The organism is Nonomuraea sp. NPDC005983 (genome assembly GCF_040614375.1).
GTDB lineage: Bacteria > Actinomycetota > Actinomycetes > Streptosporangiales > Streptosporangiaceae > Nonomuraea.
Window position 1 is genome coordinate 1 of record NZ_JBEXUP010000038.1, and the last position, 57,671, is coordinate 57,671.

General features: G+C 69.4%; 46 protein-coding genes (1 of these 46 running past the window's edge). 18 read left to right on the forward strand and 28 right to left on the reverse strand.

Annotated elements, in window-relative coordinates:
* The first annotated feature begins 256 nt into the window (after positions 1-256).
* Both ABZ297_RS18715 and ABZ297_RS18720 read left to right on the forward strand, forming a co-directional pair.
* Positions 257-2,182 (forward strand): hypothetical protein, encoded by a 1,926-nt coding sequence (locus ABZ297_RS18715; RefSeq protein WP_355347205.1) that lies wholly within the window; start codon positions 257-259, stop codon positions 2,180-2,182.
* On the forward strand, positions 2,179-4,350 hold the full coding sequence (locus ABZ297_RS18720; RefSeq protein WP_355347208.1) for a hypothetical protein: 2,172 nt from the start codon (positions 2,179-2,181) through the stop codon (positions 4,348-4,350). Before ABZ297_RS18715 ends, ABZ297_RS18720 begins: the two co-directional genes overlap by 4 nt.
* Before the next feature lie 93 nt (positions 4,351-4,443).
* Here the strand turns inward: ABZ297_RS18720 and ABZ297_RS18725 are convergent, their stop codons facing one another.
* From ABZ297_RS18725 to ABZ297_RS18740, 4 genes are all read right to left on the reverse strand, one after another.
* Positions 4,444-5,523: a ThiF family adenylyltransferase gene (locus ABZ297_RS18725; RefSeq protein ID WP_355347211.1), complete on the reverse strand. Its 1,080-nt coding sequence runs from the start codon at positions 5,521-5,523 to the stop codon at positions 4,444-4,446.
* Positions 5,524-5,816: 293 nt separating this feature from the next.
* Complete coding sequence (locus tag ABZ297_RS18730; RefSeq protein ID WP_355347214.1) at positions 5,817-6,593, reverse strand: phosphotransferase; 777 nt, start codon at positions 6,591-6,593, stop codon at positions 5,817-5,819.
* 398 nt (positions 6,594-6,991) lie between these two features.
* Positions 6,992-7,783 carry a hypothetical protein gene (locus ABZ297_RS18735; RefSeq protein WP_355347216.1) on the reverse strand — a complete coding sequence of 264 codons (792 nt, stop codon included), beginning with the start codon at positions 7,781-7,783 and terminating at the stop codon, positions 6,992-6,994.
* Positions 7,784-7,924: 141 nt separating this feature from the next.
* The gene (locus ABZ297_RS18740; RefSeq protein ID WP_355347218.1) at positions 7,925-8,290 is read right to left on the reverse strand and encodes an integrase core domain-containing protein; all 366 of its coding nucleotides are present in this window, start codon (positions 8,288-8,290) and stop codon (positions 7,925-7,927) included.
* On the opposite strand from ABZ297_RS18740, the gene ABZ297_RS18745 reads away from it, so the two are divergent.
* Positions 8,285-8,416, forward strand: a complete 132-nt coding sequence (locus ABZ297_RS18745) for a hypothetical protein (RefSeq protein ID WP_355347221.1) — start codon at positions 8,285-8,287, stop codon at positions 8,414-8,416. The two genes, ABZ297_RS18740 and ABZ297_RS18745, sit on opposite strands and share 6 nt — an antisense overlap.
* A gap of 80 nt (positions 8,417-8,496) precedes the next feature.
* Here the strand turns inward: ABZ297_RS18745 and ABZ297_RS18750 are convergent, their stop codons facing one another.
* The 9 genes from ABZ297_RS18750 to ABZ297_RS18790 form a co-directional block, all read right to left on the reverse strand.
* Complete coding sequence (locus tag ABZ297_RS18750; protein ID WP_355347224.1) at positions 8,497-9,684, reverse strand: tetratricopeptide repeat protein; 1,188 nt, start codon at positions 9,682-9,684, stop codon at positions 8,497-8,499.
* Positions 9,681-11,018 (reverse strand): ATP-binding protein, encoded by a 1,338-nt coding sequence (locus ABZ297_RS18755; RefSeq protein WP_355347227.1) that lies wholly within the window; start codon positions 11,016-11,018, stop codon positions 9,681-9,683. The genes ABZ297_RS18750 and ABZ297_RS18755 overlap by 4 nt, the downstream gene beginning before the upstream one ends.
* Positions 11,019-11,205: 187 nt before the next feature.
* Positions 11,206-12,831, reverse strand: a complete 1,626-nt coding sequence (locus ABZ297_RS18760) for an amidohydrolase (RefSeq protein WP_355347230.1) — start codon at positions 12,829-12,831, stop codon at positions 11,206-11,208.
* 17 nt (positions 12,832-12,848) lie between these two features.
* On the reverse strand, positions 12,849-14,261 hold the full coding sequence (locus ABZ297_RS18765) for an amidase (RefSeq protein WP_355347233.1): 1,413 nt from the start codon (positions 14,259-14,261) through the stop codon (positions 12,849-12,851).
* The gene (locus tag ABZ297_RS18770; RefSeq protein WP_355347236.1) at positions 14,258-15,073 is read right to left on the reverse strand and encodes an ATP-binding cassette domain-containing protein; all 816 of its coding nucleotides are present in this window, start codon (positions 15,071-15,073) and stop codon (positions 14,258-14,260) included. Before ABZ297_RS18770 ends, ABZ297_RS18765 begins: the two co-directional genes overlap by 4 nt.
* On the reverse strand, positions 15,066-16,034 hold the full coding sequence (locus ABZ297_RS18775; protein ID WP_355347352.1) for an ABC transporter ATP-binding protein: 969 nt from the start codon (positions 16,032-16,034) through the stop codon (positions 15,066-15,068). The genes ABZ297_RS18770 and ABZ297_RS18775 overlap by 8 nt, the downstream gene beginning before the upstream one ends.
* Positions 16,034-16,876, reverse strand: a complete 843-nt coding sequence (locus ABZ297_RS18780; RefSeq protein ID WP_355347239.1) for an ABC transporter permease — start codon at positions 16,874-16,876, stop codon at positions 16,034-16,036. Before ABZ297_RS18780 ends, ABZ297_RS18775 begins: the two co-directional genes overlap by 1 nt.
* A gap of 10 nt (positions 16,877-16,886) precedes the next feature.
* Positions 16,887-17,837, reverse strand: a complete 951-nt coding sequence (locus tag ABZ297_RS18785) for an ABC transporter permease (protein WP_355347242.1) — start codon at positions 17,835-17,837, stop codon at positions 16,887-16,889.
* Positions 17,837-19,462 carry an ABC transporter substrate-binding protein gene (locus ABZ297_RS18790; protein WP_355347245.1) on the reverse strand — a complete coding sequence of 542 codons (1,626 nt, stop codon included), beginning with the start codon at positions 19,460-19,462 and terminating at the stop codon, positions 17,837-17,839. Before ABZ297_RS18790 ends, ABZ297_RS18785 begins: the two co-directional genes overlap by 1 nt.
* 137 nt (positions 19,463-19,599) lie before the next feature.
* Here ABZ297_RS18790 and ABZ297_RS18795 point away from each other — a divergent pair, with 137 nt between their 5' ends.
* The 3 genes from ABZ297_RS18795 to ABZ297_RS18805 all read left to right on the forward strand — a co-directional run bounded on the left by ABZ297_RS18795 (position 19,600) and on the right by ABZ297_RS18805 (position 25,867).
* Positions 19,600-20,643: a LacI family DNA-binding transcriptional regulator gene (locus tag ABZ297_RS18795; protein ID WP_355347248.1), complete on the forward strand. Its 1,044-nt coding sequence runs from the start codon at positions 19,600-19,602 to the stop codon at positions 20,641-20,643.
* Between the two features lie 384 nt (positions 20,644-21,027).
* Complete coding sequence (locus ABZ297_RS18800; RefSeq protein ID WP_355347251.1) at positions 21,028-23,316, forward strand: discoidin domain-containing protein; 2,289 nt, start codon at positions 21,028-21,030, stop codon at positions 23,314-23,316.
* A gap of 133 nt (positions 23,317-23,449) precedes the next feature.
* Positions 23,450-25,867, forward strand: coding sequence for a beta-N-acetylglucosaminidase domain-containing protein (locus ABZ297_RS18805; protein WP_355347254.1), 2,418 nt, complete (start codon positions 23,450-23,452; stop codon positions 25,865-25,867).
* 46 nt (positions 25,868-25,913) lie between these two features.
* Here ABZ297_RS18805 and ABZ297_RS18810 read toward each other — a convergent pair whose 3' ends face one another.
* On the reverse strand, positions 25,914-26,513 hold the full coding sequence (locus ABZ297_RS18810; RefSeq protein WP_355347257.1) for a TetR/AcrR family transcriptional regulator: 600 nt from the start codon (positions 26,511-26,513) through the stop codon (positions 25,914-25,916).
* A gap of 194 nt (positions 26,514-26,707) precedes the next feature.
* Here ABZ297_RS18810 and ABZ297_RS18815 point away from each other — a divergent pair, with 194 nt between their 5' ends.
* Positions 26,708-27,511 (forward strand): alpha/beta hydrolase, encoded by an 804-nt coding sequence (locus ABZ297_RS18815; RefSeq protein ID WP_355347260.1) that lies wholly within the window; start codon positions 26,708-26,710, stop codon positions 27,509-27,511.
* A 99-nt stretch (positions 27,512-27,610) separates the two neighbouring features.
* Here ABZ297_RS18815 and ABZ297_RS18820 read toward each other — a convergent pair whose 3' ends face one another.
* The 5 genes from ABZ297_RS18820 to ABZ297_RS18840 form a co-directional block, all read right to left on the reverse strand.
* Positions 27,611-28,825 (reverse strand): aminopeptidase, encoded by a 1,215-nt coding sequence (locus ABZ297_RS18820; RefSeq protein WP_355347263.1) that lies wholly within the window; start codon positions 28,823-28,825, stop codon positions 27,611-27,613.
* On the reverse strand, positions 28,806-29,993 hold the full coding sequence (locus tag ABZ297_RS18825; RefSeq protein ID WP_355347266.1) for an MFS transporter: 1,188 nt from the start codon (positions 29,991-29,993) through the stop codon (positions 28,806-28,808). The genes ABZ297_RS18820 and ABZ297_RS18825 overlap by 20 nt, the downstream gene beginning before the upstream one ends.
* The gene (locus ABZ297_RS18830; protein ID WP_355347269.1) at positions 29,990-30,499 is read right to left on the reverse strand and encodes a helix-turn-helix domain-containing protein; all 510 of its coding nucleotides are present in this window, start codon (positions 30,497-30,499) and stop codon (positions 29,990-29,992) included. The genes ABZ297_RS18825 and ABZ297_RS18830 overlap by 4 nt, the downstream gene beginning before the upstream one ends.
* Positions 30,500-30,799: 300 nt before the next feature.
* Positions 30,800-31,186, reverse strand: coding sequence for a VOC family protein (locus ABZ297_RS18835; protein WP_355347272.1), 387 nt, complete (start codon positions 31,184-31,186; stop codon positions 30,800-30,802).
* Positions 31,183-31,470, reverse strand: a complete 288-nt coding sequence (locus ABZ297_RS18840; RefSeq protein ID WP_355347275.1) for a metalloregulator ArsR/SmtB family transcription factor — start codon at positions 31,468-31,470, stop codon at positions 31,183-31,185. Before ABZ297_RS18840 ends, ABZ297_RS18835 begins: the two co-directional genes overlap by 4 nt.
* A gap of 260 nt (positions 31,471-31,730) precedes the next feature.
* On the opposite strand from ABZ297_RS18840, the gene ABZ297_RS18845 reads away from it, so the two are divergent.
* From ABZ297_RS18845 to ABZ297_RS18855, 3 genes are all read left to right on the forward strand, one after another.
* Complete coding sequence (locus ABZ297_RS18845; protein ID WP_355347278.1) at positions 31,731-32,327, forward strand: helix-turn-helix domain-containing protein; 597 nt, start codon at positions 31,731-31,733, stop codon at positions 32,325-32,327.
* Positions 32,327-34,063: an ABC transporter ATP-binding protein gene (locus tag ABZ297_RS18850; protein ID WP_355347281.1), complete on the forward strand. Its 1,737-nt coding sequence runs from the start codon at positions 32,327-32,329 to the stop codon at positions 34,061-34,063. Before ABZ297_RS18845 ends, ABZ297_RS18850 begins: the two co-directional genes overlap by 1 nt.
* A 64-nt stretch (positions 34,064-34,127) precedes the next feature.
* Positions 34,128-36,080, forward strand: a complete 1,953-nt coding sequence (locus tag ABZ297_RS18855; RefSeq protein WP_355347284.1) for an ABC transporter ATP-binding protein — start codon at positions 34,128-34,130, stop codon at positions 36,078-36,080.
* A gap of 251 nt (positions 36,081-36,331) precedes the next feature.
* On the opposite strand, the gene ABZ297_RS18860 is transcribed toward ABZ297_RS18855, so the two are convergent.
* Positions 36,332-36,568: a hypothetical protein gene (locus tag ABZ297_RS18860; RefSeq protein ID WP_355347287.1), complete on the reverse strand. Its 237-nt coding sequence runs from the start codon at positions 36,566-36,568 to the stop codon at positions 36,332-36,334.
* Between the two features lie 244 nt (positions 36,569-36,812).
* On the opposite strand from ABZ297_RS18860, the gene ABZ297_RS18865 reads away from it, so the two are divergent.
* Positions 36,813-39,911, forward strand: a complete 3,099-nt coding sequence (locus ABZ297_RS18865) for a BTAD domain-containing putative transcriptional regulator (protein ID WP_355347290.1) — start codon at positions 36,813-36,815, stop codon at positions 39,909-39,911.
* A gap of 41 nt (positions 39,912-39,952) precedes the next feature.
* Here ABZ297_RS18865 and ABZ297_RS18870 read toward each other — a convergent pair whose 3' ends face one another.
* Genes ABZ297_RS18870 through ABZ297_RS18890 form a run of 5 tightly spaced genes read right to left on the reverse strand, consistent with a single transcriptional unit; the run spans position 39,953 to position 45,289 of the window.
* On the reverse strand, positions 39,953-41,380 hold the full coding sequence (locus ABZ297_RS18870) for a hypothetical protein (RefSeq protein WP_355347293.1): 1,428 nt from the start codon (positions 41,378-41,380) through the stop codon (positions 39,953-39,955).
* On the reverse strand, positions 41,377-42,300 hold the full coding sequence (locus tag ABZ297_RS18875) for a DUF4434 domain-containing protein (RefSeq protein WP_355347296.1): 924 nt from the start codon (positions 42,298-42,300) through the stop codon (positions 41,377-41,379). Before ABZ297_RS18875 ends, ABZ297_RS18870 begins: the two co-directional genes overlap by 4 nt.
* An 11-nt stretch (positions 42,301-42,311) precedes the next feature.
* Positions 42,312-43,145, reverse strand: coding sequence for a carbohydrate ABC transporter permease (locus tag ABZ297_RS18880; RefSeq protein WP_355347299.1), 834 nt, complete (start codon positions 43,143-43,145; stop codon positions 42,312-42,314).
* Complete coding sequence (locus ABZ297_RS18885; protein ID WP_355347301.1) at positions 43,132-44,019, reverse strand: sugar ABC transporter permease; 888 nt, start codon at positions 44,017-44,019, stop codon at positions 43,132-43,134. Before ABZ297_RS18885 ends, ABZ297_RS18880 begins: the two co-directional genes overlap by 14 nt.
* Positions 44,012-45,289, reverse strand: a complete 1,278-nt coding sequence (locus tag ABZ297_RS18890) for an ABC transporter substrate-binding protein (RefSeq protein ID WP_355347304.1) — start codon at positions 45,287-45,289, stop codon at positions 44,012-44,014. Before ABZ297_RS18890 ends, ABZ297_RS18885 begins: the two co-directional genes overlap by 8 nt.
* A 102-nt stretch (positions 45,290-45,391) precedes the next feature.
* Here ABZ297_RS18890 and ABZ297_RS18895 point away from each other — a divergent pair, with 102 nt between their 5' ends.
* From ABZ297_RS18895 to ABZ297_RS18905, 3 genes are read left to right on the forward strand one after another with little or no spacing between them, the layout of a single operon-like run.
* Complete coding sequence (locus ABZ297_RS18895) at positions 45,392-46,306, forward strand: BadF/BadG/BcrA/BcrD ATPase family protein (RefSeq protein ID WP_355347307.1); 915 nt, start codon at positions 45,392-45,394, stop codon at positions 46,304-46,306.
* Entirely contained in the window at positions 46,303-46,992 is a 690-nt protein-coding gene (locus ABZ297_RS18900) for an N-acetylmannosamine-6-phosphate 2-epimerase (protein ID WP_355347310.1), read from the forward strand. Before ABZ297_RS18895 ends, ABZ297_RS18900 begins: the two co-directional genes overlap by 4 nt.
* Entirely contained in the window at positions 46,989-47,690 is a 702-nt protein-coding gene (locus tag ABZ297_RS18905) for a GntR family transcriptional regulator (protein WP_355347313.1), read from the forward strand. The genes ABZ297_RS18900 and ABZ297_RS18905 overlap by 4 nt, the downstream gene beginning before the upstream one ends.
* A gap of 50 nt (positions 47,691-47,740) precedes the next feature.
* Here ABZ297_RS18905 and ABZ297_RS18910 read toward each other — a convergent pair whose 3' ends face one another.
* Positions 47,741-48,955: an MFS transporter gene (locus ABZ297_RS18910; RefSeq protein ID WP_355347316.1), complete on the reverse strand. Its 1,215-nt coding sequence runs from the start codon at positions 48,953-48,955 to the stop codon at positions 47,741-47,743.
* Between the two features lie 128 nt (positions 48,956-49,083).
* Between ABZ297_RS18910 and ABZ297_RS18915 the strand changes: the two genes are divergently transcribed.
* From ABZ297_RS18915 to ABZ297_RS18930, 4 genes are all read left to right on the forward strand, one after another.
* Positions 49,084-49,920: a helix-turn-helix transcriptional regulator gene (locus ABZ297_RS18915; RefSeq protein ID WP_355347319.1), complete on the forward strand. Its 837-nt coding sequence runs from the start codon at positions 49,084-49,086 to the stop codon at positions 49,918-49,920.
* A 361-nt stretch (positions 49,921-50,281) separates the two neighbouring features.
* A complete protein-coding gene (locus ABZ297_RS18920) occupies positions 50,282-51,127 on the forward strand; it encodes an MBL fold metallo-hydrolase (RefSeq protein WP_355347322.1) in 846 nt (281 codons plus the stop codon).
* A gap of 257 nt (positions 51,128-51,384) precedes the next feature.
* Positions 51,385-51,843 carry a carboxymuconolactone decarboxylase family protein gene (locus ABZ297_RS18925; protein WP_355347325.1) on the forward strand — a complete coding sequence of 153 codons (459 nt, stop codon included), beginning with the start codon at positions 51,385-51,387 and terminating at the stop codon, positions 51,841-51,843.
* 104 nt (positions 51,844-51,947) lie between these two features.
* Entirely contained in the window at positions 51,948-53,615 is a 1,668-nt protein-coding gene (locus ABZ297_RS18930; protein ID WP_355347328.1) for a tannase/feruloyl esterase family alpha/beta hydrolase, read from the forward strand.
* A gap of 518 nt (positions 53,616-54,133) precedes the next feature.
* Here ABZ297_RS18930 and ABZ297_RS18935 read toward each other — a convergent pair.
* Positions 54,134-56,524 (reverse strand): PQQ-binding-like beta-propeller repeat protein, encoded by a 2,391-nt coding sequence (locus ABZ297_RS18935; protein WP_355347331.1) that lies wholly within the window; start codon positions 56,522-56,524, stop codon positions 54,134-54,136.
* A 396-nt stretch (positions 56,525-56,920) separates the two neighbouring features.
* A protein-coding gene (locus ABZ297_RS18940) for a tetratricopeptide repeat protein (protein WP_355347334.1) crosses the window boundary here: on the reverse strand, positions 56,921-57,671 show its final stretch. 1,370 nt of this gene lie beyond the right edge of the window; only the last 751 of its 2,121 coding nucleotides appear in the window; its start codon lies beyond the right edge, outside the window; it ends in the stop codon at positions 56,921-56,923.

The window sequence follows — 57,671 nt, forward strand, 5'->3', positions numbered from 1 at the left end:
GATGATCGACAACGTGAGCAAGCGCATCACCGGCGAAAACACGCCTACCTGGCGCGGCACATACTAGGGCGAAATGATCAAACCAAACGCCCTCTGAGAGCAGGCCTGCTGAGGGACGGCTCGTGAGGCGGCTGTTCTTGATCGGTTGACAGGGCGTCGTTCCCATTTTACGGTCGGGTCCGTTATCCATTCAGGGGCGAAAAGTCGCCAACTTCGACACTTTCGCCCTCGACCGTAATCCTGCGAAGGCCGTCGCATGCCGCTGTTACGCCACTGGACCGCTCTGACCTGCCTCGCCCTCACCCTCATCACGCCTCCCGTCCCCGCCGCCTCCGCCGCCTCCACCCGCTGTGCTCCCGGGGGCACGATCACCGACCTCGGCCCCGCCAGCGTCACCAACGCCCTGGGCAACGCCGAGTTCGTCGGTGATGCGCTCTACGCCGTCACCCGCGGCCTGTCACCCAACGTCGTCGGCGCCTACGACCTCGCCGCCGACCGGGTGACCGCCCACCACGACATCCCCACCGGCATCGGTGCCTGGGCCATGGCCCGCGTCGGCACCGACCTGTACGTCGGCACCCACGTCCCGTCCGATCTGTACAAGCTCGACACGATCACCGGAACGGTCACCAAGGCCGCCTCCTTCGACGACCACTTCATCTGGAACCTCGCCGCCTCACCCGACGGCAAGATCTACCTCGGCATGTCCGAGACGGGCAGGGTCGCCGAGTACGACCCCGCCACCGGCGGCACCCGCGACCTCGGCGTCGCCAGCCCCGGCGAGCAGTACGTGCGCAGCCTGGCCGCCGACGAGCACACCGTGTACGCGGGCGTCGGCGCGCACGCCCACCTGGTGGCCATCGACCGCGCCACCGGCGCGAAGAAGGAGATCCTGCCCGCCGAGCTGGCCGGGCGCGACTTCGTCGCCAGCATGGCCATCAGCCCCACCCGGCTGGCGATGGGCATCTCCTCGCAGGGCGAGCTGCTCGTCATGAACAAGGCCGACCCCGCCGACCACGCGATCGTGGCCGTCCCGGGGGAGAAGTACGTGACCGCCGTGGAGTTCCTCGGCCAGGACGTGTACTTCACCGGCCGCCCCAGCGGCACGCTGTACCGCTACCGCGCGGGCAAGGTGGAGACGCTCGGCGTCCCGTACCCGGAAGGAGGGACGCCGCGGCTGCTCGCCCACGACGGCAAGATGTGGGGAGTCCAGGACGGCGCGGCGTTCGTCTACGACCCGGCCACCGGCGCGATCGACTACCGCAACCTGGTCTCCCGCGGCTTCCGCGCGGGAGCCGAGCAGCCGATGACCGTCTACGCCGACGACAGCCGCGTCTACCTCGGCGGCAAGGGCGGGATGCAGGTGCACGACCTGGCCGGCGGGTCCCGGCGGATCGGCCTGCCCGGCGAGCCGAAGTCGATGGCGGAGGTCGACGGCCACCTCTACACCGGCGTCTACACTCAGGCCCTGCTGTACGGTCACCGCCCGGGCAGCGACACCGCCGAGCTGCTGGCCAGGATCGGCAACCGGCAGGACAGGCCGCGCGACATGGCCTACGACCCGGGCACCCGCTCGCTGGTGATCCCGACCCAGCCGGAGCCCGGTCAGGAGGGCGGCGCGCTGTCGACGTACCGGCCGGGCACCGGCGCGCTCAACGTGCGCAGGCCGGTCGTGCCGGACCAGAGCGTCTACTCCGTGACCGCCCACGACGGCGTCGCCTACCTCGGCACCTACATCCAGGAAGGCTTCGGGCTGCCGCCCAAGACCCGCACCGCCCGGCTGGCCGCGTACGACCTGCGCGCGGGCAGGCTGCTGTGGCAGTTCGAACCCGTGCCAGGGGCCGAGTTCATCGCCGACGTGGCACGGCTGCGCGGCCGGCTCTACGGGGTGACCGACTCGGGCGTGCTCTTCGAGGCCGACCCGGAGACGCGGCGGGTGACCAGGAGCGTGCAGGTCGGCACGTACGGCGGCGACCTGGCCGTCCTGGACGGGCAGCTCTACGGGATCTCCGGCGAGGCGGTCAGCAGGGGCGACCGGGTCTACCGCGTGGACCTGCGCGACCTCAGCATCTCGACCGTGGCCGACGGGCTGGCGGGCGACTGGTTCGACGGGGCCAAGCTCGCCGCCGGCGGCTGCGCCCTCTACACACTGCGCGGACGGGACCTGGTGAAACTCACATGAAACTGACTGCGATCCTGCTGTCCACGACGCTGCTGCTCGGGCCGGGCACCGTCACCGACTTCGGCGTCCAGTCCAGTGCGCTCACCGTGCTCGAGGGCGTCTTCGGGACGGACCAGGCCGGCCGGCCGGTCGTCTACAGCGCCCAGATGGGCACGCCGGGCGTGGTGGCCAAACTCGACCCGGTCACCCGCGAGCACCTCGGCACCGCCGAGCTCCCCGGCGCGTCGGGCGCCTGGGGCATCACCCAGGCCGACGACGGGGCCGTGTACGCGGGGAGCTACCCCAACGGGCACGTGTACCGCTACGACGGCGACAAGGCCGTCGACCTGGGCGCGCCGGTGCCCGGCCAGACGGTCCTCTACGGGTTCCAGCCCGGCAGGAACGGCACCGTCTACGGCGGGACCTATCCGGACGCGCACGCGTTCTCCTACTCGCCCGGCACCGGCCTCCGCGACCTCGGGCGCATGTACGACGGCCAGCAGTACGTCACCGACGTGGCGGTCGACGCCGAGCGGGAGCTGCTGTGGGCCTCGATCGGCACGGGCGGCCACCTGATCCGGATGGACCTCCGCACAGGCGACAAGCGAGACATCTGGCCCGAGGCGCTACGCGGCGACCCGAACTATCCGTACGACCTGAACCTGGTCGCGGGCAAGCTCTTCGTCAAACGCAACAAGCTTCAGGGGCTCGTGCTCGACCCTGACACCGGCGCCGTCCTCGCCGACGGCTTCACGATGAGCTCGCGCGGCACCACTCGCACGGCCGAGGGCGGCTACGTCTACTTCACCTCCGGCACCGCGCTGTGGCGCTACGACCTGGCCGCCGACCGGCCCGAGCCCGTGCCTGGGCCGGTCACGGCCGGTGGGCCCGGCGTCGGCTGGGGCTTCGTCGACGGCACCCTCTACGCGCTGATCGGGAACTACTTCGGCGACGCCCTCTCCTACGACCCGCGCACCGGCGCGTCGCAACGCTTCAAGCTGCCCTTCCCCGCCCAGCCGATCGACATCAACAACGTCAGCGCCGGCCAGGACGGGAAGATCTACACCAACCTCTACATCAACGGCACCCTCGCCACCCTCGACCCCGCCACCGGCAAGGTCACCGAGCTCGGCCGCGCCGGCCAGGCCGACGGCCTGTTCTGGCGCTCGGGCAAGCTGTACCTCGGGACGTATCCCAGCGGGGCCGTGCTCGAGTACGACCCCGCCCGGCCCTGGGCCTCCGGCACCAACCCGCGAGAGCTGTTCCGCCTGATCGACGACGGGCAGAACAGGCCACAGGCCTTCGCCACCTCGGGCGGCAAGATGTACGTCGGCAGCACCCCCGACTACGGGCTGTGGGGAGGGGCGCTCACCGTCTACGACTTCGGCAGCGGTCAGCACACCGTCCTCAAGGCGCCGGTGCAGGACCAGGGAGTGATCTCGCTCGCCGTGCTGGGCGGCACGCTGTGGGGCGGCACCACGATCAACGGCGGCGGCGGCACCACCCCGAAGGCCACCGAGGCCAAGCTCTTCACCTACTCCCTGGACGACGGGGCCAAGACGGGCGAGCTCACACCTGTGCCGGGCGCGTCCTCGATCACCTCGGTCGTCGAGGGACCCGACGGGAAGCTCTGGGGGCTCGCCGACGGCACCGTCTTCGTGCTCGACCCGGCCACCTCCAAGGTGGTCCGGCGGATCACGCTGCCCGCCGGGTACAGCGGAGTCCAGGACGAGTTGCACGTCAATCCCGACTCGCACGTGTACGCCTCACTCGACGGCCTGCTGATCCGCATCGACCCGCTGTCGTACGAGTTCACGGTCGTGCGGGACAGCGGGACGTACCGGACCTCTCAGGACGCGCAGGGCAACCTGTGGTTCCGCAGCGGGGTCAAGGCCGCCAACAACGCCGTCCAGGGCGGCGCCCACCTGCTCCGGTACACCCCGCCCCCGGACGCCTGCCCGCACTCCGACATCTCACCGACCGTGGTCATCAAGACCACCGACAGCGGCGTGGCCAACCGGTTCCGCCCCGACGGCTGCACCCTCGAAGACCTCATCGAGGACGAACGCTACGAAGGGCCCCAGCTGACCGCGTACGTCGCCAAGACCACCGCCAAGCTGGTCGCCGACCACGTCATCACCCCCGCTGAAGCCGTCAAGATCATCCATTCCACCCCGAAGCCGGACTGACCGCACGGCGCGCACCCCGGCCGCCCGGGGTCGGCAGGCACCCACGCCGACCCCGGGCGGCTCGCTGTGTCCACATGGGCGGCGCCCCGGGGGCTATCCGGGGGTGCCCGTCAGGGAGCCCGCACCGCAGGCGGGGCAGTCCGGCCGCTGCGGGATGGGCCTGGATCGCAGCTCCAGCGGCCAGAAGTCGATCTCGGTCCAGCGGCCGGTGAGCGCCGGTGGAAGCCCGGTGAGGACGCGGACCGCCTCCCACGCCAGGATGTTGCCCACGAGCCCGCAGAGGGCTCCGACCGCGCCCGCCTTCTCTCGCTTGCCCACCAGCGACTCCATGCGGTCACGACCGTGGTCGGCGAACGTCTCGGCGCGCACGCACGCCCAGCACGCCGACCTCCCCGGGAGGATCGTCGTGCCGATGACCCCGATGTGGTACGCGTACCCGGTGCCCATGATGTGCGGGACATCCGGCCAGCACGCCTCGGCCACCCAGCCGGCCACGTCGTTCGCGGACGGCTGGTCTGCCGCGTTGACCAGGACGTCCGCTCCGTCCAGCAGATCGGCGAGATCGCCGGGGCCGTGGATCCTGCGGTTCACGGGTTCGACCGTGATGAAGGGGTTGACGGCGCGGAGCCTGGCGGCGGCCGCGTCGACCTTGTGCCGCCCCGTGTCGCCGGCGGTGAACAGCGCCTGCCGGGTGAGGTTCGACGGCTCCACCCGGTCGAAGTCGCAGATCCGGATCGTTCCCACGCCGGCGTTCGCCAGCGACAGCGCCACCCAGCCGCCCAGCCCGCCGACGCCGCAGACGACAGCGGTGGAGCCGTCGAGACGCCTCTGCAACTGGACCCCGCTCGCGCAGTCGGCCAGGCCCTCGTCGCAGAAGTCCTGCAGGAGCCGTAACTGCCGGTCGTAGAACTCGGCACGCTCGCCGCCCAGCCGCCCGAACTCCTCGGCGACGTCGCCGACCTTGCTCAGAATCCGCTCCTCGGACAGGACCGTGAGAACGTCGCGCAGATCCGCACGCCTTTCCGAATCGCCGTCGCAGACCATTCTCTCGATGTCGTCAACGGTTCGCCGCCCGTCCAGGAGAACGACGACGCGTTTCACGAAGTCGTCTGCGGTAAATCGCTTCACGGTCCGATCGGCGGTGCACAGGAACAGCAGTTCGTCCCCGTCCATCTGCACAATCACGCTTTCCCGCAGGCGTGGACGCCATCCCGAATCGCTCATGCCGCACCCAATGCCCTCAGCCGGGAATGAGGCGGAAGACCCGGCCTCCGCCTCGCCCGGACTATCGGATCAGTTACCGACGGAGTTCGATGCCGTGACCGCTCCGACACGCAACGGCTCTTCGTTCACCTTCAGCATTACGGGACGTCGCTTCATAGCTTCCCCTCTTCCTCTCGGGTGAATGACCTGGATTCTACCCACGAAATGTCTCCGGCGCGCCGAGTGACCCTCCGCATAAGCTGTCAATCTTTTCGCGCGCCGGCGAAGTCATTCAGTTCCTGAACGGCCCGGTCCATGTCGGCGGCGAATCCCCGCTGCATCAACTTCGCGTACAACTGGTCGCCGCGTGCCGCGCCCCGCCGTATGTCATCGGCGCGCGCGCTCATGCGCGCCTGGATCTCCTTGATGATCACCCTGGGGTCGCCCTGCCATCCGTACGCGTCCAGGAACAGGCGCAGCCGCCTGGGCCGGGCGTCGAAGTCGGTGAAGCCCTCCGACGCCGCCACGCGCCGCGAGTGCAGGGGGACCCAGCTCAGCGCGGTCCAGGCCACATCGGATTCCACGGTGATCGGGCCGGCGAAGTCCCAGTCGAAGAAGCCGGCCAGGCGCCCCTCGTGCCAGGCGGCGTTGAACGGGCTCGCGTCGTTGTGCGCGATGATCAGTCCGGGTGACCACCTGCCACCGCCTCGCCAGGCGGCGTCCCGCGGGGGGACGAAGTCCGACACGGCCACGTGGTAGGCGCGCAGCCACCAGGCCACCTGGCGGAGTGTGTCCTCGGTCCGCGTCCACCCGGGCCACACCAGGCGGTTGCCCATGGTCTCGCCTTCGAGGTAGGTGAGGATCTCGCGGCCTTCGTCGTCGAAGCCCAGGACGCGCGGCGCTTCGGCGAAGCCTTTGCCCTCCAGGTGCCTGAGGAGCTCGTGGACCGCGGGCGTCCAGGTGTTCACGGCCCGCCGGACCGTCGCGCCCACGCGGATCGCGCCCCCGTCGTTGCCTCCTTCGAGCCGGGTCTTCGCCATTCAGCCACCTTCTCCATCCAGTCCCGTATCAACTCCGGCGACCGCCAGGGCTGGGAGAGAAAAGCGGTCGCCGCCGTCACCAGGCCGGTGCGCCGCTCCACGACGCGACAGATTTCCGCCACCCGCGGAGAATAGTCCTGGACGTCATGGAAAACGAGACTGGCGCCTGCTCGAAGCAGCTTCGCCAGCCGGGGGACGTCGATGTGGCCGGGGGGCGGATTCCCGGCTCACCATGACCTTCGGAGGAAGCCCGGTCCTTTAGCTTTAGGGCCGGGAGGAATCCGGACCCCAGGGTGCAAAGCGCACATAACCTCGCCTTCTCCCTTTCGCTGACGGATCCTACTGCGATCCGGAAGGCCCGAAAACGTGGTGGGGGCATGGCGTGGGATGGCACGGTCTCAATCATGGGCCGGACGGTCGATCCACGTGCGTAGCGGCACCGATGTGAGCCAGTGCTGGTTGAAGTAGTCAGTGAAGTACTTGGCAGCCTCCGGATCATCCATGCTCATCCCACGGATGACTTGGTTGGTGCCGCCGGAGAACGCGAGGAACACGAGGCGTTCGTCCACGATCGCCATATTCAGCAGGTCGGCCTTGAGGTCCCACTCGACGACATGTGCCTCGTAGTTGGGTACCGTCCGCGTCTGCCTATAGTGCTCGACCGCCCACCTGCGCATATGGTCAGAGTTCACGCAAATGAGGCGACGGGCAGACCTGGAGGAATTGTCCTTCGCCCAACGCAGCACGGCATCGAAGTACTGCCTGGCTTCCTTCTGGGCGAGTGTAGTCGGTGGCGCCTGTCGTACATACCAGACATCGAGTTGATTTTCAGCACTGTCTAGGATAGCGGCTCTTAGAGCGCTATAAAACTCGCGATTGTTTGCATATCTTCGGAACTCTGTACATTGATGGCCAGGGCCAGCGAGTTCGCGTCTCACGGCCGTGAGTTCGGCCCGTGTTTGCTGCAAGGTCTGATGCATGCCACGCAAGGGCAGCAGACTGCGCAAGATGGCGTATAGCGCTACGAAGATCAGTGGCAGCAGCACGGTTGGTGGCCAGTTGTAGACCGCTCCTACCACGCTCGCGCCGACAACGATCACACAGATAAGCAAGATGACCCTATCCTCGATAGGATCCAGAGAGTTTGGCGCGCGGAGCTTGAATCGGTTGCGTGGCGGAGTCTCGACCATGTGGGCAGCCTTCCTCGTCCTATCTCAATAGACGGGGAAAGTGATGGATTAGTTCCGGGCTCGTTAGGGCCTGTTCAGGACTCAGATGTCCGCGGCGCAGTCTGGCCCTTGTAGGGCGCAGGGATATGGCGCGTGGCGACCTCACCGATTTAGGTGGGAGGCCGTGATGTCAATCCCCTGAAAACGTAAAGACGGTCCTATGCCACAGCGGTCCTCAGCAGGGCCGATGAGGCTGTCCTGTTGTCGATCATGTGACGTTCGAATGTGATTGGGCGGCAGGCCGTCGTTGGCGCTGTGTCGCCGGGTGGTGTTGTAGAAGTCGGCGATCCAGGCCGCGATCTTCAGGCGGGTCTCGGCTCGGGTGCGGAACCGGTGGCGGTGCACGTACTCGACTTTGAGCGTGCTGTTGAACGCCTCCGCCGCTGCGTTGTCCAGCGCGCAGCCGACCCTGCCCATCGACTGCACCACGCCCAGGCGCCGGCACAGGTCGCCTCTCTTCGCGTGCACTCCGGATACGCCGACCGGCAGGAGGTCGCGGCCATCGCAGCGGGCTGGGAGACAGTGCTGCATGCCGCGAACGACCAGGACGGCCGGCTGCGCCTGGGCGAGGTCGGCGAACTCCTCTCGACCTGAGGGACCCGCGACCCTCGGCCCACGAGATGTGATGCCGCACGGCCTTGCTTCCCAATAAGGGGAGAACCCTGAGCGGCCCGCTACCCCTCGCTGCCGAGCACGCGCCGTACGCCCGCCGCCACCCAGATCGTGGCCAGCCCGGCGTACACGCCCAGCAGCGCCGTGGCCACCGAGGTGAGAACCACCGACGTGACGATGGCCAGGCCGAGCAGGGCCGTCCAGCCGTACAGGACCGCACGACCGCGAGCCGAGCCGGTGTGCACGGCTTCCTGGACCGGGGTGACCAGGGCCATGACGGCCACGCCCGCGGTGCCGATCGCGTCCTGGCCCAGCGCCACACCCAGGACGAGCAGCGCCGCGCCCACGGCCACCAGGCAGCACCCCAGTACGGCCACGCGGGTCTCGGTGCCCTCGAAGAGCAGCCGGGTGGCCTTGGCGCGGGCCAGCCGCAGCGTGGTCCACGCCTCGGCGACCCAGGCCGCCCAGTGCAGCACCGCGATGAGCACGAACACTGCGATGAGGGGCGGGACCGCGGGCAGCAGGAACACCTGCCACCAACCGCCGCGGAACCGGCCCCGCAGCCGCGCGAGCCCCCTGTAGAGGGGATTGCGCTGCTTCAGCGCCGTCACGAGAAGATCCCTGGCCTGGTCGAAGCCGGGGTCGAGGCGGAGCACCTCGCGGAAGGCGTCCGCCGCCGTCCGGGGATCTCCGCAGGCCAGCGCCGCATGGCCGTACACGAGGTGCGCGGTGGCGCTCTCCGGGTCCAGCTGTACGGCGTGCGCGGCGGCGGCCCTGGCCTGCTCGGCGTCCCCGAGATGGGTGAGGGCCAGCGCCAGCAGGCTCGCCAGGTCCGCATCCTGCGGATCGATGGCCAGCCCGCGGCGTGCCGCCTCTGCCACCTGGGGCCACTGGCCCGTCAGCATCTGCGTGCGGGCCAGCAGCTCCCAGGTCGGCGCGTACTCGGGTTCGAGGTCCAGGGAGGCGTTGATGGCGGCCATCGCCTCGGCGGGACGGCGGGCGCGGTAGTGCACCTGTCCGGCCGCGTAGTGGGTGAACCACTGCTCGGGCGCCAGCCCCACCGCCTCGTGCGCCTCCGCGACCGCCTCGGCCACGCTGCCCTGCTCGACCAGGGCGAGCGCCAGGAAGGCGTGCGCGGTGGTGTGCTGCGGCTCCTGGGCGAGGAGGCCGCGCAACTCCCGCTCGGCCTCGGCCGGGCGGCGCATCTGCATGAGCGTCCGCGCCCGCTGGAGTGGGTCGGCGACCGTCACCACTTGCCCTTGACCCAGGGCATCAGCTCGTCCCAGGCGCCGGAGTCGTTGGCGTGCATCACGTAGTTGCGCGCCGTGGCCATCCACTCGCGGACCGCCGTGGGCCGCACGCTCTTCGCGGCCGCCAGCAGGTCGGGCGTCGACAGCGGGATGGGACGGCCCGCGCTGATCGACTGCTGGAGCTTCACCTCCACCGCCCGGTCCACCAGGCCCTTCAGGTCCGCCCCGACGAATTGGTCGGTGACCCGCGCCACCGCGTCGAAGTCCATCTCGGCCAGGGGCTTGTTCCGGCACAGGATGCGCAGGATGGCCGCGCGCGCCGCGGCGTCGGGCGGCGGGACGAACACCGGCTGGTCGAGCCGGCCCGGACGGCGGAAGGCCACGTCCACGTACCAGGGCGCGTTCGTGGCCGCCAGCACCAGGACGCCCTCGTTGGCGTTCTGGTCCACGCCGTCGAGCTCGGCCAGGAACTGGTTGACGACCTGCCGCGTGTGCGCCTGGCGCATGTCGGAGCGACGCGCGGCCAGCGCGTCGACCTCGTCGAAGAACAGCACGCACGGGCGGTTGCGGCGCGCCAGCTCGAACGTGGCCCGCAGGTTGCGCTCGCTGGAGCCGATGTACATGTCCAGGATGTCGGCCAGCCCCACGTTGACGAAGGACGCGCCGAGCTCACCGGCGGCGGCCCTGGCCAGGTGCGTCTTGCCCGCTCCCGGAGGCCCGTACAGCAGCACCCCGCCACCGGCGCGCTTGCCGTACGCGGCGAACAGCTCCGGCTGCTGGATCGGCAGCAGCAGCTTGACCCGCAGCGCCTCCTTGACCGTGTCCATGCCGGCCACGTCCGCGAAGGTGAGGCCGGAGTGCTCCACCTCCGTGCTGGTCTCGTCCGCCGGCGCGGCGGCCGCCGGAGGGGCAGTGGCGTACAGCGGGGCCGGCGGGGCCGACAGCCGGGCGGCGAGGTCGGCGTCGGCCACGGACGGGTCACGGGAGACCGCCTCGTGGTAGCGGTACCCCGCCCTCGCCGTGTCGCCCTCACCGAACAGCGCCCGAGCCGCCAGCACGCCCAGCCTGGGCGGGTACCCGGGCGAGGCCAGCAACGGTTCGAGCGCCGCCAGCGCGGCGCCGAAGGCGCTCTGCCGGACGAACGCCTCCGCCAGCCCGGCCGTGATGTCGGCGTTCTTGGGCGCGAGCACGAGCGCGGCGCGGTATTCGGCCTCGGCCTCGGCGAGATACCCCTTGGCCAGGAGCTGCCCGGCGAGGTGTTGCCGCAGGGGGAGGTTGTCCGGGGATAGGCGCGCCGCCTCGCGGAGCGCCTGCAGGCCGGCATCGTCGTGCACGTGCCGTTCCCTTCTGTCGCAGATCTCGGTCGGTCTCAAACTACGCAACATACCGAAATCAGCGCTCGCATACCGGTACATCCCAGACCAGCCGGCCCGCCTTCGGCACCGGCTCCGTCGGCCGTCCTGAGCTGCGGAGACCCACTTGTTCAGTCGTGCTGATCCTCCTCGCGCCGGCTTCTGTGTATCAGAGATCCGGATGTCGGTGGAGCAGCCTTCCCTCCACGTAGGTGGCCAGGACGGTGATGCCGGCCAGTTCGCCGGGCGGCGTGGAGAAGGGGTCGCCATCTGTGATGACGAGGTCGGCGAGCTTGCCCGGCTCGATGGTTCCCGTCCGGTCGTCATGGTGGTTGAGCCACGCTGTGCCGATCGTGTACGCGGACAGCGCAGCGGTCAGAGGGAGGCGCTGCTCGGGCAGGAACGCCCGCTCTGATTCGCCATGAATCATCCGGTTGACCGCGACGTGGATGCCGAGGAAGGGGTCGGGGCTGCTGACGGGCCAGTCGCTCCCCGCGGCCAGGTGCGCCCCCGTGCGCATCAGTCCGCCGAAGGGGTACTGCCAGCCGGCACGCTCCGGCCCGAGGAACGGGATCGTCAGATCGTCCATCTGCGGCTCGTGCGCCGCCCACAGCGGCTGGATGTTGGCGGTGACGCCGAGGGCGGCGAAGCGCGGGACATCGTCGGGGTGGACGACCTGCAGGTGGGCGATGTGGTGGCGGTTGCCGTTCGGGCCGTTGACCTTGCGGGCCGCTTCGAAGGCGTCCAGGGCTTCGCGGGCGGCCCGGTCACCTACGGCGTGGACGTGGACCTGGACTCCGACGGCGTCGAGCCGGGTGACGTACTCGCGGAGTTCGTCCGGTCCGATGAAGCTGATGCCCTGGTTGCCGGTCTGGCATCCGCAGCCGTCCAGGTAGGGGGAGGTCATCGCGGCGGTGAAGTTCTCCGCCACGCCGTCCTGCATGATCTTCACGCTGCTGGTCCGGAACCGGCCGACGACCGTCCGGCGGGCCAGCAGCTCGGGGAGCTGCTCCTCGCCTCGATCCCGGTCCCACCACAGGGCGCCGACCACACGGGCGGTGAGCACTCCGGACCTGGCGGCGCTTTCGTAGGCCCGTTGAACCTCTGGGCTCACCATCGCGTCCTGCCAGGCCGTCACCCCTGCCTGGTGCATGCGCCGCTGGCCGGCCTGGAGGGCGCGGAGCATGTCCTCGGCGGTCGGTTGAGGGACGTGGCGGCCCACGATCGAGGCGGCGCCCTCGTGGAGGGTTCCCTGCGGGGCTCCGTCTGGTTCGCGCTCGATGCGTCCGTCAGCGGGGTCGGGCGTCCCGGCGTCGATCCCGCACAGCCGCAGGGCCCGGGTGTTGACCCAGGCGCCGTGCCCGTCCCGGTTGGTCAGGTAGACCGGCCGGTCAGGGCTCACCCTGTCCAGTTCGTGGCGGCTCGGCGTGCCGCCGGGGAACCACTCCATGGACCATCCGCCGCCGGAGATCCAGGTCGCCTCGGGGTTGGCCGTGGCGTACGCGCGAATCGTGGCGAGCGCCTCGTCGGCGTCGTGTGCTTCGTGCAGGTCGCACCGGATCATGGCGAGCCCGGCGAGCACCGGATGCACGTGGGCGTCCTGGAAGCCGGGCAGCAGGGCCCGGCCGGCCAGGTCGACGACCTCGGTGGCCGGCCCGGCCATCGCGCGTACCTGCTCGTCGCCGCCGACGGCCACGATTCGCCCGTCGTGGACGGCGACCGCCGTGGTGGTAGTGCCGGCGCGATCCATGGTGCGGACGCAACCGTTGAGAAAGACGGTGTCGGCAGGGGTCATGCTGGTCTCCTTCGGCCTCAGAGCTGGGGGCGCGTGGGCCACGGGCGGACGCGCTCGATGGCTGCGCCGAGGTGGAAGACGGTCGCGTCGTCGTAGCTGCGGCCGGCGATCTGCACGCCCGTGGGCACGCCTTGGGACGACAGCCCGGAGGGGACGTTGAGCACCGGGCAACGGCTGGCGATGTTGAAGACCGGCGTCAGCGAGTACTCCAGGTAGTGATCGAGCTGGACCCCGTTGACCGTCAGCTTGGTGTCCACGTAGTCCTCGCCCGCGGGCAGTGCCGCCACGCCCGCCGTCGGGCAGATCAGCGCGTCGTAGCGGTCCAGCAACTCGCCGATCACGGCGTAGATGCGACCCTCCAGCTCCAGCCCGGCCAGGAAGCCGTCCCGCTCCACGGCGGCGCGCGTCTCTTCGGCGAACGCGAGCGCGTAGGGGGTGAGCTCGCCGGGATGCGCCGCCGCGACGCGCGCGACCATGGGGCCGAAGATGGTGCCGAAGTGGATGAAGGCCGCGCGCATGACGTCGGCCCGGCGCAGCCGTACCTCCACTTCCTCGACGATCGCGCCGGCGGCGGCGAGCGCGTCGGCGACCGCACGCGTGTTGGCGGCGACGTCGGGCTCGATCTCCCAGTCGCCCAGATCGAGGGAGTAGGCGACACGCAGCCCGGCGACGTCCCCGAGCCGGTCGGGGATGCGGACCGCGGGGCGCAGGGACACGACGTCGCCGGGGTGCGGGCCGACGATGGCGTTCTGGAGCAGCGCGCAGTCGGCGACGGTCCTGGCCATCGGCCCGTCGTGGCAGTAGTGGTCCAGGTTGAAGGGGGACATGGCGGGCACCCGCCCGTAGGGCGGCTTGTAGCCCACGGTGCCGGTGGCCGAGGCGGGCAGGCGGATCGAGCCGCCGATGTCCGACCCGGTGGCGATCGTCGCCGTCCCCGAGGCGAGCGCGGCGCCCGAGCCACCGGAGGAGCCGCCCGGCGAGTAGTCCAGGTTCCACGGGTTGCGGGTGACGCCCCACAGGCGGGAGTGGGTGAAGGCGGCGCAGCAGAACTCCGGTGTGGTGGTGCGGGCGTGGACGATTCCTCCGGCGGCCATGACGCGCTCGACGACGGGATGGGTGGTGTCGGCGAGGTGGTCGGCGGAGGCGAGGGAGCCGTCGGAGGCGCGTCTCCCGGCGATCGGCTGCTCGTCCTTGGCGGCCACCGGGAGTCCTTCGAGCGGTCGCGGCGACCCGCCGCCCAGATAGCCGCGCTCTGCCTTCTTGGCCTGGTCGAGCGCCTCGTCGAACAGTTTCTCGCTGAGCGCGTTGACCCGGGGCTCGACGGCCTGCGCCCGCTCGATGACCGCGGTCATGAGCTCGACGGGGGAGAGCGCCCGGGTCCTGAACAGCTCCAGGGCGTCGGTGGCGGACAGGTAGGCGAGGTCACTCACATGATCTCCTGAAGGGCGCGCCGGTCGGCGGCGATCTGGGCGGGGTTCCAGCCGGGCCGCGGCACGGAGTGCAGCAGCAGGCGGGTGTAGGGGTGCTCGGGGGCGGACAGGACCTGTGCCGTCGGCCCGGACTCGACGACCTTGCCGCGATAGAGCACGACGCTGTCGCTCGCCGCGTGCCGGACCAGGGCGAGGTCGTGGGTGATGAAGACGTAGGCGATGTCGAGCTCTCGGCGGATCCGGGCCAGCAGGTCGAGGATCTGCGCCTGGATCGACACGTCGAGTGCCGAGGTGGCCTCGTCGAGGATCAGCACCTTCGGCTCGGTGGCCAGCGCGCGGGCGATGGCGACCCGCTGGCGCTGGCCGCCGGACAGCCGCCTGGGGAGCACGGCCGCCTCTCGCTCGCCGAGCCCGACGAGATCGAGGAGTTCGTCGCGGCGGGCGCGGCGCTCCTGCCTGCTCAGGCCGAAGTGCAGCCGCAGGGGTTCCTCGACGCACTCGGCCACGGTGATGCGGGGGTCCAGCGAGAGATAGGGGTCCTGGAAGACCATCTGGATCTCTCGTGCCCTGGACAGCCTGGCGGCGCGTCCTCGCGGCTTGCGCGAACGGTCACGGCCCTGGACGCTGATCCGCCCGGCGTCCGGCGCTTCCAGGCCGACGAGCATCCGGGCGGTCGTCGTCTTGCCCGATCCGGACTCGCCCACCACGGCGAGCGAGCCGCCCGGCCGCAGGGAGATGGAGACGCCGTCGACGGCGGGCCTGCCGCCGAACGACTTGCGCAGCCCCTCGACCTCCAGCACGTTCTCAGTCATGAACCGGCTCCTCCGCGCGCAGGCACGCCACGTGGGCGTGCCCCAGGACCTCGAGGGCGGGCCGGTGCTCGCGGCACCGGTCCTCGGCCAGGTGGCAGCGTGCCGCGAAGGCGCAACCGTCCGGCGCCTCGGCGAGCGACAGCGGCCGGCCGGCGACACCGTGCGGAGGCTGATCGGACTCCAGCCGCGGGGTGGCCGCCAGCAGCCCGGCGGTGTAGGGGTGGCGTGGCCGCGTGAACAGCCCGCCGGTGGCCTGCGCCTCGACGATCCGGCCCGCGTACATCACGTAGATGCGGTCACAGATGGCCGCGGCCAGCTCCAGGTCATGGGTGACGAACAGCATCCCCATCCCGCGCGCCGTCCGCAGGTGCGACAGGATCGCGATGACCTCAGCCTGCGTGGTGACGTCCAGCGCGGTCGTCGGCTCGTCGGCCAGCAGCAGATCGGGCTCCGCCGCCAGCGCCCCCGCGATCATCACCCGCTGCAGCATCCCTCCGGAGAACTCGTGCGGATGGCGGCGCAACGCGGAGCGGGGATCGTCGATGCCCACCGCCTCCAGCAGCTCCTCCGCTCGGGCAAGAGCCTGCTTGTACGGTGTGCCGCCCGCCCTGAGGCCCTCGGTCACGAAGTCGCCGACCCTCCGGACCGGATTGACCGACGCCCGCGGGTCCTGGAAGATCATCGCGACCCGCCGTCGCCTGAACTCGCGCAGCCAAGCAGCCGGCTTCGCGAGTACGTCCTGCCCGCCGACCACGATGCGGCCGCCGACACTGGTCCGCTCGGGGAGCAGGCCGAGCACGGCCCGGCAGGTGACGGACTTGCCGGACCCGGATTCGCCGACGAGCCCGACGGCCTCGCCCTGGGAGACGCGCAGCGACACCGCGTCCAGGATGGGGCGCGCGGCCTGGCCCGGCGGCAGCCGTACGGAGAGTTCCTCGATGTCGAGCAGGGGGCCGCCCATCACCGCTGCCTCCTCGCGACGCGGTCGGCGATGCCCTCGCCGACGGTGCTGAAGGCCACCACCGTGATCACGACGGCGGCGCCGGGGGCCAGCGCGGGCAGCATCGCGCCCTGGAGCAGGGCCGAGGCGCCCTCGTTGATCATGGCGCCCCAGTCGGGCACGGGCGGCTGGGTGCCGAACCCGAGGAACGACAGCGCCGCCAGGTCCATGAGCGCGTAGCCGAAATTGATCGCCGACTGCGCGAAGATCAGCGGCAGCACGTTGGGGACCAGGTGCCGCAGGCAGATCGTCCACCCGGACCAGCCCTGCACCCGGTAGGCGTGGATGTAGGGCCGGGACATCTCCCGCATGGCCACGCCGCGGGCCAGCCGCCCGACGTACGGGGTGTAGGCGATGCTCATCGCCACCACGGGCGCGGAGAGCCCCGGGCCGAACATGGCCACCAAGGTGATCGCCAGCAGCAGCGCGGGGAAGGCGAAGACGAAGTCCATGCCCCGCGACAGGACGGCGTCGACGACGCCCCCGCACCAGGCGGCCAGCACCCCGAGCAGCGTGCCGGCCACGGTCGACAGGGTCACCACCAGCAGCGGGCCGAGCAGTCCCGCCCGCGCACCGAAGATCAGCCGGGACAGGACGTCGCGGCCCGACTGATCGGCCCCCAGCAGGTGATCGGAGCTCGGCCCGCTGAGAGCGGCCGAGAAGTCGATGGCGAGCGGATCGTGCGGCGCCACCAGCGGGGCCAGGATCGCCACGGCTACCAGGACCGCCAGGACGGCCACACCGGCCACGGTCAGGTTGTCCGCCGGCAGCCGGTACCGGCGGTGGAGTGTCACGGCTGTCACGGGAACTCCTTCACAACGCCCGGCTCTGCCCGTGCGACAGGCGCGGATCTATGGCCGGCTGGAGCAGGTCCACCAGCAGGTTGGCCAGCACGAACACGACGACGATCAAGGTGGTGACGGCCTGCACCACCGGGAAGTCCTTGACGGTGACCGAGCTGACCAGCAGCTGCCCGACGCCGGACAGGCCGAAGGCGCTCTCCACGATCGAGGTGGCGACCAGCAGCCCGGCCACCACCGTGCCGGTGACCGTACTGATCGGCCCGAGCGAGTTGCGCAGCACGTGCCGACGGATCACCGCCTGCTCCGGGACGCCGCGCGAGCGCGCCACCTCCACGTGCTCGCGGGCCAGCTCCTCCAGCATCGACGCCCGGGTGACGCGGGCCAGCAGGCCGGCGAACGTCAGGGCCAGCGCGGCCGCGGGCAGAGTCAGGTGCCAGAGGCGGCCGGTCAGTCCGGTGCCGTTGCCGAAGGCGGGGAACCAGCCGAGCTGCACCGAGAACAGCGAGATCAGGCCGATCGCCGCGACGAACGAGGGGGTCGCGGTGGCCACGCCGGTGCCGATGAGGACGATCCGGTCGAGCGGCCCGGGCCGTAGCGCGGCCAGCGCGCCGAGGAGCAGCCCCGCGAGCACGATGAGCAGCCCGGCGTAGCCGACCAGGAAGAGCGTCGTGGGCAGCCGGGCCAGGATCAGGCCGGTCACGTCCTGCCGGAACTGCACCGAGCGGCCGAAGTCGCCGCTCAGCGCGCCACTGACCCACTTGAGGTACTGCACGAGGAACGGATCGTCGAGGTGGTACTGCGCCCTGATCGCGGCGAGCGCCTCCGGCGAGGCCGAGCGGCCCTGGGTGAGGAACGAGGCCGGATCGCCCGGAGCCAGGTACACCGCGGCGAACACCGCGAACGACGCGCCGGCCAAGGTCGCGACCAGTCCGGCCAGCCTGCGGGCCAGGAAGGCGCCCATCAGCCCGCCGACCCGAGCGGGGCGGCCCAGGGGTAGACCAGCTGGGCGATGCCGGTGGGCGCCCCGGTGAGCCGGTTGTTGAGGAACATGCTGTGCGGCACCTCGTACAGCGGGATCCACACCATGTCGCGGACCGCGATCTCCTGCAGCTTGGCGACGACGGCGGCACGGGCCGCGGAGTCGGCCTCGGCTCCCGCCTCGTCGACGAGCTTGTCGTAGTCGGGGTTGGAGTATCCGCCGTAATTCGAGAAGTTGCCGGTCCGCAGGATCCCGTAGAACTCCAGCGGATCCGGGGTGGAGTCGTACCAAATGGTCATGACCAGGTCGATGCCCTGCCGGGCCTTGGGGTCGGAGAACAGCGCGGTGTAGGCCTCGGGAGCCACCGCCTTCTGCTCGACCTGCAGGCCGATGGCCTGACCTGCCGCCTGGACGGCGTTGGCGACGACGCCGATGTCCGGGGCCAGCGTGCTCGTGGCGATCACGATCTTCTTGCCCGCCGCGCCGGCCTCCTGGACCAGCCTCTTCGCCGCGCCGAGATCGGCGGGCAGGTCGGGAAGCTTGGCGTAGTACTGCTTGGCCGCCTCCGGGGCGATGCCCCACGCCCCGATGGCCGCCGGCGCCTTGGCCGGTGTGGCGACCCCGGCCACGCTGGCCTTGAGGATGCTCTTGCGGTCCAGCGCCATGGACAGCGCCTTGCGCAGCCGCGGATCGCCGAGCGTGCCCTTGAGATCGAGCGGGATGAGGCTGACCGCCGCCGTGTTGGGGCCGAAGTACAGCTTGCCGCTCGAGGCCGCGCCCAGGCGGGTGAAGCCGCTGGGGGGAATCAGGTAGCTGCCGTCCGCCTCTCCGGAGAGCAACGCGTTGACCCGCGCCGCGGGGTCGGAGATGAAGACGTTGCGCACCGTGGCCGCCTTGGCCTTGAGCTCGGGCTTCCAGTAGCCGTCGAAGCGGTTGAGCGTGATGGACTGGCCCTTCTCCCAGCGTTGCAGGGAGTACGGCCCCGTACAGTTCACGCCCTTGTCCGGCGTGCCGTACCCGCTGCCGGTCCTGGCCAGGAACGCGGCGCTCTCGACGGTGCCCGCCGAGGTCCCCATCTCCTCGTTGAACAGCTGGTCGGGCTTGTTGAGGTTGACGGTGACCTCCATCGGCCCGGTCTTCTCCACCGATTCGACGTTCTGGTACGCCGAGACCCAGTACGACCCCACCTTCGGATCCATGTGCCGGCGCATGCTGGCCACGACGTCGGCGGCGGTGAGCAGGGAGCCGTCATGGAAGCGCACATCCGGGCGGATCGTGTACACCCAGCGCTTGGGGTCGGGGGAGTCGGCCTTGCTCGCCAGCCCCGGCTCCACCCGCATGTCCGGCGTGATCCGCATGAGCTGCTCGCACACGTTGGCCAGCACGGTGTTGGGCGGGTAATCGAAGGCGTAGGCGTAGTCGAGCGACTGCGGTTCGGCGTAGAGCGCCCAGGTCACGGCGTCCACCGGGCCCTTGGCCGGCGGGGTGTCGCGGGTGATGGTGAAGGCGCCGCCGGGTCCGGCTGCGCGCGAGCCGGCTGCGCCCCCTCCGCAGGCAGAAGCCGCCAGGACGATCATCGCCGCGGCGGCGAGACGAGAGGTACGCATCGGACCACCTCTTCCTCTTGCGGGAAAGTGCCATGAGTATTGGTGAAGGAACGTTCCTGCACAAGGACGTGAAGGAACGATTCTGCAACGGTCGGCGAGGTGGCATGCCGGCTTGACACCCTGCAAAAATGACGGCCATGAGCGAGTCAGACCGTAACCCCGGGGAGCGCGTGCGCCTGGTGGACGTCGCGCGCGCGGCGGGAGTGTCCAAGACGACCGTGTCGGACGCGCTGAACGGTGCGGGCCGGCTTCCCGACGCCACCCGCGAGCACGTTCGCCAGGTGGCGCGCCGGCTCGGATACCGGCCGAACGCCACGGCGCGCCGGCTGCGGTCCGGGCACTCGCGGTTGCTCGGACTGGCGGCCCGCGAGTACGTCGAGCACGCCTGGGTCTACACCGAACTCGCCTACTTCGCCCAGCTGACGACCGCCACGATCCGCGCCGGCACGGCCCACGGATACGGCGTGGTGCTGCTGCCCACGACGGGGCCCGACGACTACTGGCTCGACCTGCCGCTGGACGGCGTCTTCGTCGTCGACCCCGTCGACGGCGACCCCATGGTCGGCGACTTCCTCGCGGCCGGCATTCCCGTGGTCTCGGACCGGAGAGCCTTGGCCGGCACGCCGTGGCCGTGGATCGACTTCGACTACGGCGGCGCCATCCGTCAGGTACTCGACCACCTGGAGGCGGCCGGCGCGGAGCGGATCGGGGCCGTCGCCGCCTCGACCACGGCCTGCTTCCACCAGGATTCCGTCCAGGCGTACTCGGACTGGCACGCCGAGAAAGGGCGCGAACCGCTCATGGTCTACCTCGACGCGCCCGGAGTCGAGGCGGCGCTCGACGCGGTGGAGACCCTGCTGAGCGGTCCCGCGACGCCGGACGCGCTGGTCGTGCTCGTCGAGGTGAGCCCGCCCCTGCTGCTGGACAAGCTCCGCAGGCTCGGCAGGTCGGTGCCCGGAGATCTGCTGCTCGTGTGCGTGACGGAGGACACGACGACTCCCTTCACGGATCCGCCCGTCAGCACGCTCAGCTTCCTGCCGGCCGAGACCGCGGACGTCGCGGTCGAGATGCTCGTCGACATCATCGAGCGCCGCGGCGTCGCCACCGGCCGGCTGCTCCAGGCCAGGTTCGACATCCGTGCCTCCTCCGATCCCGGGAAGTCGGCGTCGTCGGCCTCTTGATGAACGAGTAGAGCGGAGGGACGCCAGAGACATCGGATCTCTGAGTGGAGAGCGTGAACCGCCCGCCTCTCGGCCGGAGACGCGGTCTTGGCGAGCACGTCCCCGGGCTTTCTTCGACCCCTGTGAGCGGGGGGTTCGCCTGATCGCGCGCTGCTTCGGCGTGGAAGAGGGGCGAGTCTTGGTGCGGTCCGGTCTAGACCACTCGGAGGGGTAGGCGTCGACCTTCTTCGCGGCGGCGGCACGGCTGGTCTATACCCGTGGCGATGTTTGAGGTATAAGTCTTTCAATATCGCTCGAAAGTTGGTGGAACTGCGCATGCATCGACAAGCAGTCCAATTGGTCGGAGGGGTGGCGCTCGCGTTATCCGTCGCAGTCCCCTCCGCCATGGCCGACCCCGTCTCTACGAACACCGACTCCAACGCCAAACCCGCCGTCGTACCCGCTCTCCAGGAATGGACGGGCGGGACGGGCTCGTTCGAGCTGCGCCGGGACAGCCGGATCGTGCTGGCCAAGAAGCAGGGCGACGAACTCGGCGACCAGGGCGCGCGCCTGTCCGCCGAGATCGAGCAGGTGACAGGGCGGAAGCTGGACGTCTCCCCCCGCACCCCACAGGACGGCGACATCGTCCTGTCGATCGATCCCGCCCTTGCCGACGGGGCGGGCGGCGCGCGCTTCACGGAGGAGGGCTACACCCTCACCGTCACCGATCGCAACGTGACGATCGCCGCGCCGACCGCGAAGGGCGTCTACTACGGCACCCGCAGCCTCCTGCAGATCCTCCTGCTCGACGACGGCCGCGACTCGGTCCCCGTAGGCACCGCCGTGGACTGGCCGAACTACAAAGTGCGCGGGTTCATGCTGGACGTCGGGCGGCGGTTCTTCACCGCCGACTACCTCCGCGACTACCTTCGGCTGATGGGCTGGTTCAAGCTCAACCAGTTGCAGCTGCACCTCAACGACAACGGTTTCAAGGGCGACAAGCCCTGGAGCGAAGTCCAGGCCGGCTTCCGCCTCAAGACCGGCAATCCCGCGCTGGCCGGGCTGGCCTCCGCGGACGGGGCCTACGACCGGGCGGACTGGGACTCCTTCGAGGACACCGCTGCCGCGAACGGCGTCACGATCATCCCCGAGATCGACGCGCCCGCCCACTCGCTGGCGTTCATCCGCTTCCGCCCGTCGCTCGGCCTCGACAACGGTGAGTCCGACCACCTCGATCTGTCCAAACCGGAGACCACCGCGTTCATGAAGTCGGTGTTCGACGAGTTCGTCCCCTGGTTCCGCAGCCCCGACGTGCACTTCGGCGCGGACGAGTACACGGTCGACAAGCCCCGCTACAAGGTCTACTTCAACGAGATGGCCGCCCACATCCGCGCTCTCGGCAAGCAACCGCGGGCCTGGGGCAGCCTGTCGGTCATGGCCGCCGGCGCCGACGGCTACGACCGCGACGTGACCATGAACAGCTGGAACAACAGCTGGTACGGACCGCAGGCTCTCAAGCGCGACGGGTACTCCTTCATCAACACGAACGACGCCCTGCTCTACATCGTTCCGTTCGCGGGCTACTACCACGGCCGCGGGCTGGACGGAAAGTACCTCTACGACCAGTGGGAGCCGCACGTGTTCCCCGGCGGCCAGAGCGTGGCCCCCGGCGACCCGCAGCTGCTCGGGGCCATGTCGGCGGTGTGGAACGACCTGACCGAGGCCACCTACACGGAGCTGGATGTGCACGGGCTGGTCGAGCCCACATTCGGGGTGCTGGCGCAGAAGATGTGGAGCGGCACCAAGTCCGGCGTGCCCTACAGCGCCTTCCTCGACACGGTGCGCAAGCTCGGCGTGGGCCCCGGTCTGGCGAAGGTCGCCACGACACTGGCCGCGTCGGCATCGGGGGAGGTGAGCCTGGGCAAGCAGGCGACCGCCTCCGGCGGCGAGGCGGCCGCGGCGTTCGACGGTGTGCGCACCACCCGGTGGGCCAGCGGTCCAGGAGACGAGGCCTGGCTGCGGGTCGACCTCGGCAAACCGGTCGCGATCAGCAAGGTCGAGCTGGACTGGGCGCCCTCCTACGGGCGGGACTACCAGATCCAGGTGTCACGCGACGGCGAGCACTGGGCCACCGTCGCCACCCGTACGGGCCGCGAGAGCGCCGGGACCGACACCCTCACGTTCGAGCCGGTCACGGCACGGCAGGTACGGCTCGTCGGCACGCAGGCGGGCACGAAGCGGGACGGGTACGCGTTGTGGAGCATGCGCGTCCTCGAGGTGCCGGACCTGGCGCTGCACCGGCCGACCACCGCGTCGTCGTCCGAAGTGGCGAGCCTGGGGCCGGAGAACGCCACCGACGGCGACGCCAAGACCCGATGGGCCAGCGCCTACCGCGACGGTGAATGGATCCAGGTGGATCTCGGATCCCCGCAGACCGTCCAGCGGGTCCTGCTCGACTGGGAGACGGCCTCCGGCCGCGACTACGACATCCAGGTCTCCGACGACGCCACCCATTGGACGACGGCGGCTTCGGTCCGGGGAAAGCCGGCGGGCGCCCGCGTCGACGAACTCGCCTTCGACCCGATCAAAGCCCGGTACGTGCGGATGCAAGGCGTCAAGCGAGCCTCCTCCTTCGGCTACTCGCTGTGGCGCTTCGAAATTCGTTCCATGAGTCCCGAGCCCGACCCCGCGTAGGCGCCTCCAGGGATGACGCGAAGGTCAAGCTGCCACAGTCCATCACCGTCTGATCCATCCACTCCTATCCCTTTTGAGGGTAAGCGCCGGCGGTGACGTGTTGATCAGCGCCGACGCGGACCAAGGAGATTTCGTGAGAAGACGCAAGATCACCCCCACAGCGTGCGTCGCATTGGCCACGGCCCTGGGTGCTGGAGTGTTCCTGCCCATGCCCGCCGCCCATTCCGCCGCCGCCTCCAACACCGCCTCCAACACCGCCTCGAAAGCTGCTGTCCCCTCCGTGTCGCCGACCCCGCAGTCGCTGGTCGCCGCCGGTGACCCCGCCGCCGTCACCGGCCGGGTGCTCGTGGTCGCCGACGACCAGAGCGACTCCGCGGCTCGCGACCGCCTCGTCCGCGAGCTCAAAGCGCACGGCGCCGACCGGGTGGACGTCGTGGCCCCCGACGGGATTCCCGCTGCCGCGGCCGGTCTGCTCACCGTGCGCTTAGGACCGGCGGCACGCGCGGACGTCGCGCGAGCGCTCGGCGACACGGCCGTGCCGGACCGGGCCGAGGGGTACGCGCTGCGCGTGTCGGGTCGCAAGCCACACGCGGAGATCGCTCTCGGTGGCAGGGACGCCGCAGGCCAGTTCTACGCGGTGCAGACGCTGCGCCAGCTGTTCGTCCCGTCCGACGACGGTTGGGAGGTGGCGGGCGTGCAGGTCAGCGACTTCCCGTCCATGCCGCTGCGCGGCACCATCGAAGGCTTCTACGGTGCGCCGTGGACGCACGCCGACCGCCTCGACCAGATGGGCTTCTACGGCGACGTCAAGGCCAACACCTACGTGTACGCTCCCAAGGACGACCCCTACCACCGCGGCAGGTGGCGCGACCCCTATCCGGCCGACAAGCTGGCCGAGCTGGGGGAGTTGGTGGCGCGGGCCGGCGCGAACCATGTGCGTTTCACCTTCGCCGTCTCCCCGGGCGAGTCGATCTGCTACTCAGACCCCGCGGATCGTACGATCCTCAAGCAGAAGCTGCAGGCCCTTTACGACCTGGGCACTCGCTCCTTCTCCATCCCGCTGGACGACATCAGCTACACCCGCTGGAACTGCCCGGCGGATCAGAGCGCGTACGGCGCGCCCGGACGCGCCGCGGCGGCGAAGGCCCAGGTCGACCTGCTGAACGACCTGCAGCGGAACTTCATCGCCACGCACGAAGGCGCCAGGCCGCTGCAGATGGTGCCCACGGAGTACGGTGATCTCACCGACACCGCCTACAAGCAGACCATGCGGGCCACGCTCGACCCTGCGATCGTGGTGATGTGGACCGGCACCGACGTCGTCCCGCCGGAGATCACCAACGCGCAGGCCGACAAGGTGTCGGCACTGTTCGGGCGCAAGGTCTTCGTCTGGGACAACTATCCGGTCAACGATTTCGGCAACACCAGCGGCAGGCTCCTGCTGGCCCCCTACGCCAAGCGCGAGGCCGGTCTGTCCGCGCACCTGTCCGGCATCGTGGCCAACCCGATGAACCAGCCGTACGCGAGCAAGGTCGCGGTCTTCGGCACCGCCGACTTCACCTGGAACGACAAGGCGTACGACCCGGCGACGAGTTGGCCGCGCGCGATGGCCTATCTCGCCGGCGGCGACCGCGCGGCCACCGAGGCGCTGCTCGTCTTCGGGGACCTGGAGCACCTGGCCCCGACCTTCGGCAGCACCCCCTGGCAGGTCCAGGCGCCCGCACTCGCCGCACGCGTGGCCGAGTTCTGGCAGGCGTGGGACGACGGGCGGCGAGCCGACGCGCTGACCGCGATGCGCTCGTACGCGAGCGCCATCGCCACGGCCCCGGCCACCATCCGTGGCGGATCGGTGGAGAAGGGATTCACCGATGACGCCGCGTCCTGGCTGAACGCCACCGAGCTGTGGGGCAGGGCGATGATCGCCATGCTCGACGCGCTCGGGGCCCGCCACGCCGGAGACGAGGCCAAGGCCGATGGGTTGCTGGCCGATTCGCGTGATCTGCAGCGGCAGGCGCGCGCCGTCCGGGTCGACCCGCCGCGCAACACCTGGGGTTCGGTCCAGCCCAAGGTCGGCGACGGGGTGCTCGACGTCTTCCTGGTCCAGGCCGACATCCGGCTCCAGTTGTGGGACGTCGCCGGCGGTGCCAGGAATCTCGCCCTCGATGGCACGGCGACCGCGTCGAGCGTTGAGCAGGACCTCGACCGGTTGGCCGCCCGGAACGTCAACGACGGTCAGGCGGGCACCCGCTGGTCGTCCGGCTACTCCGACACCGAATGGGTGCAGGTCAAGCTCGCCGCGCCGGCGAAGGTCGGGGCGGTGACACTGGCCTGGGAGAACGCCTGCGCGGCGGAGTACCAGATCCTGACCTCCGGCGACGGTGTCACGTGGACGACCGTCTCCACCCAGCGTCCGGAGTCCTGCGGCAACGACGTCGTCCGGCTCACGGCGGATGAGCCTGTGCAGTACGTCCGCATGCAGGGAGTACGGCGGAAGACGACGTGGGGTTACTCCATCTACGAGATGGGTGTATACGGAGCCCCCGTGTCCTGAGCCGGATCCGATCGCGGGGGAGGGTCGGGGTGACCCGGCCCTCCCCTCACGGCCGGCTCTCGGGGGCGGTGCCGGGGGATGTCCACTCGTCGGCGAGAGCGGCCAGTTCGGCGAGGGCTGCCTCGACCCGCTCCTTGTCCCCGGTGGTCAGATAGTCGGTCTGCAGGCCCGCGTAGGCGGCGTTGAGCAGCGTGGCGTTGCGGAGGGCGACGGCGTCGGGGACGCCGCGGGCGCGTAGCACCTCGGCCACGAACTCGGCCCGATCGCCCAGCATCCGCGGGACGTACGGCCCCTGGAGCCGACCGGCCGCGGACAGCCCTTCGATCTCGTGGAGCAGCCGGACCATCGGCAGGTCCTGTCGCATGTGCCAGTTCCAGGAGGCGCGCACGATGTCGCCGAGGCCGCGGCCCTCCTCCCAGCCCGGCAGCGCCCGCAGCCTGCCCCTCTGCCGCTGGTCGAGATGGGCCAGCACCGCGCTGATCAGTTCGTCCTTGTCGGTGAAGTGGTGGGTGAGCACGTAGGTGCTGTGGCCGAGCGCCTTCGCCAGCGGGCGCAGGGAGAGCCGGGCGATCCCGTGCTCGGCCAGGTAGTCGACGATCTGGTCGAGCAGTTCGGCGCGGCGCTGCGGATCGCGGGGCCTGGGCACGTCGGCTCCCTTCTGAGGTCCCGTCAGACGGCTGCGGTCAGCATATTTCCATGACGACTGTTTTGCACAAGCGGCATAACGTTCGTTATGTTAATGAATCGTCCCCTCACGCCGCTGCTCTGACAGCTGGTCCGGCCAGGCCGGAGCGCGCGCTGACCGCGCTCGCCCTGCCACCTCACTCGAAAGGACGAATCATGACGATGGCCGTGGAAACCTTGACGCGCGTGCGCGGCCTGCGCCTGGCCTCGATCGACTTCGGCGGTGCGGGCACGCCGGTGCTGGCCCTGCACGGCCACTTCGGCCGTGCACGGGCCTTCGCGCCGCTGGCCGCCGATCTCGCGCCCGACTACCGGCTGATCGCGCTGGAGCAGCGCGGTCACGGTCACAGCGACCGCGGCGACGGCGACGTCAGTCAGGACGCGTATGTGGCGGACGCCGCAGAGTTCGTCCGCGGGCTCGGCCTCGGCCCGATGATCGTCTTCGGTCACTCGATGGGTGGCGTAACCGCCTTCCGGCTGGCCGCACGACACCCTGAATTGGTCCGCGCGCTGGTCGTCGAGGAGGGCGGCGCGCTCAATCGGCAGCCAGAGGTGCCGCACCCGGTGCTGGACGTCAGCGACTGGCCCCGCCGGACGGCCACGCTGGCCGAACTGCGCCGCCAGATCGAGGCGCGCGGCATTCCGGATGCAAGCTACTTCCTGGAGAGCGCCGTGGAACACCCCGACGGATGGGGCCTGCTGTTCGACTACGCCGACATGATGGAGTCACAGCGGGCCCTGATCGGCGACTGGTGGGGGGAGTGGCTCGCCTCCACCTGTCCGGCCCTGCTCGTGCACGGCCTGGACAGCTTCGTCCTGCCCACCACCATGGCCAGGCAGATGGCCCGGCGCCGGCCGAACACCGTGCTTCACGAACTGCCCGGCTGCGGCCACTGGGCGCACGATGACGACCCCGCCGGGTTCGCCCGCACCGTACGGGATTTCCTCGCGACCCTGTAGAACCGGTACTGAGCTCCGCCTTCCTCGTCCAGCAGCGCCCGAAGCGCTCGCTCACCGGCCTGCTTGAGAGCAGGCCGGTAGCCGGACTGTGGCAGGACGTCAGAACTGCCACTCGTCGCCGCGCAGGAGCACCACCTTCCCGCCGGGCCCCAGCCCGGTGACCGTGACGTCCGGACCGCCGACCATGAAGTCGACGTGCACGCGCGAGGTGTTCACGCCCGCCGCGTCCAGCCGTGCGGGATCGTCCGTACGCAGGTGGGCGGGCACGCCAGGAGGAAGCCCGGCGCCCCAGGCCAGGTGGCAGGTGGCGTTCTCGTCCAGGAGGGTCTCCAGGTAGGTGATGCCGCTTTCGCCCACCCGCGATGAACGGTCGACCAGAGCGAGCTCGCCCAGCCGGGCCGCTCCCGCGTCGGTGGCCTGGTGCGCGCGGACGACGTCGGCTCCGGAGCTCGCCCTGACACCGGTCACGACGCCGCCGGCGAAGGTCAGCTCCAGGTCGCGGATGACGGTGCCGTCGAGGGACAGCGGCCGGGTGGCGCGGACCGTGCCGTCGACGCGCCGGTAGTCGGGGGTGGTGAACACCTCCTCGGTCGGCAGGTTGGCCTGGAACGGGCGGCCCTCGACGTCCTCCAGGCGGGCGGCGGTCCAGTGGGCGTCCGGGAGCAGGCCGATGGTCAGGTCGGTGCCGGGCCCCTCGAACCGCACGGCGTCCAGGCGCATCTCGGTGAGCCGTCGGGCGCGGTCGAGCAGTTCGGCGATGCGCTGCTGCCACGCCGCGCGCGGATCGGGCTCGTCGAGACGGAGGATGCGGCGCAAATGCTGCCACAGCTTGGCCTGGTCGGGTTCGCCGAAGACGGCACGGGCCCACTCGGGGGTGGCGTAGGGGACGATCGTCCAGCGGACCAGGTTGTTGAGCTGGAGCCGCTGCCGGGAGGTCAGGGACGGCATGCGGTCCAGCCCGACGCGTACCGGATCCAGCCCGGCCAGGAGGTCGGCGGCGGCGGCGCCGCGGACGTTGACGAGGACTCCGCCGTGCCGTTCGAGCTCTTCGTTGCGGGCGTCGAGCCACGAGGGCACCTCGGCCAGCGTCGCGATGTCGGCGTGTCGGACGCGCGATCGTTTGGCGTGCGGGTCGAAGTACCAGATGTCGACGTAGCGGGCGCCTCTGGCGTAGGCGGCCTCGGCCAGGACGCGGGCGAGCGGGGCGTGCTCGATCTCGGCGTTGATCAGCACCCGGTCGTCCGCCAGCAGGGGCACGGCCACGTCGAACACGACGTCGGCGTAGCTGGACAGGTCAGCGGGGGGAATGGTCAAGGGGGGCTCCTTCGTGTTCGTCATGGCGTATGGGCAGGAACAGCAGCGCTCCGGCGGCGGACACGGCGCCCGCGAGGGCGAAGCCGCCGGCCAGGCCGAACCGGTCGGCGAGGGCGCCGAGGGCCAGTGCGGCGCTGAGGAATCCGATGTCGAAGAAGGCCGTCGTGGTGGCGACGGCGGATCCGCGCTCGCCGGCGGGCAGGCCGTGCACCGCCATTCTGAGGAAGGCGGGCAGCCCGAGGCCTTGCCCGGCGCCGATCAGCGCGATCGCGCACCATGTCCCGATCGGCGAGGGCCAGGCGGCGAGCAGGATCGATCCCGCCCCGGTCAGCAGGAGGGACGCGGCGGCCAGGCGCGCCGGGGCGGTCGTGGCGAGCAGGCGATGTCCGGCAAGCCGGACGGCGATGAGGACGCCGCCGTAGACCAGGAAATGGAGGCCGCCGGAGCCGCCGCCGAGCCCGGCGAGGTGCAGTGGCAGGAAGGCGCTGACGGCGGTGTAGCCCCACACGGAGGCCAGGTAGCCGAAGCCGGGTCGCAGAGCGGACTTGTGGTACAGCCGTCGGGCCCGCCCGGTTCCTGGGTCCGGGCTCGTGCTCCCCGTGTCTGGGCTCGTGGTCTTCGGGCTGGTGGTCTTCGGGCTGGTGGTCTTCGGCAGGGTGAGGCCGAGCGCCGCCGACACCAGCGCCACGGCCGCGGCCGTGATCCAGACGGCGGCGAACCCGGACGTGGCGTACAGCGTCTCGGCGATGGCGGGCCCCGCGAGCAGGCCGGCGTTGACGACGACGGAGAAGTGGTTGATCGCCGCGCCGGGCCGCTGGTGGTCGCTGGCCAGGGTGGCGAGGCCGACGTAGGCCAGCGCCTCACCGACGCCGGCGACGCCGCGCAGGACGAGGAAGAGCGGCAAGTTTCCGGCGGCGAGCAGCGCGAGGGACGTGCCGGACAGCAGCAGTGCGCCCGCGCACAGGGCCGCGCGGCGTCCGGCCTGGTCGGCCACCCGTCCGGCCAGCGGGCGGGCGAGCACCCCGGCCGCCGCGGTGACGGCCAGCGAGACGCCCACCAGACCCGCCTGCTGGCCCAGCGGGCCGGTGAGGTATCGCGGAACGGCCGGGATGAGCAGCCCGATCGACAAGAACGCGCCGGTCGTGCAGACGAGCAGGCGGCCGGTCATCGTTCGTCGCGCAGTTCGAGCAGGAGCGCGGTCATGCTGACCTTGACGCCGTCGTGCGGCGGTCCGGCCTTGTCGTGCAGGAGCGCCACGGCCTGGTCGATCAGGCCGACGATCTCCTCCCAGACGGGTCTGGCCAGCCACACCTCAGCGTCCATGGACATGCGCTGGCGATCGGTCTCAGCCAGGCGCCTGGCCAGGTCGGTACTCAGCGCTTGGTGGACGAGCTGCCGCCCCTCGGACCGGTTGAGGCGCTCGCCGCTGGACGGGTCGTACCGGTAGCGCAGTGGCGGGCGGCCCTTGCCGGTATGGGGCCCCTCCTCGGTTTGGTGGAGGAAGCCCGCCTTGGCCAACTGGCGCAGGTGGTAGCTGGCCGAGGCGTGCGCGATGCCCAGTTCGTCGGCGACATCGGTAGCCGACATCGACGCGCCGGTGAGCAGCGACACGATGCGGATGCGCAACGGGTTGGCCAGCGCGCGCAGCGGAACAAGGTCATCTTGGTTTTCCAAAGGCACCTTGGGATTATGACTTATCCAACGACTCTTGGGAATAGGGGGCTCTGTGACGCGTCCTCAGCCCCGGGGCGGCACCGCCGCCCCGGTCGACACGGGAGTCCCAACGTTGGCTACGCCGGCAGGGCCGGGCGAGAGCGCGATGCTCCACGACGGCGTGCTGACCGTCCTGGATCGCAACACGGCCGTCACGGCAGTGGGTTCACGGCGGGCTGAAAGTCCGATCATCCCAGCTCAAGGGTGCTTTTCTTGATGCGAACGATCAGGTCGGCGCAAGTTCGCCGGGAAAGCCGCAGGCTAGGCCGGGGTCACGATCTGGATCAGGTTCCCGCAGGTGTCGTCGAAGACCGCCATGGTCACCGGCCCACCTGCCATCGGCTCCTGCGTGAACGTCACCCCCAGCCCGCGCAGCCGCTCGTACTCCGCCTGCACGTCCGCGACCTGGAACGAGGCGGCCGGAATGCCGTCGGCGACCAGCGCCTCCTTGTACGGCTTGACCGCGGGGTGCCCGTCCGGCTCCAGCAGCAACTCCGTGCCCTCGGGGGCCTCCGGTGAGACGACCGTCAGCCACCGGGCCTCGCCCAGCGGGATGTCGTGCTTCTTGGTGAAGCCGAGCACGTCGGTGTAGAAGTCAAGGGCCTTCTGCTGGTCGTCCACGAACACGCTGGTGACGTAGATCTTCACGGTGTCTGTCCTTTCCTGGTGATCGGCCACCGCTCGAAGATGGCGGCCAGGGGAGTGGTGTCGAGGTGATGGAACTTGTACCGCCCCTGCTTGCGTGTCGTGATCAGCCCGGCCTCCTCCAGCACCGCCAGATGCTGGGATACGGCCTGCCGGGTCAGGCTCAGCTGATGTCGGCTCGTCAGGCGGACGCAGATCTCGAACAGGGTCTGGCCGTCGCGCTCGGTCAGCTCGTCGAGGATGGTCCGCCGGGTGGGGTCGGCGAGGGCCTTGAAGACGTCGCCCATGCGGTGAGGATAGGCAAGTCGTCACTTGCCTGTCAATGCGGAGGTGTCGCGCTGCATACGACCCCGCATCGCTTGGGCTCGCTCCACCGCTCGCTGCCCGACCCCGGCCACAAGATCCGGGTGGGCGGCGCGGCTGTCCTGTGCGCAGTCATGGAGCGTGGGTGGTGCGTAGCGGTCGGTAAGGACGCAAAAGCATTTGAACGAGTGAGTACTCGCTCATTATTCTCGTCCGTATGAGCAAAAGGCGAAGGGTGCCGGCTATGGCGCCGGAAGACCGCCGTACCGCACTCATCGCCGCGACCCTCCCCTTGATCCGCGAGTACGGCACCGCGGTGAGCACTCGCCAGATCGCCGACGCCGCGGGCGTGGCCGAGGGCACGATCTTCGGCGTCTTCCCTGACAAGGCCTCACTGCTGCGGGCGGCGCTGATGAGCGCGTTCGACCCGCAGCCGGCGGTGGACGCGCTGGCGGCCATCGACACCCAGGTCGAGCTGCGCGCGCGGCTGCGCGAGGCCGTCACCAGGATGCGGACAGGGATGAGCGCCAACGCCAACCTCGTCGCCGCGCCCAAGGAGCTCATGGCCGACGACGCCGAGTTCCGCGAGCAGATGATGGACGGCCGGCGTCGGATACTGGCCGGGCTCGCCGCGCTGGTCGAGCCCGACCGCGACCGGCTGCGTCGCTCCCCCGAGGCCGCGGCGCAGCTGCTGCTCATGCTGATCGCTGTGAGCGTGCACCACGGCTTTGGCGAGGGCGGCGAGTTCGGAGACATGGACGATGAGGAGATCGTCTCCGTTCTGCTCGACGGGCTGCTCGTGCGGCCTTCCCCCACCCCTTCGACAGAAAGCGCCTCTTGATGCTGCTCCGTCTCCTGCGGGTCCAGCTCAGGCCTTACGGGAAAGAGATCACGCTCGTCGTCCTCTTCCAGTTCGTGCAGACACTGGCCACGCTCTATCTCCCCACACTCAACGCCGACATCATCGACGACGGTGTCGTCAAGGGCGACACCGGTTACATCGCGCGCATCGGGCTGGTGATGCTCGGTGTGACGCTCATCCAGATCACCTGCTCGATCGTGGCCGTGTACTACGGTGCCCGGACCTCGATGGCCCTGGGCAGGGACCTGCGGGCCGCGATCTTCCGTCGGGTGCAGGACTTCTCCGTTCAGGAGGTCAACAGGTTCGGTCCGCCGTCCCTGATCACCCGGACCACCAACGACGTGCAGCAGATCCAGTTGCTCGTGCTGATGGCGTTCACGATGGTGGTGGCCGCGCCGATCATGTGCGTCGGCGGCATCGTTCTGGCACTGCGTCAGGACACGGCGCTGTCGTCGCTGCTGCTCGTCGTGCTGCCCGTGATGATCGTCATCGTGGGCCTGATCGTGATGCGGATGCGCCCGCTCTTCCGCACGATGCAGGAGCGCATCGACCGGATCAACCAGGTGCTGCGCGAGCAGATCACCGGTATCCGGGTCATCAGGGCCTTCGTCCGAGACAGGCACGAGCGCGAGCGCTTCGGCGTGGCCAACGACCAGCTGACCGACGTGTCGCTGCGGGTCGGGCGGCTGATGGCGCTGATGTTCCCCTCGGTCATGCTGGTCGTGAACGTGTCCAGCGTCGCCGTGGTGTGGTTCGGCGGCCACCGCATCGCCGACGGGACCATGCAGGTGGGCGCGCTGACCGCGGTCATCTCCTATCTGATGCAGATCCTCATGTCGGTGATGATGGCGATGTTCATGTTCATGATGATCCCGCGGGCCGAGGTCTGCGCCGAGCGCATCGAGGAGGTGCTCGACACCGAGCCGACCGTCCACCCGCCGGCAAGCCCGGTCACCCCGGAAAGACACCTCGGCGAGCTGGAGCTGCGGTCCGTGGACTTCCGCTACCCGGGCGCCGAGGAGCCGGTGCTGTGCGACGTCAGCTTCACGGCGCGGCCGGGCCGAACCACCGCGATCATCGGCAGCACGGGCAGCGGCAAGACGACGCTGCTCAACCTGATCCCCCGCCTGTTCGACACGACCGCCGGCGAGGTGCTGGTCGACGGGGTCAACGTGCGCGACCTCGACCCGGCCCTGCTCTCACGGGCGGTCGGCCTGGTCCCGCAGTCGCCCTACCTCTTCTCCGGCACCGTCGCCTCCAACCTGAGGTACGGCAGGCCGGACGCGACCGACGAGGAGCTGTGGCAGGCCCTGGAGGTGGCCCAGGCACGCGAGTTCGTCGAGGCAATGGCCGGCGGCCTGGACGAGCCGATCTCCCAGGGCGGCACGAATGTCTCTGGGGGCCAGCGCCAGCGCCTGGCCATCGCCAGGACCCTGGTGCACCGGCCCGAGATCTACCTGTTCGACGACTCCTTCTCCGCCCTCGACTACGCCACCGACGCCAGGCTGCGCGCGGCGTTGGCCGAGGAGATCACCGACGCCACGATCGTCATCGTCGCCCAGCGTGTGAACACCATCCGCGACGCCGACCGCATCCTCGTGCTCGACGACGGACGCGTGGTCGGCAGCGGCACCCACGCCGAGCTCATGACCACCTGCCCGACGTATCGGGAGATCGTGCTGTCCCAGCTCACCGAACAGGAGGCCGCGGCATGACCGAGCCTGTCGAGGTCGTCAACAGGCGCAGCACCTTAGTAATGAGACCGGCGAAGGAGGGCTCATGACCGCCCAGGCGCCCCCACGCCGTCCCCAGCCCGCTTTCGGCCCGGGCAGGATGATGTCCGGGCCGGCCGAGAAGGCCCTCGACTTCGGCGGCTCGCTCCGCCGCCTGCTGCGGCTGCTGCGGCCGGAGCGCGCGCTGCTCGCCGTCGTCCTGGCCCTCGGTACGGCCAGCGTCGCGCTGACCGTGACGGGTCCCAAGATCCTCGGCCACGCCACGGACCTGATCTTCTCCGGCATCATCGGGGCCCGGCTGCCCGCCGGGATCACCAAGGAGCAGGCCGTGGCGGGGCTGCGCGCCAGAGGCCAGGGCACGTTCGCCGACATGGTGTCGTCGATGAGCGTGGTGCCCGGCCACGGCATCGACTTCACCGCGCTGGCCCAGGTGCTGGGCTGGGTGCTGGCGCTCTACCTGCTGGCGGCGCTGCTCGGGATCGTGCAGTTCCGGCTGACCACGATCGTCGTGCAACGGGCGGCGTTCCGGCTGCGCGAGCGGATCGAGGCCAAGCTGGCGCGGCTGCCGCTGAGCTACTTCGACGGTCAGCCGCGCGGAGAGATCCTCAGCCGCGCCACCAACGACACCGACAACATCGCGCAGACGCTGCAGCAGACGATGAGCCAGCTCATCACGTCGGTGCTGACGGTCGTAGCGGTGCTGGTGATGATGTTCTGGATCTCGCCGGTCCTGGCGCTCATCGCGCTGGTCACGGTGCCGGTGTCGATCTACGTCACCGCGGTCATCGGCAAGCGGTCGCAGCCCCAGTTCATCAAGCAGTGGTCGTCGACCGGCAAGCTGAACGGCCACATCGAGGAGATGTACGGCGGGCACACGCTGGTCAAGGTGTTCGGCGGGCAGAAGGAGGCCGCCGAGACCTTCGCCGAGCACAACCATGCGCTGTTCACCTCCAGCTTCCGCGCCCAGTTCATCTCCGGGATGATCCAGCCGGCGATGATGTTCATCGGCAACCTCAACTACGTGCTGGTCGCCGTGGTGGGCGGGTTCAAGGTGGCCTCGGGCTCGATCTCGCTGGGCGACGTGCAGGCCTTCATCCAGTACTCGCGGCAGTTCAGCCAGCCGCTGACCCAGGTGGCCGGTATGGCGAACCTGGTGCAGTCGGGCGTCGCCTCCGCCGAGCGGGTCTTCGAGCTGCTGGACGCTCCCGAGCAGTCCCAGGAGCCCGACGAGCCCGCGCGGCCCGCACAGGTCAGGGGCCGCGTGGCGTTCGAGAACGTGTCCTTCCGCTACGCGCCGGACAGGCCGCTGATCGAGAACCTGTCGCTGACCGTGGAGCCCGGCCAGACCGTGGCCATCGTCGGCCCCACGGGAGCGGGCAAGACGACGCTGGTCAACCTCGTCATGCGCTTCTACGAGGTGACCGGCGGACGTATCACGCTCGACGGCGTCGACATCGCCGAGATGTCCAGGGAGGAGCTGCGCGCCAACATCGGCATGGTGCTGCAGGACACCTGGCTGTTCGGCGGCACGATCGCGGAGAACATCGGCTACGGGGCGGAAGGCGCCACGCGTGAACGGATCGAGGCCGCCGCGGAGGCCGCCCACGTGGACCGCATCGCGCACACGTTGCCTAAGGGCTACGACACGGTGATCGACGATGAGGGCGCGACGGTCAGCGCGGGCGAGACGCAGCTGATCACGATCGCCCGGGCGTTCCTGTCCGAGCCGGCGATCCTGATCCTGGACGAGGCCACCAGCTCGGTCGACACCCGGACCGAGGTGCTCATCCAGCGGGCGATGAGCTCGCTACGCGAGGGGCGCACCAGCTTCGTGATCGCTCACCGGCTGTCCACGATCCGCGACGCCAGCCTGATCCTGGTCATGGAGAACGGGCGGATCGTCGAGCAGGGCACGCACGAGTCGCTGCTGGCCGTGGGCGGCGCCTACGCCCGGCTGTACTCGGCCCAGTTCGCCCAGGCCGTCGCGGAGGTGGATTAGAGCTCGAACATCGCCGCCCTGCGGAGGCCGGCTGTTGTCGCTGCGCCGCCCGACCAAGATGCCGTCCGACCAAGATGAGGGTTGCACACCGCCCGCCACACGGTGTGCAACCCGGTCGGCAGAACCATCACCGAGCAGGCCACGCATCGTCCGCCGACGTGCCGTTCCTGCTCAGGACGATGGCTGCGCCGCGATCGTCTACGGCAGGCGTGGACGACGTGACCGCCTACAGGTAAGTGCGGTCTGGTGGGTTATTTCAGGACCCAGAGTGCCCAGAACGGGCTGTCCCATTCGCAGTCCCAGTATTCGCGGTTCCTGGAGTACCTGTAGCCCGCTGCCTCGCACTGCGCGAGGGTCCTGTGGACACTCTTGATGTGGCCGGCCATGGGCTTCACCACATCCGCGCTCGCGGACGCGCTGGTGCCGAGTGTCGCAGCCATCGCCAGGACGGTCGCTGGGACCACCACGCTCATGATCTTGTTCAGCATGGAGAACCTGCCTTTGCTCGATTACCCGAAAAGCGTCGCAGCCAAGGCTTCCGTAACTCTTCTCCGTCGCTTCCGGCCGGATCCTCGCACGCTCATCACCGCGCCAGGCGTCCCACACTCATGCCGCTCTCCGTCCTCCCATCACCTCGCAGCGCCGCGATCTTCGTCGGTACCATCACGGTGGGAAACGGGGGATATGGAAGGCCACACGGGGACTGAAGCACGGTTTGCGCTTCTCGGGCCGGTGTCGGCCGACGGGTTTGACGGGCCGATCGTGCTGGGCTCGCCGAAGCAGCGGACCGTTCTCGCCGCGCTGCTGCTCAACGCCGACAGCACGGTGTCGGACGACCGGCTCCTCGCCCTGATCTGGGGCGAGCAGCCGCCGCGCACCGCGATCACGCGTTTACAGGTGTACGTCCACGAGCTGCGGGCCCTGCTGGGCAAGGACCGCATCCGCCGCCTGGGCGCGGGCTACCGCATTCGCGTGGGGGAGGGCGAGCTCGACCTGGAGCTGTTCGAGCGGCACAGAACCGCCGCGCGTGCGCATGCCGAGGCGGGCCGCCACGACGACGCGGTGCTGCGGTTGCGCGCGGCAGCAGCGCTGTGGCGCGGGCCCGCACTGGCCGGGACCAGCGCCACCTTGATCGAGCAGGAAGGCCCAGGCCTTGAGGATCGGCGAGTGTGCGCTCTGGAAGAGCTCTATGAATCGGAGCTGACGTTGGGACGGCACGCTGAGGTCGTCGGCGAACTGCACACGGCGGTGATCGAGTACCCACTGCACGAACGGCTACTGGGACAACTCATGCTGGCCTTGCATCGATGCGAGCGCCGCGCCGACGCGCTGGCCGTCTACCGCGACGCGCGACAGCGGCTGGTGGACGAGCTGGGAATCGAGCCCGGCCAGGCACTGCGCCGGCTGCACCAGCAGCTTCTGGCCGACGAACCGGTCAGCCCGGTGCAGAGCGTAGGGCCGGACTCTCCTCCCAAGCGGCCATCCGCTCCGCCGCGCGAGCCAGCGGCGCCCCTGGCGGCGCGGCCGGCGGAGTTGCCCAGGGACGTGCGCGGGTTCATCGCCCGCGAAGCGGAGCTGGCGTGGCTGGAGGAGTGCCTGGGCGGCGGCGACGGCGTGTGCGTGCTCAGTGGCACGGCCGGCATGGGCAAGACGGCTCTCGCGCTGCACTGGGCGCACCAGGCTGCGGACCGTTTCCCCGACGGCCAGCTCTACATCGATCTTCGCGGCTACGAGTCAGACAACGAGCCGCTGACCACTGCTGCCGCGCTGACCCGGCTGCTGATCTCGCTCGGTGTCGATCCCGACCAGGTGCCGGGCGGTTTCGAGGCCCGGCTCGGTCTCTACCGCTCCCTGCTGGCGAGGCGCTCGTTCCTGCTGTTCCTGGACAACGCTCGCTCCGCAGCCCAGGTCGAGCCGCTCCTGCCCCCGGCAGGTGCGGTGCTCGTGACCAGCAGGCACCGGCTGGGGGAGCTGGTGGTATACGCGGGGGCCAGGCAGCGCTCACTCGGTCCGCTCTCCGGCGAGAACGGCCGGGCGCTGGTGGACAGGGTGCTCGGGTCAGCCGGCAGCCCAGCCGAGTCGGCCTGGCGGGACGAGATGGTGCGCCTGTGCGGCGGGTTGCCGCTCGCGCTGCGCATCGCCGCGGCGAACGCCGCCGCCAGGCCGGAGGACGGCGCCGCGACGGTCGTGGCGGAGTTGGCCGCCGGCGACGCGCTGGCGGGACTGACCGTGGACGGCGCCGGGCACAACGCCGTCACCCTCGCCTTCTCCGTCTCCTACCGCGCGCTCGCCCCGGCCGAGCAACGGGTCTTCCGCCTCCTCGGGCTGGTACCCGGCCCTGATCTCACTGTGGCGGCCGCGGCGGCGGCCTGCGGACTTTCCCAGGACGAGGCGCGCACCTCGCTGGGCGCGCTGGCCGCCGCGCACCTCCTCGAACACCACGCCACCGGCCGGTACCGCTTCCACGACCTGGTCCGGCTCTACGCCACGGCGCAGGCTGGGCGCGACCCCGAGCGTGAGGCGGCGTGGCATCGCCTGCTCGGCCATTACCTGGATGTCGGCGGCACCATCGCCGCCCGGGGCGGTCTCGACGAGTTCCGGCTCTCCGCCTCGGAGCCGCTCACGGAGGTTGGTGCGGAACCGCTGTCCTACGCGGCCGCCGACGTGGTCAATCTGATGGCCGCGCTGATGCGGGCGATCGAGGGCAACCCCGGCCCCGAGGTGTGGCGCCTGGCCGGCATGGTCCGCGTCATCTGCACCCGCACCGGCCGACTGAGCGAGTGGCTGGACATCGCGCCGTCCCTGCTGGAGGCGGCCTCCACCCAAGATGTGCCGACCGTCCACGCCATGCTGCACATCAGCATGGGGGAGGGGCTCTTCCGTATCGGCCGCCGTGAGGAGGCCGTCGAGCACCTGGAGCGGGCCGCCCGCATCTCCCGCGATGCCGGCGGCCGGGAGGGCGAGGCGGCGGCTCGGGTCGGGCTGAGCTTCGCGCATACGTGGACGGGGCGCCTCTCCGAGGCCATGGCCGACACGACTCGGGCCGCACGGCTCTTTTACCAGCTCGGCTCCGTTTCCGGGCAGAACCACACACTCAACGCCCTCGTCAGCCAGTACCACCACCTGGGCCGGTTGGGCCTCGCCGAGCAGTGCGGCAGGCAGGCTCTCGCGCTGAGCCGGCGGCACAGGCTCGCCTACGCCGAGGGGGCCGACCTGCGGAATCTCGGGGCCGTGCTGCTCGACCAGGGACGATACGGCGAGGCAGAGACCTGCCTGCGGGAGTCGGCCGACCTGCTCACCTCACTCGGCGGCCATGGCCTCGCCACGACCCACACCTGGATCAGCCGACTGCACTGGGAGCGCGGCCGGTGGGAGCAGTCGCGAGAGGCGGCGCTGCTGGCCGTCGACCTGGCCCGCAGTCACGGGGACCGGCTGGTGGAGGCGGCGGCACTGGTGGCCCTGGCCGACGCCGGGCTCCACCTCGGCCTGACCGCCGAGGCCGAGGACGGCCTCAACCTGGCCGACGAGCTCATCACCGCGGGCGGCCTGTGCTGGCACTTGGCGTACTCTCTGATCGCCCGTGCCCGGCTGCGCTCCGCCCTGGGCGATCACGAGGGCGCTGTCCGCCACGCGCTAAAGGGCCGTGACGTGACGATCGAGGCTTCGTACCGGCTGCCGGAACTGGCGGCGCTCACAGAGCTGGCCGTTCTGGAGCGGCGACGAGGCGAGCACGAGGCGGCGGCGCGCATGGCCACGCAGGCCCTGCGGCTGTGCCGGGCGATCGGCCACGCGCCATGCGAGGAGAAACTGACGCCGTTCCTGCAGGCTTGACAGCAAGTACGCCGAAGTGCTGGACGGGCCGCGAACAGCCGCTAGGCGCCCTCGGGACGCCGGCGTGATACGTCGACGACCGCGCCTGGCGGGACCGGGTTGGCGGGGGCGGTCTTGTCGTACAGCCGGTACTTCGGAGCGTCGGTGACGTTGCGGACGGCGACGCGCAGCCGTCCGGAAGGAGGCCGGGTCAGGAGCGTGACGCGGTTGCCGTCGACGGTGACCGCCTCCGGCGGGACGAACCGGCGCGAGGTCTCCGTGATGAGCTCGAAGCTCTCCGGTCGCCTGGCCGAGTCAGGGTCGATGCGCTTCTGGAAGGACAGCTCGATCGCCCCCGAGTTCGGGATAAATGCGGACTTGGGAATGGGGGGATTCTCGTATATGTACGCGCCGAGGTGGTACTCGTACGCCATCCATGTGGCCAGCCCCATCCGCTCCACCGTCTGTGTGAAGCGCTCGATCCACGCGTCGTCGCGCGCCATCGCGCGCTGCGAGCCGATATCGGTCTGCACGCCGATCGGCACCCGGGGGCTACCCGCCCTGATCTGCTCGACGAAGGGCTGGTAGGCCCTGATGTAGTCGGCTGGCAGGTCGGGCTTGACCCAGTCAGGCCAGTTCGTCTGCAGAATGTGCACGTCGGGCTTCACCAGGGCCACCATGGCCGCCGCGTCCAGCCCCTGGAACTCGCGCTCCCTGGCCACCGAGTCCGGCCCGCCGTCGACCGCCAGCGACCACGTGGCCACCTTGATGTCCGGTCGCGCCGCCCTGGCCGCCCTGGCGATCTCCGCGACGCACCGGTTGACGGCGTCGACGCGGAACTGGATCCACCTCTCGTACCGCGCGGTGTCGGTCCTGTAGTACGCGGGCGAGGCCGGGTCGGCGAAGTCCGGGATGGCTGTGCCGTGCTCCCGCTGGAACGCCTCACGCGCCAGCGGCCCGACGTCGCCGTAGTACCCCTTGTCGATGCCCTCCCAGTCGGGGAAGTACGGCTCGGCCACCTCGATCCCGTCGAAGGGCGTGGCGGCCAGCATTCTGGCGATCATCCCGCTCTTGAACGCCACGTAGTCGGCGCTGAACGGCGAGAAGAAGTGGAACCCGCCCAGGTCGATGGGCTTGAGCAACTCCATCTGCCAGCTCTCCCACCCCTGCGGCCAGCTCGCCACCGAGTAGGAGCCGAGCCCGACGACCATCGCCCACACGGTGATGCCGCGCCGCCGTAACGCCTTGACCAGCTCGGTCTTCACGTCGAGCTCGTTGACCACGAAGTAGTGGACCGTGCGGTACCCGTTGGCCAGCAGTTCGTCGGCGATGCTGTCGGCCGACCTCTCCAGGTAGTAGGGAAAGGTCGGGTCGATCTGGATGCTCGCGCCCCGGCCGCCGCCGGCGTACGCGGGCAGGGCAGGCACGGCAGCGGCAGGCAGCATGGCGGCGGCGGCGCCGAGCAGCGCAGCGCGCCGGGTCAGCCTCACTTGCTCTCCAGGAACTCGCGGTAGCGGCGGTACAGGTTGCGTGCCGGCTCCCACATCGAGTTCGGGCTCATGAAGTGCGAGAACTCAAAGGTGATCACCTTGTCCACGTACGGCTGGACCACGTCGAGTTTGTGCGCCAGCTTGCGCCAGTCGGTCGGTGGGAACTTGATCGGCATGTCCCTGTCGAAGGTCTCCAGGTTCGACCACAGCCTGATCCCGTGATTGCGTGCCTCCTGCGCGGTGGCCGCCGTGATGTCCTCCAGGGCCAGCAGGTCGGCGGTGCCGTCCTGGAAGGCGCAGTAGTCCACCAGCCCGGCGTACCGCTCGAAGATCTCCGACCAGGCGCGTGCGTGCTCCTCCGGTGTCCGTGGCACGGTACGGGTGTCGACGGCGTAGTCAGACCGAGCGTGGAAGTACGGTGAGGCCAGGATCGGCAGGTCGCTGATCGACTTGATCTCCTTGGCCAGCGCGGTGTTGATGTCGATGATCCGCAGCCCCGAGTCCGAGGTCTCGTGCGGCAGGTACCACCCCTGGAAGGCGGGCGAGTCCCCGTAGTTCTCGAACATCTCGTGCAGGTAGGCCTTGTTGATGTCGACCTCGACGGTCCAGTCATTGCGATACCAGTGGTAGCCGGAGTCGTACAGTCCGAAGAACAGCTTGATGCCACGCTCGGCCGCCAGGTCGAGGAAGAGCCGCACCAGGTCGATGTACACCGGCAGTGTGGGCCGCCGCGATGAGATCGCCTTCGACGGCGCGGACAGCTTCTCGCCGTAGCCGCTGCGGATGATGATGACGGTGTCGATACCGGTCTGCACGAAGGTGTCGAACTCGCGGGCCCATTCGGCGGGGCCCCAGTTCTGCGACGGGATGTCGTGGGTGACCTCATCGAGGAACGTGCCGGTGATCGGGAGGTAGGACATGGAGGTAGACCTCATTTCATTCCGGTGATGGCGATGCCTCTGACGAAGTACCGCTGCATGATCATGAAGACGATGACGGCGGGTGCGGTGAAGAAGACGCAGGCGGCCATGAGCGGCCCCCACTGCACGCCGTGCTCGCCGAAGAAGCTGTAGAGGCCGATGGACAGGGTGTACTTGCTGTCGTCGTTGAGGTAGATCAGCGGCAGTAGGAAGTCGGTCCAGGTGGCCACGAACTGGAACACGGCCACGGTGGCAAGCGCCGGTTTGGCCAGCGGCAGCATGATCTGCAGGTAGATCCGCAGCTCCGAGGCGCCGTCGATGCGGGCTGCCTCCCGCAGCGAGTCGGGGATTCCGGCGAAGAACTGCCGCAGCAGGAAGATGTAGAACCCGGTGCCGAGGAACTGCGGGATGACCAGCGGAAGGAACGTGCCGACCGCGCCGACCTCGTTCCACAGCAGGTAGAGCGGGATGAAGGTGATCTGCGGTGGCAGCATCATGGTGGCGAGCACGCTGAGGAATACTCCATCGCGCCCCCGCCACCGCAGCTTGGCCAGCGCGTAGGCCACCAGAGGGCACGACAGCAGCGTGCCGAGCATGTTGAGCACCACCAGCACGAGCGTGTTGCCCACGTACCGCAGGTACGGCATCGAGCGGACAGCCTCGCCGAAGTTGTCCACCGTCCACGTCCTGGGCAGCAGCTGCGGCGACTGGAAGATGTCCTGTGGATCCTTGAACGCGGTGAACAACATGATCGCGAAAGGGAAGAGGAACCCCACGGCGATGAGGACGAGTATCGCGTGATACCCGGCGCGCTTTCCCAGGTAGCGGCGGCTAGTCGAGGCCATAGTGCACCCACCGCTTGGAGGTCTTCAGCACGATCGCGGTCAGCGCGAGGATGACCGCGAACAGCACCCACGCCATCGCCGAGGCGTAGCCCATCTTCAGGAAGGAGAACGCGTTCTGGTACAGGTACATGGTGTAGGTCAGCAGAGAGTCGCCAGGTCCGCCGGCCGCCGGGTTGAGCCGCTGCTGTGCCAGCAGGTACGGCTGGGTGAAGATCTGCAGCGATGTGATGATCCCCATGATCAGCTGGAACAGGGTCACCGGCGTGATCGCCGGCCATGTCACATGCCAGAACCGCTTCCGCGCGTTGGCCCCGTCGACAGCGGCCGCCTCGTAGAGCTGCTGTGGCACCTGCTTGAGCGCCGCCAGGTAGATGACCGCCGTGGAGCCGATCCCCCAGAATCCCACCAGCAGTACGGCGGGCTTGGTCCACAGCGGGTCGTCCAGCCAGTTGGGCTGCGGGAGGTGCAGCAGGTCGAGCAGCTGATTGAGGTAGCCGTACTGGGCGTTGAGCATCCAGCGCCACAGGTAGGTCGCGGTCACGATCGGGACGATCGCCGGTAGGTAGACGATCGCGCGGTACAGCGGCTGGCCGCGCACCGGGAAGTTCAGCGCCAGCGCGACCAGCAGCGCGAACGCCAGCATGAGCGGCACGCCGAACACGGTGAGGTAGACCGTGTTCCATAACGCCGTCATGAAGCGGTCGTCGCCCAGCAGCTTGGCGTAGTTGCCCAGCCCCACCCACTCGGGGCTCTCGAAGACGTTGAAGTCGGTGAAGCTGTAGTACAGCGAGGCCAGAACCGGGCCGGCGGTGAGCACCAGCAGGCCGACCAGCCACGGCGAGCTGAACAGGATGCCGGAGCGCCGCTCACTCATAGCCCTGGACCTTGCCGGCGACCTCGGCGAGCGCGTCGGCCGGCGACTTCTCCAGCCGGTTGACGGCGTCGAAGGCGCTGGTCAGGTCGGCGTTGTACTGGGTGTAGGACGGCAGGCTCGGCAGCGCCTTGAGGTTCTTGCTCTTCAGCTGGTCCAGCCACATCGTGAAGTTGGGGAGCTTGTCGTAGCGCGGGTCTTCGAGCAGGCTCGTGCGGGCCGGCAGGTTGGTCAGCGCTTCGGTGAACGCGCCCATCGCCGGTGGTGACAGCAGGTATTTCATGAACTCCCAGGCCTCCTTCTTGTGCTGGGAGTTCCTCGGGATATACAGCATGCTCGCCGTGGCCTGGCTGCCGCCGGCCAGCTCGGGGTGGTCATCGGGGTAAGGGATGGGCGCCGCGCCCCAGTTGAGTTTGGGCGCGGCGCTCTGGATCAGGGCCGACTGCCACTCGCCGTCGATCATCATGGCGAGCTTGCCCTGGTAGAAGGGGTTCTGCGGCGACTGGTACTCGCCGAAGCCCGAGGTGAACTTCTGCACCTCGGCGGCGCCGTACTTCTTGATGACGTTGTTGACGTAGAAGTCGACGGCGGCGACGTTCTGTGGGGTGTTCGGGGCTGGCTTGCCACCGCTGTACCAGTTGCCGCCCCAGGCCATGGCCAGCGTGATGTAGTCGGTGCCCTGACCGGTCGGGGAGCCGAAGCCGAGCCGGGTGAGCCCGCCGGAGTCCTTCGTGGTGAGCTTGGCGGTCGCGTCGGCGAGCTCGTTCGCCGTCTTCGGCGGCTCCTTGATCCCTGCCTCCTCCAGCAGGTCCTTGTTGTACAGAAGCATGAAGGAGTGCATCGCGATCGGCGTCGCGTACAGCTTGCCGTCGTACTTGACCTGCTCCATGGCCTGTGCCACGAAGTCGCTCAGGTCGTACTTGTCGGCCTGAACATACTCGTCGAGCGGTTCGAGCACGCCCTTGGACGCCCATGCCCCGGTGTTGGAGCCGAAGCTGTCGGAGATGTCGTAGGTGCCTTTCGTGCTGGTCATCGCCGCGAGCTGGGCCTGCTGGTCCGGGTTCGACACCCCGGTGACCGTGATCTTGTTCTGGCTCTTGTTGAAGTCGGCGATGACCTTCTCCATGGCCTCGGCTTCCTTGCCGGTCCACAGGTAGGAGAAGCGGATGCTCACCTTCCCACCACTCTGGGCGGACGAGCCGCCGCCACAGGCCGCCACGAGCAGACAACCGGCGATGGTCGCCGCCACTACCACAGGCCGCGTCTTGTTCATGGCACCCTCCGAGGCTTGCTAGGTCCGGGCCACTTTCTCTCAGGTCCGTACCTGAAGTACCGTAGATCGGCACGCGGATACCGGTCAATAGAGGAGGCACGAGTGGAGTCAACGCTCAGCATCGACGCCGGGCAGTCGGGCTGCCGCCTGCGACTCGGGGATCGCGAAGCAGCCGCGGCCGGGCTTCCGCTCGGCGTGCCGCCTGGTGAAGCCCTGCTGCGGGCGTTGACGCCGCTGGTCGACTCAATGGCGGGCGACATGCGTATCGGCACCGTCGCCGCGGGGGTGACCGGCGTGCACGGGCGGCCGTCCTGCGCGGACGAGATCCTCAGGGCATGGTCTTCGCGGTACGGCACGCGCCGCGTCGTCGTCGCGGACGACTGCGTAACCGGCTACCTGGGCGCGCTCGGCGAGCAAGCCGGGGCGGTGGTGGCAGCGGGCACCGGGGTAGTCGTGCTGGCCTCGGACGTAGAGGCCGCCTCTGCCAGGGTGGACGGACTCGGGCACCTCCTCGGTGACACAGGCAGCGGGTTCTGGATCGGGCGGCGCGGCCTGGAGGAGGCCTTCCGCTGCGCCGACGGGCGCGGCGGGTCACGCGCGCTGCTGGACCTGGCCGGACGCCGCTACGGCGACCTGGGCGAGCTGCCCGCGCGCTTGTCGGCCGACCCTGCGAGGGGGGCCATGATCGCCGGGTTCGCCGTCGACGTGGCCGAGGCGGCCCGAGCGGGAGACGACATCGCCGCCGCGATCTGGATGGAGGCGGGCCGATTGCTCGCCGAGTCCACCCTGGCCGCGCTCCGCCGTACCGGAATCGAGAAGGCGCCGGTGTCATGGACCGGCGCGCTCTTCTCTGCGGGCGGGCTGATGCTGGATCCGTTCACCGCCGCCCTGCCAGGTCTCGACGTGCGCCCGCCGCGCGGTGCCCCGCTGGATGGCGCGTCCGCACTCGCCGTGATGGGCGCGGTCGCCTGCTTCGGCCCCCTCGTCGAGACTGCCACACGGAAGGAAGACAAGTGATCCTCGATAAGCTGCGCGGCGCGGTCGTCGTCTCCTGCCAGGCCCCAGAGGGCAACCCCCTGCGCGCCCCGGCGCACATGGCCGCCATGGCCAGGGCCGCCGAGCTCGGCGGCGCCCGCGGCATCAGGGCGGAAGGCGTCGCCGACATCGCCGCCATCAAGGCTCGCTGCGCCCTGCCCGTGATCGGCATCAGGAAGATCCACCGCGAAGGCCGCCCGGTCTTCATCACCCCGACCTTCGACGACGCCCGCGCGCTGGTCGGCGCGGGCGCCGACCTCATCGCCGCCGACGGTACCGAGCGCCCGCGCCCCGGCGGCGAGACGCTTCCCGAGCTGATCAGGCGCGTACACGACGAGCTCGGCGTCCCGGTCATGGCCGACGTGGACAGCCTTGAGTCCGGCCTGTTCGCGGCCGATTCCGGCGCCGACCTCATCGCCACCACGCTCTCCGGATACACTGGCAGTGATCATCACCCGGAAGAGCCCGACCTGGAGCTGGTGCGCGCACTCTCCGAAACGCAACCACTGCCGGTCGTCGCCGAAGGGAGGATCTGGTCGCCCGATCACGTGGCGGACGCCTTCGCCGCGGGCGCCTTCGCTGTCGTGGTCGGCACCGCGATCACCAACCCGGTCGACATCACGCGCCGCTTCGTCGCGGCCGTCCCACGAACCCTGGCGCGGGAATGAGTAGACTGCCCAAATACCAACACGTCCGGGGCCTGCTGGTCGCCGAGATCGACCTGTTGCAGCCCGACGAGGCGCTGCCGCAGGAGCGCGAGCTGGCTGAGCGCTACGGCATCAGCCGTGCCACCGTGCGGCAGGCACTGCAGCTGCTGACGGAGGAGGGCCGCGTCTACTCTGTGCGCGGCAAGGGCACGTTCGTCGCCCGGCAGCGCATCTCCAAGGACCCAGTGCTCACCTCCTTCAGCGAGGACATGCTGGCCCGCGGCCTGCAGCCAGGCTCACGCCTCCTGTCGGCTGAGGAGGTGCCCGCGCCCGCCACCACGGCCCGCGCGCTGGAGATCGAGGAGGGCACGCCGGTCTACCGCATCGTCCGCATCAGGCTCGCCGACTTCTTGCCGATGTGCCTGGAGACGCTGCACCTGCCCGCGCGTCTGTTCCCCAAGCTTCTCGACCAGGATCTTGAGGGCTCGCTGTACCGGGTCATGGAGACCCGCTACAACACCCGGGTCTCCGGCGCCGATCAGGACCTGACCGCGACCGTGCTGACCAAGCTCCAGGCAGAATTGCTCGGCGTCCCCGCCCGCAGCCCCGCGCTGCGCGCCATGCGCATCAGCGTCGACACGCGCGGCCGTCTGGTGGAAGAAGCCGAGTCCCTCTACCGTGCCGACCGCTACAACTTCCACCTGGTCATCCGCCGCTGACCGTCAGGCGGGCGAGTGCGCGGGAAGCCGCTGAGACACCGAGCGATGGATCAGTGCCCAGGCGAGGGGACGCGATCGGGCACCTGGCCATCGGCTGAGCGCACCGTGCCCCAGCCAGCCACCAGTGCGACGATCGTCTGACCGGCCGCGGCCACGCACATCAACATGATCGGTGCTTGCCAGCCGGAACTCACCGTGTGCAGCAGCCCGAAGAACACCGGCCCCGCGGCGGCCAGCAGGTAACCGATCGACTGCGCCATCGCCGACAACGCGCTCGCCACGGTCGCGTCCTGGGCGCGCAGGCTGATGAAGGCCAGCGCGAGCACGAGGCAGGCTCCGCCGCCCAACCCGAGGACAACACTCCACAGCAACGCCGATCCCGGCGCCACGAGAAGTCCTAGGTAGCCGACGAGCAGGACTGCCGAGCAGATCGTCGCCAGCGCGCGCTGGTCACGCGCCCACCGCAGCGCGCCGGGCACCGCCAGGCTGGTCAGCACCGCGACGGCCTGGAACAGGAACAGCAGCCATCCCGCCGTGGCCGCGCTCACGCCGTTGTCCTGGAAGACCTGAGGCAACCACGTCACGACGACATAGAAGCCCAGCGACTGCAATCCCATGAACGCCGTGACCGCCCACGCAAGCCTGGAACCCCACGGCAACCGGTGTCCGCGAATCGCCTGTGCGGCACGCCGCGGAGCCCGCATCTGGGGAAGCCACAGCAGGACAGCCACCAGCGCGAACACGACCCAGCAACCCAACGCGGTATACCAACCGCCGGGGGTGACCTCACTGATCGGCACCGCCACCCCGGACGCCACTGCGGCGACACCGCCCATCACGGTGGCATAGGCGCTGGTCAGCAGTCCCACCTTGGTGGGGAAATCGCGCTTGATGAGGCTCGGCAGCAGCACGTTGCCCACGGCGATGCCCGCCCCGATCAGCGCGGTTCCCGCGAACAGACCGACTGCCGTCGGCACCCACCGGAGCGCGATCCCCAGCGTCAGCACCACGAGCGCACCCCCAAGGAGCTGGTCGGCTCCCCACCGCGCGGCCAGTCGAGGCACCAGCGGGGACACCGCCGCGAACGCCAGCAAGGGCAGTGTGTTCAGCAGGCCCGCCACGGCCGGGGCCAAGCCCAGATCAGCCTGCACGCGATCCAACAACGGCCCGACGCCGGTCAAACTCGCTCGCAGGTTCGCTGCCACCACAAGCAGCCCCCATACCAGCAACGCCTGACCGGAACGCCGCGTCAACGTGTTCTCCATGCACACCACGATCAAGCCGCACCGCCGCCGACAACCAGGCCGTGCTCAGGCCAGCCCCCAAAGGGCCACCCTCCGCACTGCGCGATGAGGCACTGCGCGATCAGCGGGCGGCCCGGTACCTTATTGACGTGGGGACGCCATTGGGGAGTTTCATCCGGGCCAAGCGCGACAGCATCCAGCCGGAATCCCTTGGACTGCCGGACCGCGGCCGCCGCCGGTCACCGGGTCTGCGCCGACAGGACCTCGCCACGTGCGCCGGCGTCAGCGTCGAATACCTGACCCGCATCGAGCAGGGCCGCGACCGCAATCCATCGCCAGCGGTGATCAACGCCCTCGCCGACGCGCTCCGCCTCGACCCCTCGGAGCGCAACCACCTGCGCTACCTCGCGAAGATCACCGGCGACGAATGCTCCGTCCACATCCGGCCCGTGCCGCCGTCCCGACGCGTGCGACCGTCTGTCCTGCAGACACTCCGCCTCCTCGAACCCGGCGTCGCCATCGTGACCAACCGGCTGGGCGACGTCCTCGCCCACACCAGCAGCTACCGGTTGGTCACCAGCGGAACCGGACTGCTCGACGCCGCCCATCCGAACCTCAACCACTACCTGTTCACCGACCCCCGCGCCCGGACGTTCTTCGTCGACTGGGACGACATCGCGGACGAGCAGGCCTTCGACCTGTGGCAGGCGCCGTCCCTCGAGAATCTCGAGTGGCTCACCGCGGAGCTCACACCCATCGCCGGGCCCGACTTCACCCGCCGCCTGAAGCGTCATGTGGTGCCGCGACGTGGCGTTCTCCGGCTCAACCATCCGGCCGGGCACCAGCTTCGACTGCTTCGTGAGACGCTCGAACTGCCCACGGAGGCCCAACAACTCGTCGTCTTCCTCCCGGCCGACGACCAGACGGCCGAGGTCATCGACCAACTCCAGCGCCAGTCCCACGGCCGGCTCCGGTCCATCTCGTGACACACCGCGAGCTCTGCAAGGAGGGGGCCCGCCCTGGCAGCCGGCTCGGGCCCCTCTCCTTTCCGCGGTAGTAGTCGCTGGAGTTCGCTGTCAACGGGTAGCCGCTTTGCGGCATCGACGTTCTATGGCGCATGTCACATAACCGCGCTGTCACAGGGATCGGATCGCCGGCGTCTCTTGTTCGCCAGGATGCCGAGCGGTACATGAATCCAGGAGTGCGGACGAAGCCATGGAACCCCGCTTCGACCTGCCGGCCCTCGAGCTCGGCGCCGAGATCGCCGAGCGGTTCGACAACCTCGCCCTGGCGATCCAGCGTTCACCGATCGTCAAGCGGTGAGCTTCATTGAAGGAGAGAGCCCTGGTGTCGTCTTCGAAGCCGGTCATGTCCGTTACCGGCGCACAGCTTCCGATCTGCCGTACCTGCGGTGTGCAGTACGGGGCACCACGCGCCGACTGCCCGATTTGTCTGGACGAGCGGCAGTATGTCGGTTGGGAAGGCCAACAGTGGACCACGCTGGCCGAGTTGCGCGCCGGTGGGCATCGCGGTCGGGTCGATGAGGAGGGCCCCGGCGTGTTCGGGGTCGGGGCGGTGCCGTCGGTGGGTGTCGGCCAGCGTGCGCTGCTGATCCGTTCACCGTCCGGCAACGTGCTGTGGGATTGCGTGGGGTACCTCGATGACGATCTTGCCGCAGAGATCGAGAAGCTGGGCGGGATCAGCGCGATCGCCGTCAGCCATCCGCACTTCTACGGCGTGATGACCGAGTGGGGCCGGGCCTTCGACGCCCCGGTGTACGTCCACGCCGCGGACCGTGACTGGGTCGGGCGGCCCCATCCGCTGATCGAGTACTGGACGGGCGACACCCACCAGATCGCGCCTGGCATGACGCTGATCAACGCGGGCACGCACTTCGCCGGCGGCACCGTGCTGCACTGGAGCGATGACCCCGAGGGACGCGGCGCGCTGTTCAGCGGCGACATCTTCATGGTGGTGATGGACCGGCGGTGGGTCAGCTTCATGTACAGCATCCCCAACTTCATTCCAGAGCGACCACGCGTCATCCGCCGCGCACTCGCGTTGATCGAACCGTTCACCTTCGAACGCATCTACGGAGCGTTCTGGGGGCGGGTGGTCCCTGCCAATGGAAAGGCAGCGGTACACCAGTCCGCGACGCGGTACATGCGCTTCGCGCTGGACGATGACTCGTAGCAGTCACACCGTGGCACATTAATGTGCCGCTTCCTTTGGCCCCGGCGCTGAGACGTCCGAGGCGTCGCTGCCGCCAGACGCCGGACTCTGCCGTTTCGTGCCACCGAGACTCCACTGCCCGATGACGTGACGCCCACGCGGCAGCCGTATGTGGCGGACGTCACGTAACCCCGCTGTCACAAGGATCAGGTCGTCGGCATCTTGTGTCCGTCCAGAGCAACAGGCGACAACGCAAGGAGTGCGTCATCGAACCCCGTTTGAATCTCTCCGTCAGCCCGCTGGCGGCAAAGTCCCTGAAGTACTTCGCCTCGGCGAGCAAAGCGCTTCTCGATGGCGCCACGCTGCCGAAAGCGACCCAGGACCTGGTGATGCTCCGCGCCAGTCAGATCAACGGCTGCGGCTTCTGCACTGACATGCACGCCAAAGACCTGGCGCACGCCGGGGAAGCCTCGGTGCGCATCAACCTGGTCGCGGCCTGGCGGGAGGCCACGGTGTTCACCGAGGCCGAACGGGCCGCGCTGGAGCTGACCGAGCAGGGCACCCGCATCGCCGACGCGGCCACGGGTGTCACCGACGAGGCCTGGGCCGATGCCGCCAAGCACTTCGACGAGGAGCAGCTCGCCGCCCTGGTGATGCTCATCTCCCTCATCAACGCCTCCAACCGGATGGGCGTCATCACCCGACTGCAAGGCGGCGACTACCAGCCGGAGCGCTAGTTCGTCATCGACGGGATGCCCGTCGCCCGGCCGAGAGAACTGCGGGTCTCGGCCGGGGAGAGGGCACCGCTGTCATCGATCACCGCAATGAAGGACATCAGCTAATGGATACCGTTCGTGGTCCGCGCCGCCGGACCCGACTCATGGCCTGGGCCGGCCGTCTGGCGCTCGTCGCGCTGCTGGCGGCCGTACTGCCGGCAACCACTGCCGCGGCCAGTGCCGCTGCGCCCGACTCGACCATGTCCCGGTGCAGCAGCAGTTATCTCCAGTCCGCGCTGCGGCTGTCCCACGTCACGGTGGACTCCGCGAACCCCGTCACCACGGGCAGCTACACCCCGCCTGGGACGACCACCCCGATCACCGGGCTTCCCGGCTTCTGCGCTGTGGACATGACGGACACCGACTCCGCGGGTAACGCCGCCCATATCGCCGTCTGGCTCCCCGCGACGTGGAACGGTCGATTCCAGGGCCTCGGCGGGGGCGGCTACCTCTGCGGGATCTACTATGCCCCGATACCGGGGTACGTCAGCGCCTCCCTTGCCGAGACCCTCAAGAACGGATACGCGTCAGCGGCCACGGACTGCGGGATCTCGTCGGCCGACGCGTACACCGGCAACTGGGCGCTGACGTCCGACGGTCAGCTCAACACGCCGCTGATCAACGACTTCGCCTCCGCCGGCATCCACGACATGACCGTCGCCGGCAAGGCTGTGACCCAGGCCTTCTACTCCGGCAAGATCCGGTACTCCTACTTCAACGGCTGCTCGACGGGCGGCCGGGAAGCCATGATGGAGGCGCAGCGGTACCCGGCCGACTACAACGGCATCGTCTCCGGCGCGCCGGCGATCAACTGGACGCGCTGGGTCCCGGCCGGCATCTGGCCCGCCCTGGTCATGAACCAGCTGCATGACGCGCTGCCGACCTGCAAGCAGGACGCGTTCACCGAGGCGGTGGTGAAAGCCTGCGACCCTCGGGACGGCGTCACCGACGGCATCATCACCGACCCGGCAGGCTGCAACTGGAACGCCGACACGCTGATCGGTCTGAGCACCCCCTGCGGCACCATCACCGCCACCGATGCGACCGTCATGAACAAGATCTGGCAGGGCCCGGTCACCACCGACGGGCGACCACTGTGGTACGGCCTCGAACGCGGTGCCTCGCCGGCCGTGCTCGCCGCGACCACCACCACGAACGGGGTCACCACCCCGGCGCCGTCCTTCCTCCCTCTGGGCTGGCTGGGTACCTGGCTGCAGCGGGATCCGAAGTGGGACTGGACAACCCTCACCTTCGACGAGTTCGACAGGATGTTCGAGCAGTCGGTGCGGGAGTTCTCGGCCGCCATCGCCACCGACGACCCTGACCTGAGCGCCTTCAGGGACAACGGCGGCAAGATCCTCATCTGGCACGGGCTCGCCGACCAGGTGATCCCCTCCGGGGGCACCATCCAGTACTACCAGCGCGTCCAGCGCGCGATGGGTGGTAAGGCGAGCACGGATCCGTTCGCCCGGCTGTTCCTGGCCCCCGGCGCCGCCCACTGCGCCAACGCGGCCGGCCCGACCCCCACCGACCCGCTGGCGGCGACGGTGGCCTGGGTGGAGCACGGACAGGCGCCACAGTCCATCCCGGCCACACTCACCGACCCGGCCACCGGCACCGAGACCCTGTCCCGGCCCCTGTGCGCCTACCCGCTCGTGGCCCGCTACACCGGCCACGGCAACACCGGCGACGCACGGAACTTCACCTGCGCACCCACCAGCAAGGCGGGTTGACGAAGCCCTCTTGAGGGCTTCATCCCAACTGGCCCCTGCCGCATCGGTGTCGGGCCCTGCCAGAGGAACCTCCGGCGGGCCCGACACCGCCGCCTTCACCGCGACTACCTCGCCTTGGTGGCCCCTGCGCCTGCCGAAAAGGGTGTGTCCAGTTAACGGCGTACCCATCGAGCCGGATCTCGCTCATCAGTAGAGCCGCGCGGTCGAGTAGTTCGACGGCTTGCAGGTGGACAGCGGAGCGATCGGCGAGCTTTACCCGCGGCCTGGCCGCGCCACGCGAATAACGTCGCCGACCTGGAGTCGGCTCCGGTCAGGAAACTGCCGATCAGCGTCCGCGACGGTCTGCTCGAAGAAACCGAGGGCCACCTCGGTGTGCGGCCTGCGGGCCGTGCCACAGGTTCACGCCGTCCTGGGCGAGCCGGGCGCGATTCCCTCGACACGGACGTCCAGACTTCACGAAGGAGGCTCCCCGACAGTGCGGCCGCTTCCTCTCGTGAGACGCGCGACCCCGCGGATGCTCACCTGAGGCGGTGGACGGTGAAGTTGTCATCGTCTCGTGCGAAGACGACATAGTGATCGTTGATGTCTTGTACCTTGCCGGGGATCTGGCCCAGGCTCGCACCCGAAGCATCGAGCACGACATATTGGACGTCGGTGCCGACGGTCCGGGCGAAGATCCGGCCCTTCCACACATGGTCGACCTCGATCGACTCGGGCAACAACGGGCTGTTCACTCGGACTACGCCGTCGGTGAGCTGGATGGTCGCGAGCCTGGTGCGGCCCTCCTCGCCGACGGTGCACGCGATCAGCGACTCGCCGTCGCCTGTACACATGCGTGGCTTCTTGTTGAGTACGGCACGCTCGCGGCCTGTCGCGGGATCGATCGCGATGATGGCGTCATCGGCGGAGACGACCGCGAGATCGTCCCGCGCATATCGGGGTTGTGAGGTCTTGAAACGTCCGGCGAGGTCCCAGCGCTTTTGGCCGGTCTTGGCGTCCAGACCCACCGCCGTCGTCGGCCCCTCCGGCTTGGAGCCGGTCCAGGCCAGCCCGGTGCCCCCGGCGATGACGACGGTGAAGCCGCTGGCCTCCCAGAGTTTGCGGCGTGTGTTCGTGCTGTAGGCGAACGTTCGTTGCGTGACTTTGCGGCCCTTCTGCGAGAAGGCGCTCACCAGGATCAGTTCGTCGTCGGCTGTGATCGAGGGCGTCAACCAATTTCGCTTGGCCTTGGTGACCGGGATCTTCCACAGCAGCTTGCCGGACTCACCAGACAGAGCAGCCACCCCCTTTTCCTCGCCTTTCTCGTAGGCGAGGAGGACCGACCAGCCGTTCGCGCTCCCTTCGCCAAGGACACTGACGTCGACTACCAAGTCGAATGACGCGTGCGTGCCGTCAGCCGCGAGTCGCTGGCCGTCGCTGACCGACCAGCGCTTCTTGCCGGTCTCCACGTCGGAGACGAGCACCCGGACGGTCCTCTCCTGGTCCCGGCCACTCTGAAGTAGCGCGTCGTCGACCACTTCAATGGCAGGACCCCAGTAGGAATTGTCGCTGCGCCCCTCCCAGAGCGGTTCCGCGTCGAACGTGATCGGGGCGGGTTTGCCCGGAGCCGCCGTTGTGGGCTGCGGGTCGGCGGCTGCGGGAGAGCCCATGCCGTACACGCCGCAACTCGTCGCGCCGGCCCCCACACAGAAGACGGTGTAGTGGTCGGAGCCTGCGGCGAGCTTGCCCTGCGGGGTGTCGCCCAGCCGGTTGCCCGATCGGTCGACGGCGAAGGTGCGCACGACGTCGTCCCTGTCCTTGGTGCTGCCGAAGATGTAACCCCGCCAGGCCCCTTCCAGATCCCACGTGAACGAATTCTCAGGGAGCACATCGCCCTCGTCTGAACGGCGGAACGCGTCCTCGCCGGCACGCAGGGTCATGAGCGCGCCAACGTCGTTGCAGGCGATCATTTGCCCGCCATCGGCCGCGCATGGCGCGAACTTGCCGAAGCTGCCGATCGCATGACCGGTCCGAGCATCGAGGGCCAGGGTCGCGTAGGAATATTCGTCCGTGCTCTTTACCGGCCTCCCGCGGACCGCGACCATGCCACTGGTCGCGGCCTCGATGACGGACTTCTTCAGCCGGTCCTTGAGGGACCACAGGTTGGCGCCGGTGGCGAGGTCGAGGCCGACGACCGTTCCCTCTGGTTGTTCGGTGCTGTATTTCCAGGGGGTGCCGGTCAGTTCGGCCACGTCGTCGGGAATGACGCCGAGCACGGTGCCGGCGGTGATCGATTGAGGCAGCACCCCGGGCTGCTCCCACAGCTTACGGCCGTCGGCCGTACCGAAGGCGATGGTCCGCACACTGTCGCCCGAACCGGTGCCCACCAGGATCGTTTTCTGGTCGGCCGCCGCCACTCGAACGTGCTCTTCGGAGCTGCTGAGCGGCGTTTTCCAGCGGAACCTGCCGTCCTTGCCGGACATCGCGGCGATCCCCTCACTGGGGCCGTCGGAGTACTCCGACTTTCTGTGCTGGTACGGGATGATCATCATCCAGTCGCCGTCGTCGCCCACGACGACAGGGCCGCCGGAGCTGGGCGAGAAGCCGTCATCACCCCACGCGTACGCACCGCCGCTCCCGGCCAGCGGGTCGGCTTCCGCGAGCGTCCAGATCACGCGACCCGTCCTCGCATCCAGCACGATGAGCGTGGATCGGAATTGACGCTGGCCGGCCACGATCACCGAGGTGTCATGGATCGTGACGCCGTCGACATCATCCAGCCCGATGTTCCTGGTGTTCCACAACTGCTGGCCGAACGCCAGCGGCTTGAGCGTGGACTCCTCATCCACCGGCCACCTCATGCCACCCGAGCAGGCGGACACCAGCATCAAGCCCACAACAACAACCACCGCGACCATCGCCCTGACCATGTGGCGGCACTCTACGGACGCGCGATATAGATTCGCTTTACGCGAGCCGTCTCCGCTGCTCCGCAGCGCGACGAGCACGGCCGCCCGACCACTGGCCGGGGTCGGCGAGGAGGCGTTCACCTACTCGTACGTCGACAAGGCGACCAAGCGGGAGAACCATGTCGCCCGCCACCTGGCAAGCACCTGTTCAGGTCCCGGTCGAACACCTTCGCCACCAGACGTGACGTGCCCGGTCTCGCCGACACCGCGACCGCGTTCGAACGCCAGGTGGGCACCTCCGCCGAGACTGGAGTCGTCTACCGGGCGAGCAACCTGGTGGTGATCGTCAGTTACACCCGGCAGGGACCGGTGGATCAGCGGATGCGGGACAACTGGCGGTTGACCGTGCGGCTGCGTCTAGAGTTGCTGCGAGATGACGTCTGGGGTGTCGGGAACCGGGTCGAGTTCGATCGCGCGGGCCTCGTGGTAAGTGATCAGCCCCAGCTCGTGGAGGATTGCCGCGGACTTGTTCAGGCAGTCACGGTCACTGGTCGCCCGGCCGAGCCCCCACAAATGCTCTGCCTCCCAATAGGTGCCGGACAAGCCGCGCTGCCGATCCAGCCGGAGGGCCTCCTGGAAGCAAGTCACCGCCTCATCCGCCTGCCCAGCCAGTCTGTGTGCCTCACCAAGGTTGCCCAGCGCCATCACCTCGGTGACCCTGGCATTCGACTCTCTTGCCAGGGACAGAGCCTTCCGGTGAGCCGCGATCGCCTCGCTGTAACGTCCGAGTCGTTGATGGGTCAGTCCGATGCCGGTCAGGCACGACGCCTCATGCCGGGCATGGCCCAATCGGTGCCACATTGCGCTCGCCTGGTCCAGGGCAACAAGCGACTCCTCGTGGCGCCCCAACGAACGAAGAGCCGCACCACGTCCGTTCAGGGCCAAGGCTTGGCCGGTGTCATAGCCGATCGGCCTCCAGGCATCGAGAGCACGATCGAAGGACGCCAGAGCCTCTGCGGGCTTTCCCAACGCGTGCAGTGCCCAACCGAGATCATTGTTGCCGAGCCCCGCCTGGCGGAGATCACCGGTGGAACGCGCCACCTCCAGAGCGAGGTGTCCCAGAGCCAGTTGCTCGCGCCATCGCGCTCGCTGTTCCAACGGCGTGTTC

Coding starts and splice junctions, on each gene's coding strand:
- ABZ297_RS18715 (WP_355347205.1), top strand. CDS start 257: ATGCCGCTGTTACGCCACTGGACCGCTCTGACCTGCCTCGCCCTCACC.
- ABZ297_RS18720 (WP_355347208.1), top strand. CDS start 2,179: ATGAAACTGACTGCGATCCTGCTGTCCACGACGCTGCTGCTCGGGCCG.
- ABZ297_RS18725 (WP_355347211.1), bottom strand. CDS start 5,523: ATGGACGGGGACGAACTGCTGTTCCTGTGCACCGCCGATCGGACCGTG.
- ABZ297_RS18730 (WP_355347214.1), bottom strand. CDS start 6,593: ATGGCGAAGACCCGGCTCGAAGGAGGCAACGACGGGGGCGCGATCCGC.
- ABZ297_RS18735 (WP_355347216.1), bottom strand. CDS start 7,783: ATGGTCGAGACTCCGCCACGCAACCGATTCAAGCTCCGCGCGCCAAAC.
- ABZ297_RS18760 (WP_355347230.1), bottom strand. CDS start 12,831: ATGACCCCTGCCGACACCGTCTTTCTCAACGGTTGCGTCCGCACCATG.
- ABZ297_RS18770 (WP_355347236.1), bottom strand. CDS start 15,073: ATGACTGAGAACGTGCTGGAGGTCGAGGGGCTGCGCAAGTCGTTCGGC.
- ABZ297_RS18775 (WP_355347352.1), bottom strand. CDS start 16,034: ATGGGCGGCCCCCTGCTCGACATCGAGGAACTCTCCGTACGGCTGCCG.
- ABZ297_RS18785 (WP_355347242.1), bottom strand. CDS start 17,837: ATGGGCGCCTTCCTGGCCCGCAGGCTGGCCGGACTGGTCGCGACCTTG.
- ABZ297_RS18790 (WP_355347245.1), bottom strand. CDS start 19,462: ATGCGTACCTCTCGTCTCGCCGCCGCGGCGATGATCGTCCTGGCGGCT.
- ABZ297_RS18795 (WP_355347248.1), top strand. CDS start 19,600: ATGAGCGAGTCAGACCGTAACCCCGGGGAGCGCGTGCGCCTGGTGGAC.
- ABZ297_RS18800 (WP_355347251.1), top strand. CDS start 21,028: ATGGCCGACCCCGTCTCTACGAACACCGACTCCAACGCCAAACCCGCC.
- ABZ297_RS18815 (WP_355347260.1), top strand. CDS start 26,708: ATGACGATGGCCGTGGAAACCTTGACGCGCGTGCGCGGCCTGCGCCTG.
- ABZ297_RS18825 (WP_355347266.1), bottom strand. CDS start 29,993: ATGACCGGCCGCCTGCTCGTCTGCACGACCGGCGCGTTCTTGTCGATC.
- ABZ297_RS18840 (WP_355347275.1), bottom strand. CDS start 31,470: ATGGGCGACGTCTTCAAGGCCCTCGCCGACCCCACCCGGCGGACCATC.
- ABZ297_RS18845 (WP_355347278.1), top strand. CDS start 31,731: ATGGCGCCGGAAGACCGCCGTACCGCACTCATCGCCGCGACCCTCCCC.
- ABZ297_RS18850 (WP_355347281.1), top strand. CDS start 32,327: ATGCTGCTCCGTCTCCTGCGGGTCCAGCTCAGGCCTTACGGGAAAGAG.
- ABZ297_RS18855 (WP_355347284.1), top strand. CDS start 34,128: ATGACCGCCCAGGCGCCCCCACGCCGTCCCCAGCCCGCTTTCGGCCCG.
- ABZ297_RS18860 (WP_355347287.1), bottom strand. CDS start 36,568: ATGCTGAACAAGATCATGAGCGTGGTGGTCCCAGCGACCGTCCTGGCG.
- ABZ297_RS18875 (WP_355347296.1), bottom strand. CDS start 42,300: ATGTCCTACCTCCCGATCACCGGCACGTTCCTCGATGAGGTCACCCAC.
- ABZ297_RS18880 (WP_355347299.1), bottom strand. CDS start 43,145: ATGGCCTCGACTAGCCGCCGCTACCTGGGAAAGCGCGCCGGGTATCAC.
- ABZ297_RS18885 (WP_355347301.1), bottom strand. CDS start 44,019: ATGAGTGAGCGGCGCTCCGGCATCCTGTTCAGCTCGCCGTGGCTGGTC.
- ABZ297_RS18890 (WP_355347304.1), bottom strand. CDS start 45,289: ATGAACAAGACGCGGCCTGTGGTAGTGGCGGCGACCATCGCCGGTTGT.
- ABZ297_RS18905 (WP_355347313.1), top strand. CDS start 46,989: ATGAGTAGACTGCCCAAATACCAACACGTCCGGGGCCTGCTGGTCGCC.
- ABZ297_RS18910 (WP_355347316.1), bottom strand. CDS start 48,955: ATGGAGAACACGTTGACGCGGCGTTCCGGTCAGGCGTTGCTGGTATGG.
- ABZ297_RS18930 (WP_355347328.1), top strand. CDS start 51,948: ATGGATACCGTTCGTGGTCCGCGCCGCCGGACCCGACTCATGGCCTGG.
- ABZ297_RS18935 (WP_355347331.1), bottom strand. CDS start 56,524: ATGGTCAGGGCGATGGTCGCGGTGGTTGTTGTTGTGGGCTTGATGCTG.